This is a genomic window from Intrasporangium sp., from assembly GCF_035688975.1.
In the GTDB taxonomy this organism is placed as follows: Bacteria; Actinomycetota; Actinomycetes; order Actinomycetales; family Dermatophilaceae; genus CALMNV01.
In genome coordinates this window covers 1-51,089 of sequence record NZ_DASSMH010000152.1, presented here as the reverse complement: position 1 = coordinate 51,089, position 51,089 = coordinate 1, and the positions used below count along the sequence as shown (strand labels likewise).

The 51,089-nt window shown below is 73.2% G+C and carries 46 protein-coding genes; 26 read left to right on the top strand and 20 right to left on the bottom strand.

Going from position 1 to position 51,089, the window contains the following annotated elements; translation table 11 throughout:
• The 4 genes from VFJ94_RS15995 to ahcY all read left to right on the top strand — a co-directional run.
• A partial coding sequence (locus VFJ94_RS15995; protein WP_325005220.1) for an SIS domain-containing protein occupies positions 1-466 on the top strand: 466 nt, incomplete at its 5' end.
• Between the two features lie 28 nt (positions 467-494).
• Entirely contained in the window at positions 495-1,934 is a 1,440-nt protein-coding gene (locus VFJ94_RS15990; RefSeq protein WP_325005219.1) for a mycothione reductase, read from the top strand.
• A 32-nt stretch (positions 1,935-1,966) separates the two neighbouring features.
• The gene (locus VFJ94_RS15985; RefSeq protein ID WP_325005218.1) at positions 1,967-2,899 is read left to right on the top strand and encodes a DUF808 domain-containing protein; all 933 of its coding nucleotides are present in this window, start codon (positions 1,967-1,969) and stop codon (positions 2,897-2,899) included.
• A gap of 102 nt (positions 2,900-3,001) precedes the next feature.
• Complete coding sequence (gene ahcY, locus VFJ94_RS15980; RefSeq protein WP_325005217.1) at positions 3,002-4,450, top strand: adenosylhomocysteinase; 1,449 nt, start codon at positions 3,002-3,004, stop codon at positions 4,448-4,450.
• A 100-nt stretch (positions 4,451-4,550) separates the two neighbouring features.
• Here the strand turns inward: ahcY and VFJ94_RS15975 are convergent, their stop codons facing one another.
• A complete protein-coding gene (locus VFJ94_RS15975) occupies positions 4,551-5,972 on the bottom strand; it encodes a hypothetical protein (protein WP_325005216.1) in 1,422 nt (473 codons plus the stop codon).
• 147 nt (positions 5,973-6,119) lie between these two features.
• Between VFJ94_RS15975 and mtrA the strand changes: the two genes are divergently transcribed.
• From mtrA to secA, 8 genes are all read left to right on the top strand, one after another.
• Positions 6,120-6,797: an MtrAB system response regulator MtrA gene (gene mtrA, locus VFJ94_RS15970; protein ID WP_325005215.1), complete on the top strand. Its 678-nt coding sequence runs from the start codon at positions 6,120-6,122 to the stop codon at positions 6,795-6,797.
• A gap of 1 nt (position 6,798) precedes the next feature.
• Entirely contained in the window at positions 6,799-8,529 is a 1,731-nt protein-coding gene (gene mtrB / locus VFJ94_RS15965) for an MtrAB system histidine kinase MtrB (protein ID WP_325005214.1), read from the top strand.
• Positions 8,526-10,355 (top strand): GerMN domain-containing protein, encoded by a 1,830-nt coding sequence (locus VFJ94_RS15960; RefSeq protein ID WP_325005213.1) that lies wholly within the window; start codon positions 8,526-8,528, stop codon positions 10,353-10,355. Before mtrB ends, VFJ94_RS15960 begins: the two co-directional genes overlap by 4 nt.
• Positions 10,356-10,555: 200 nt before the next feature.
• Positions 10,556-11,275: a ComF family protein gene (locus tag VFJ94_RS15955; protein ID WP_325005212.1), complete on the top strand. Its 720-nt coding sequence runs from the start codon at positions 10,556-10,558 to the stop codon at positions 11,273-11,275.
• Between the two features lie 192 nt (positions 11,276-11,467).
• Positions 11,468-12,115, top strand: coding sequence for a ribosome hibernation-promoting factor, HPF/YfiA family (gene hpf, locus VFJ94_RS15950; RefSeq protein ID WP_325005211.1), 648 nt, complete (start codon positions 11,468-11,470; stop codon positions 12,113-12,115).
• A 71-nt stretch (positions 12,116-12,186) separates the two neighbouring features.
• Positions 12,187-12,873, top strand: a complete 687-nt coding sequence (locus VFJ94_RS15945; RefSeq protein WP_325005221.1) for a response regulator transcription factor — start codon at positions 12,187-12,189, stop codon at positions 12,871-12,873.
• Positions 12,870-14,087, top strand: coding sequence for a winged helix-turn-helix domain-containing protein (locus tag VFJ94_RS15940; RefSeq protein ID WP_325005210.1), 1,218 nt, complete (start codon positions 12,870-12,872; stop codon positions 14,085-14,087). The genes VFJ94_RS15945 and VFJ94_RS15940 overlap by 4 nt, the downstream gene beginning before the upstream one ends.
• A gap of 117 nt (positions 14,088-14,204) precedes the next feature.
• A complete protein-coding gene (gene secA / locus VFJ94_RS15935; protein ID WP_325005209.1) occupies positions 14,205-16,955 on the top strand; it encodes a preprotein translocase subunit SecA in 2,751 nt (916 codons plus the stop codon).
• A 32-nt stretch (positions 16,956-16,987) separates the two neighbouring features.
• Here secA and VFJ94_RS15930 read toward each other — a convergent pair whose 3' ends face one another.
• Both VFJ94_RS15930 and VFJ94_RS15925 read right to left on the bottom strand, forming a co-directional pair.
• Positions 16,988-17,500 carry an Rv3235 family protein gene (locus VFJ94_RS15930; protein ID WP_325005208.1) on the bottom strand — a complete coding sequence of 171 codons (513 nt, stop codon included), beginning with the start codon at positions 17,498-17,500 and terminating at the stop codon, positions 16,988-16,990.
• The gene (locus VFJ94_RS15925; RefSeq protein WP_325005207.1) at positions 17,497-18,318 is read right to left on the bottom strand and encodes a LysM peptidoglycan-binding domain-containing protein; all 822 of its coding nucleotides are present in this window, start codon (positions 18,316-18,318) and stop codon (positions 17,497-17,499) included. The genes VFJ94_RS15930 and VFJ94_RS15925 overlap by 4 nt, the downstream gene beginning before the upstream one ends.
• A gap of 140 nt (positions 18,319-18,458) precedes the next feature.
• On the opposite strand from VFJ94_RS15925, the gene VFJ94_RS15920 reads away from it, so the two are divergent.
• On the top strand, positions 18,459-19,001 hold the full coding sequence (locus VFJ94_RS15920) for a hypothetical protein (RefSeq protein WP_325005206.1): 543 nt from the start codon (positions 18,459-18,461) through the stop codon (positions 18,999-19,001).
• Between the two features lie 35 nt (positions 19,002-19,036).
• On the opposite strand, the gene VFJ94_RS15915 is transcribed toward VFJ94_RS15920, so the two are convergent.
• Positions 19,037-19,264: a helix-turn-helix domain-containing protein gene (locus VFJ94_RS15915; protein ID WP_325005205.1), complete on the bottom strand. Its 228-nt coding sequence runs from the start codon at positions 19,262-19,264 to the stop codon at positions 19,037-19,039.
• 173 nt (positions 19,265-19,437) lie between these two features.
• Between VFJ94_RS15915 and VFJ94_RS15910 the strand changes: the two genes are divergently transcribed.
• Positions 19,438-20,100, top strand: a complete 663-nt coding sequence (locus VFJ94_RS15910) for an SAF domain-containing protein (RefSeq protein ID WP_325005204.1) — start codon at positions 19,438-19,440, stop codon at positions 20,098-20,100.
• Positions 20,097-21,500, top strand: a complete 1,404-nt coding sequence (locus VFJ94_RS15905) for a hypothetical protein (protein ID WP_325005203.1) — start codon at positions 20,097-20,099, stop codon at positions 21,498-21,500. Before VFJ94_RS15910 ends, VFJ94_RS15905 begins: the two co-directional genes overlap by 4 nt.
• Here the strand turns inward: VFJ94_RS15905 and VFJ94_RS15900 are convergent.
• Both VFJ94_RS15900 and VFJ94_RS15895 read right to left on the bottom strand, forming a co-directional pair.
• Positions 21,490-22,833, bottom strand: coding sequence for a hypothetical protein (locus VFJ94_RS15900; protein ID WP_325005202.1), 1,344 nt, complete (start codon positions 22,831-22,833; stop codon positions 21,490-21,492). The genes VFJ94_RS15905 and VFJ94_RS15900 overlap by 11 nt on opposite strands.
• 16 nt (positions 22,834-22,849) lie before the next feature.
• Positions 22,850-23,227, bottom strand: coding sequence for a hypothetical protein (locus VFJ94_RS15895; RefSeq protein ID WP_325005201.1), 378 nt, complete (start codon positions 23,225-23,227; stop codon positions 22,850-22,852).
• A gap of 42 nt (positions 23,228-23,269) precedes the next feature.
• Between VFJ94_RS15895 and VFJ94_RS15890 the strand changes: the two genes are divergently transcribed.
• Positions 23,270-24,694, top strand: a complete 1,425-nt coding sequence (locus tag VFJ94_RS15890) for a wax ester/triacylglycerol synthase family O-acyltransferase (protein ID WP_325005200.1) — start codon at positions 23,270-23,272, stop codon at positions 24,692-24,694.
• Positions 24,694-25,197 carry a DUF6912 family protein gene (locus VFJ94_RS15885; protein WP_325005199.1) on the top strand — a complete coding sequence of 168 codons (504 nt, stop codon included), beginning with the start codon at positions 24,694-24,696 and terminating at the stop codon, positions 25,195-25,197. Before VFJ94_RS15890 ends, VFJ94_RS15885 begins: the two co-directional genes overlap by 1 nt.
• A 503-nt stretch (positions 25,198-25,700) precedes the next feature.
• Here VFJ94_RS15885 and VFJ94_RS15880 read toward each other — a convergent pair.
• From VFJ94_RS15880 to VFJ94_RS15865, 4 genes are read right to left on the bottom strand one after another with little or no spacing between them, the layout of a single operon-like run.
• Positions 25,701-25,994, bottom strand: a complete 294-nt coding sequence (locus VFJ94_RS15880) for a phosphatase RsbU N-terminal domain-containing protein (RefSeq protein ID WP_325005198.1) — start codon at positions 25,992-25,994, stop codon at positions 25,701-25,703.
• Entirely contained in the window at positions 25,991-26,395 is a 405-nt protein-coding gene (locus tag VFJ94_RS15875; RefSeq protein ID WP_325005197.1) for an STAS domain-containing protein, read from the bottom strand. The genes VFJ94_RS15880 and VFJ94_RS15875 overlap by 4 nt, the downstream gene beginning before the upstream one ends.
• Positions 26,392-27,297: an STAS domain-containing protein gene (locus VFJ94_RS15870; protein WP_325005196.1), complete on the bottom strand. Its 906-nt coding sequence runs from the start codon at positions 27,295-27,297 to the stop codon at positions 26,392-26,394. Before VFJ94_RS15870 ends, VFJ94_RS15875 begins: the two co-directional genes overlap by 4 nt.
• A 1-nt stretch (position 27,298) precedes the next feature.
• Positions 27,299-28,378 carry a sigma-70 family RNA polymerase sigma factor gene (locus VFJ94_RS15865; protein WP_325005195.1) on the bottom strand — a complete coding sequence of 360 codons (1,080 nt, stop codon included), beginning with the start codon at positions 28,376-28,378 and terminating at the stop codon, positions 27,299-27,301.
• Between the two features lie 130 nt (positions 28,379-28,508).
• On the opposite strand from VFJ94_RS15865, the gene VFJ94_RS15860 reads away from it, so the two are divergent.
• The 3 genes from VFJ94_RS15860 (at position 28,509) to pruA (ending at position 31,412) form a co-directional block, all read left to right on the top strand.
• The gene (locus VFJ94_RS15860) at positions 28,509-29,204 is read left to right on the top strand and encodes an SGNH/GDSL hydrolase family protein (RefSeq protein WP_325005194.1); all 696 of its coding nucleotides are present in this window, start codon (positions 28,509-28,511) and stop codon (positions 29,202-29,204) included.
• 94 nt (positions 29,205-29,298) lie between these two features.
• Positions 29,299-29,718 (top strand): DUF4870 domain-containing protein, encoded by a 420-nt coding sequence (locus tag VFJ94_RS15855; RefSeq protein ID WP_325005193.1) that lies wholly within the window; start codon positions 29,299-29,301, stop codon positions 29,716-29,718.
• A gap of 65 nt (positions 29,719-29,783) precedes the next feature.
• On the top strand, positions 29,784-31,412 hold the full coding sequence (gene pruA, locus VFJ94_RS15850) for an L-glutamate gamma-semialdehyde dehydrogenase (protein ID WP_325005192.1): 1,629 nt from the start codon (positions 29,784-29,786) through the stop codon (positions 31,410-31,412).
• 13 nt (positions 31,413-31,425) lie between these two features.
• Here the strand turns inward: pruA and VFJ94_RS15845 are convergent, their stop codons facing one another.
• Genes VFJ94_RS15845 through VFJ94_RS15835 form a run of 3 tightly spaced genes read right to left on the bottom strand, consistent with a single transcriptional unit; the run spans position 31,426 to position 32,694 of the window.
• The gene (locus tag VFJ94_RS15845) at positions 31,426-31,923 is read right to left on the bottom strand and encodes a DUF2505 domain-containing protein (protein ID WP_325005191.1); all 498 of its coding nucleotides are present in this window, start codon (positions 31,921-31,923) and stop codon (positions 31,426-31,428) included.
• Positions 31,924-31,948: 25 nt separating this feature from the next.
• A complete protein-coding gene (locus VFJ94_RS15840; protein WP_325005190.1) occupies positions 31,949-32,461 on the bottom strand; it encodes a hypothetical protein in 513 nt (170 codons plus the stop codon).
• Entirely contained in the window at positions 32,458-32,694 is a 237-nt protein-coding gene (locus tag VFJ94_RS15835) for a hypothetical protein (RefSeq protein WP_325005189.1), read from the bottom strand. The genes VFJ94_RS15840 and VFJ94_RS15835 overlap by 4 nt, the downstream gene beginning before the upstream one ends.
• A 151-nt stretch (positions 32,695-32,845) precedes the next feature.
• Here VFJ94_RS15835 and VFJ94_RS15830 point away from each other — a divergent pair, with 151 nt between their 5' ends.
• Together VFJ94_RS15830 and VFJ94_RS15825 are read left to right on the top strand one after the other, a co-directional pair.
• Positions 32,846-37,735 carry an NAD-glutamate dehydrogenase gene (locus VFJ94_RS15830; protein WP_325005188.1) on the top strand — a complete coding sequence of 1,630 codons (4,890 nt, stop codon included), beginning with the start codon at positions 32,846-32,848 and terminating at the stop codon, positions 37,733-37,735.
• A 138-nt stretch (positions 37,736-37,873) separates the two neighbouring features.
• Positions 37,874-39,349, top strand: a complete 1,476-nt coding sequence (locus VFJ94_RS15825) for a sensor histidine kinase (RefSeq protein WP_325005187.1) — start codon at positions 37,874-37,876, stop codon at positions 39,347-39,349.
• Between the two features lie 100 nt (positions 39,350-39,449).
• On the opposite strand, the gene VFJ94_RS15820 is transcribed toward VFJ94_RS15825, so the two are convergent.
• Positions 39,450-39,698 (bottom strand): WhiB family transcriptional regulator, encoded by a 249-nt coding sequence (locus tag VFJ94_RS15820; protein WP_325005186.1) that lies wholly within the window; start codon positions 39,696-39,698, stop codon positions 39,450-39,452.
• Positions 39,699-40,018: 320 nt separating this feature from the next.
• Between VFJ94_RS15820 and VFJ94_RS15815 the strand changes: the two genes are divergently transcribed.
• Entirely contained in the window at positions 40,019-40,426 is a 408-nt protein-coding gene (locus VFJ94_RS15815) for a hypothetical protein (protein ID WP_325005185.1), read from the top strand.
• Here VFJ94_RS15815 and VFJ94_RS15810 read toward each other — a convergent pair.
• The 5 genes from VFJ94_RS15810 to VFJ94_RS15790 all read right to left on the bottom strand — a co-directional run bounded on the left by VFJ94_RS15810 (position 40,419) and on the right by VFJ94_RS15790 (position 47,279).
• Positions 40,419-41,177 carry a GDSL-type esterase/lipase family protein gene (locus tag VFJ94_RS15810; RefSeq protein WP_325005184.1) on the bottom strand — a complete coding sequence of 253 codons (759 nt, stop codon included), beginning with the start codon at positions 41,175-41,177 and terminating at the stop codon, positions 40,419-40,421. The two genes, VFJ94_RS15815 and VFJ94_RS15810, sit on opposite strands and share 8 nt — an antisense overlap.
• 3 nt (positions 41,178-41,180) lie before the next feature.
• A complete protein-coding gene (locus tag VFJ94_RS15805; protein ID WP_325005183.1) occupies positions 41,181-41,357 on the bottom strand; it encodes a DUF6104 family protein in 177 nt (58 codons plus the stop codon).
• Positions 41,358-41,469: 112 nt separating this feature from the next.
• On the bottom strand, positions 41,470-45,276 hold the full coding sequence (locus VFJ94_RS15800; RefSeq protein ID WP_414654628.1) for a multifunctional oxoglutarate decarboxylase/oxoglutarate dehydrogenase thiamine pyrophosphate-binding subunit/dihydrolipoyllysine-residue succinyltransferase subunit: 3,807 nt from the start codon (positions 45,274-45,276) through the stop codon (positions 41,470-41,472).
• Between the two features lie 147 nt (positions 45,277-45,423).
• The gene (locus tag VFJ94_RS15795; protein ID WP_325005181.1) at positions 45,424-46,212 is read right to left on the bottom strand and encodes an ABC transporter permease; all 789 of its coding nucleotides are present in this window, start codon (positions 46,210-46,212) and stop codon (positions 45,424-45,426) included.
• The gene (locus tag VFJ94_RS15790; RefSeq protein WP_325005180.1) at positions 46,209-47,279 is read right to left on the bottom strand and encodes an ABC transporter ATP-binding protein; all 1,071 of its coding nucleotides are present in this window, start codon (positions 47,277-47,279) and stop codon (positions 46,209-46,211) included. Before VFJ94_RS15790 ends, VFJ94_RS15795 begins: the two co-directional genes overlap by 4 nt.
• A gap of 89 nt (positions 47,280-47,368) precedes the next feature.
• Between VFJ94_RS15790 and VFJ94_RS15785 the strand changes: the two genes are divergently transcribed.
• On the top strand, positions 47,369-48,706 hold the full coding sequence (locus VFJ94_RS15785) for a hemolysin family protein (RefSeq protein WP_325005179.1): 1,338 nt from the start codon (positions 47,369-47,371) through the stop codon (positions 48,704-48,706).
• Positions 48,703-49,740: a hemolysin family protein gene (locus tag VFJ94_RS15780; RefSeq protein ID WP_325005178.1), complete on the top strand. Its 1,038-nt coding sequence runs from the start codon at positions 48,703-48,705 to the stop codon at positions 49,738-49,740. Before VFJ94_RS15785 ends, VFJ94_RS15780 begins: the two co-directional genes overlap by 4 nt.
• Positions 49,741-49,902: 162 nt before the next feature.
• On the opposite strand, the gene VFJ94_RS15775 is transcribed toward VFJ94_RS15780, so the two are convergent.
• Positions 49,903-50,538, bottom strand: a complete 636-nt coding sequence (locus VFJ94_RS15775) for a TetR/AcrR family transcriptional regulator (protein WP_325005177.1) — start codon at positions 50,536-50,538, stop codon at positions 49,903-49,905.
• Between the two features lie 237 nt (positions 50,539-50,775).
• Here VFJ94_RS15775 and VFJ94_RS15770 point away from each other — a divergent pair.
• Positions 50,776-51,089: hypothetical protein (locus tag VFJ94_RS15770; protein ID WP_414654627.1), on the top strand; the 314-nt coding region annotated here is incomplete at its 3' end.

Sequence of the window (51,089 nt, the reverse complement as noted above, 5' to 3'; positions counted from 1 at the left end):
GTCCGGCCCGCTCGGCGGGGTGGCGGCCCGCCGGGCCAGCGCCATGTTCGGGCGGACCGGCCGGACGCCCGTGGCCGCCGGCGCCCTGCCCGACGCCGCGTCGCAGATCGTCGCGTGCTTCGACGGCCCCCTCGCCGGCGGTGAGGCCGAAGGCAGGGGCGATGACATCTTCGCCGACCCCTTCGTCGACGGGCTGCGGCCGGCTCCGCTACGGCTGCTCATGCTGCGCGACACCTCTCCCGAGGGCGCCGAGTGCGAGTCCGTGTGCAGCGCCGTCGTCGCGGCGGCCGACGACGCCGGGGTGCGAGTGTCGCTCCTCGACGCGGACTCGCCCGACCCGCTCCTGCGCCTCGCCTGGCACGTGGCCCTGACCGACTTCGCCGCGACGTATCTCGCCCTCGGCCACGGCTTCGACCCTGCCGGCTCCCCGCACGTGCGCCTGCTGCGGGCCGCGCGCGGCCGCTGACGCCGACGCGCGCCCGTACGCTGCCCGTGTGACCCCGCACTACGACCTCGCGATCATCGGCACCGGCTCGGGCAACTCGCTCGTCACCCCGCACTTCGCCGACAAGTCGGTGGCGGTCATCGAGTCCGGCCCCTTCGGCGGCACGTGCCTCAACGTCGGGTGCATCCCGACGAAGATGTTCGTGTATGCCGCCGACGTCGCCGAGGGCATCCGGGAGTCGGGGCGCTACGGCGTCGACGCGACCCTGGATCGGGTTCGCTGGACCGACATCCGCGACCGCGTCTTCGGGCGCATCGACCCCATCGCGGAGGCGGGCAAGCAGTACCGGATCACGGGTCGGGGCACGACCGCCCTGCTCGGCCGCGCCCGGTTCACCGGCGAGCGCCAGCTGGCGGTGTCGCTGCCCGACGGCAGCACCGAGCGGCTCACGGCCGACCAGGTCGTCGTGGCGACGGGCAGCTCGCCCGTCGTGCCCGACGTCGTGGCCCGCAGCGGCGTGCCCTTCGTCACGTCGGACACCATCATGCGCATCGACGCCGTCCCCGAGCGGCTCGTCGTCCTGGGCGGCGGCTACATCGCGGCGGAGATGGCCCACGTGTTCGGCCAGCTGGGCTCGCGCGTCACGCTGGTCGTGCGCGGCAGCCGCCTGCTGCGCCACTACGACGAGGAGATCGCGGTCCGGTTCACCCGGCTCGCGCGGGAGCGCTGGGACGTCCGCACGTCGGTCAACGTGGCCACGGTGGCCGCCCGCGGGCACGCGGTGGAGCTGGGCCTGACGGACGGCTCGCGCGTCGAGGGCGACCTCCTGCTCGTCGCGACGGGCCGGGCCCCGTCGACCGGCGACCTCGGCCTGGACCGGGCCGGTGTGGCGACGCGTCCCGACGGGCGCGTGGTCGTGGACGAGTTCGGCCGCACGACGGCGGCCGGGGTGTGGGCGCTCGGCGACGTGTCCTCCCCCCACCAGCTCAAGCACGTCGCCAACGCCGAGGCCCGCGCCGTCGCCCACAACCTCGTCCACCCCGAGGACCTGCGCCCCTTCCCGCACGAGCACGTGCCGTCGGCCGTCTTCAGCTCCCCGCAGCTCGCGACCGTGGGGCTGACCGAGCAGGAGTGCCTCGCGCGCGGGCTGCGCTACGTCGCGAAGACGCAGGCGTTCGGCGACACGGCATACGGCTGGGCCATGGAGGACACGACGAGCGTGTGCAAGGTCCTCGCGGACCCGGCCACCGGCCGGCTGCTCGGCGCCCACCTCCTCGGCCCGCAGGCGTCCACGCTCATCCAGCCGCTCGTGCAGGGCATGGCGTTCGGCACGTCGGCGCACGAGCTGGCCCGGGGCCAGTACTGGATCCACCCTGCCCTCACCGAGGTCGTCGAGAACGCCCTCCTCGGGCTCGACCTCGACCCCGTCGCCGAGGCCGAGCCCGACCCGACGCTCGACCCGACGATCGGGGCACCGCTCGGGTCCTGACGCCGGGCGGGGACCGCCTACGCTTAGGCCCCATGGCAGGCGGACTGGTAGCGCTTCTGGATGACGTCGCGGCGCTCGTGAAGCTCGCCGCGGCGTCGGTCGACGACGTGGGCGCGGCCGCGACGAAGGCGAGCATCAAGGCGACGGGCGTCGTCGTCGACGACACCGCCGTCACCCCCCGCTTCGTCCAGGGCCTCGACCCCGAGCGGGAGCTGCCGATCATCAAGCGGATCGCGCTGGGGTCGCTGCGCAACAAGCTCCTCGTCATCCTGCCGGTCGCCATGGTGCTGAGCCAGTTCCTTCCCTGGCTGCTCACCCCGGTCCTCATGGTCGGGGGCACGTACCTGTGCTACGAGGGCGCCGAGAAGGTGTGGGAGGCCGTGTCCGGGCACCACGAGAGCGAGGAGCCGGGCGGCGACGCCGCGGTCCACGAGGACACCGTCGTCTCCGGCGCCATCCGCACCGACTTCATCCTCTCGGCCGAGATCATGGTCATCGCGCTGAACGAGGTCGAGGACCAGCCCTTCGTCGCGCGCGGCATCATCCTCGTCATCGTGGCGCTGCTCATCACCGCGCTCGTCTACGGCGTCGTCGGCGTCATCGTCAAGATGGACGACATCGGCCTGCGGCTGGCCGAACGCGACTCCGGCGCCGCGCAGCGCGTCGGCCGGGCGCTCGTCAAGGGCATGCCGAGGCTGCTCCAGGGGCTCTCCACCGTCGGCGTCGCCGCCATGCTGTGGGTCGGCGGCCACATCCTCCTCGTCGGTGCCGACGAGCTCGGTTGGCACGGCCTCTATGACGCCGTCCACCACCTCGAGGGGGGCGTGGCGGGGGTCGCCGGGGTGGGCGGCATCCTCAGCTGGGTCGTCGGCACCCTCGCCGCGGCGTTGCTCGGCCTCGTCGTGGGTGCCGTCGTCGTCGCGGCCCTGCATGCCCTCCCGCGCCGGAAGGCCCGGGCGCACTAACGCCTAGACTGGCACCCGCCGGCGTGGGGAGTGACCCGCGTGCCCGGATGGGGCTGCGCCGGGGCCCACACACCATGCACCTGACACGGAAGAGTTCCCCTCATGCCCATTGACCACAAGGTTGCCGACCTCCGCCTCGCCGAGGCGGGCCGCCACCAGCTGCGCCTCGCCGAGCACGAGATGCCCGGACTCATGGCGCTGCGCGAGGAGTATGCCGCGAGCCAGCCCCTGAGGGGCGCCCGGATCGCCGGGTCGCTGCACATGACCGTGCAGACCGGCGTGCTCATCGAGACCCTCACCGCCCTCGGAGCGCAGGTCCGGTGGGCGTCGTGCAACATCTACTCGACCCAGGACGAGGCGGCCGCCGCGGTCGTCGTCGGCCCCCACGGCACCCCGGAGGACCCGCAGGGCGTCCCGGTCTTCGCGTGGAAGGGCGAGACCCTCGCGGAGTACTGGTGGTGCACCGACCAGATCCTCACCTGGCCGGCCGGCCCGGATGGGTCGGTCGGCCCCAACATGATCCTCGACGACGGCGGCGACGCCACGATGCTCGTCCACAAGGGCCGCGAGTGGGAGCAGGCTGGCCAGGTGCCGGCGACGACCGAGGAGGACTCCGAGGAGTTCGGCGTCTTCAAGGAGCTCGTGCGCGCCACGCTCGCCGCCGACCCGCAGAAGTGGACGACGGTCGCGGCCGGGGTCAAGGGGGTCACGGAGGAGACGACGACCGGGGTGCACCGCCTCTACCAGCTCGCCGAGACCGGTGACCTGCTCTTCCCGGCCATCAACGTCAACGACTCCGTCACCAAGAGCAAGTTCGACAACAAGTACGGGTGCCGCCACTCGCTCATCGACGGGCTCAACCGGGCCACCGACGTCCTCATCGGCGGCAAGCTGGCTGTGGTCTGCGGCTACGGCGACGTCGGCAAGGGCTGCGCGCAGGCGCTCGCCGGGCAGGGCGCCCGGGTGGTGGTGACCGAGGTCGACCCCATCTGCGCCCTGCAGGCCGCCATGGAGGGGTACCAGGTGGCTCGGCTCGAGGACGTCGTCGGCCAGGCCGACATCTTCATCACGACGACGGGCTGCTACGACGTCATCACGGCGGCCCACATGCAGCAGATGAAGAACAAGGCGATCGTCGCCAACATCGGCCACTTCGACAACGAGATCGACATGGCCGGCCTCGCCAGGGTCCCCGGCGTCGTGAAGACCCAGATCAAGCCGCAGGTGCACGAGTGGACCTTCCCGTCCGGGACCTCGATCATCGTCCTGTCCGAGGGCCGCCTGATGAACCTCGGCAACGCGACCGGCCACCCGTCCTTCGTCATGAGCAACTCGTTCTCCAACCAGACGATCGCCCAGATCGAGCTCTTCACCAAGACCGCGCAGTACGACAGGCAGGTGTACACCCTGCCCAAGATCCTCGACGAGAAGGTCGCCCGCCTGCACCTCGAGGCCCTCGGCGTGCGGCTCACCGAGCTGACGAAGGGACAGGCGGAGTACCTCGGCGTCGACGTGGCCGGACCCTTCAAGCCGGAGCACTACCGCTACTGACCACCCGTCCCGGGCTGCGCCGCGCCGTATGCCGTCCCCCGACTGCGGTGGGCGGCATACGGGCGTCGTGGCCGGGCCGGCCGAGCCGGTGAGGGCGGGATCACGACGACGGGGACCGCAGGAGGGTGGAGCCGTCCGCCCGGGCGACCTGCGTCCAGTGCTCCTGCGCGCGCAGCGACTCGAGCACCGGGGACCCGTCCGGCAGGAGCGCATGCGTGCAGCCGGTGCGCTGCGGGAACGCCTGCCAGCCCGGTCTCGCGGCGACGAAGTCGGTGTACCGCTCGACGTGGTCGACGGAGTAGACCTCGGTGCGGCCGTCGATGACCGGGCGGAGCTGGGGGTGGCGCCAGAGGAGCCACCCGCCGTCGGTGTAGTCGTTGCAGACGACCGTGCCTGTGGCCAGGGCGTCGAGCGCGACGTCGAGCCCGGCCGGTCCACGGCCGGGATGGGCGGCCACCGTGGGGGCGAGGACCGCGGCGATGGCCAGGCCGACGGCGGCCAGCACCGCGGTGGCGCGCGTCTCGCGGGGGCTCACGTCCTCGCGCCGTAGCCGGGACGCGCGGGCCAGCGCCTCCGCCGTCACGGGGGCCACGACGGCCGCGCCAAGCGGCACGGTCCGCACGTAGAGCAGCGCCATGCCGGTCCCGGCCGCGAGGAGCAGCAGCCGCGTCCACGGGACCGCCGTCCCGCCCCGGGCCCAGAGGAGGACGGGCACCGCCGCGAGCGCGAGGAAGGCGAGGAAGAAGCCGTCCGACAGGGACGGCGCCGCCCACTCCGTGACGAACCTGGTGTAGCCGCGCACGGTGAGCGGGGCGAGCAGCAGGCCGGGGCCGACCGGCGTGAGGGCGGCCGCGACGAGGGACAGCGCGGGCACGAGGGCCAGCTGGCGCCCCTGGCGCCACGAGAGGCTGCGGTCGAGCGCCATCCCGGCGATGACGGTGCCGGCCACGACGAGCCCGACGAACCACATCCCATGCGTGCACGCCCACAGCCACGTCAGCGGCACGAGCCACCCGCGCGGCCGACGGTCCTCGGCGGTGCGCAGCCACGCCCGGACGGTGACCGCCGTGAGGGCGAAGGTCACGAGCTGCGGTCGCAGCGACATGCTCCCGGCCATGGCGACGAAGGTGACGGTCGCGACGACCGCGCTGACGAGGATCGGGGCGCGGTCCCGGCACGAGGCCCAGACCGCGAGCAGGGCCGCGGTCGCGCCGAGGGGCAGCAGCCAGGCCACGCCCGGCAGCCCGAGCCACTGCTGCACGATGCTGAGGACGAGCTCGGGCAGCCACTCGTGCAGCACCCAGGGCCGGCTCGACGCGGGGCTCCAGGGCTCCGGGCCGGCGAACGACCAGGTCTGGCGCAGGAAGTCGCCGGCGCGCAGGTGCCAGAAGGTGTCGGGGTCGCGCACCGGCACGAGGACCCGGACCGCGACGGCCAGCAGGACGAGGCCGGGCAGCGCCCGCCGCAGCGCCAGAGGAAAGGCGGGTCGGCGCTTCGTCGCGGCGGTGCTGTCCTGCGTCACCCGCAGATCATCCCGGACGCGGTGGGTGCTCGCTGCCCGGGGCATCGGGATGGGCCGGATGCCGCGTGCCGAGAGCGGGCTGGGCCGTGTGAAAGACTTTGGACACCGAGGACGGCGAGGTGGGTGCCGGTGACGGAGGGAGCGGACGTGAAGGGTCGGGTGCTGGTCGTCGACGACGATCTGGCGCTGGCGGAGATGCTCGGCATCGTGCTGCGCAACGAGGGACTCGACGTCGTGCACTGCGCCGACGGGTCCGAGGCCGTGGCGGCCTTCCGGGAGAGCCGGCCGGACCTCCTGCTGCTCGACGTCATGCTGCCGGGCCTCGACGGCATGGAGGTATGCCGCCGCATCCGCGCCGAGAGCGGCGTGCCGATCGTCATGCTCACCGCCCGCACCGACACGGTGGACATCGTCGTCGGCCTCGAGTCCGGCGCCGACGACTACGTCGTCAAACCCTTCAAGCCGCAAGAGCTCATCGCGCGCGTCCGGGCCCGGCTCCGTCGCGGCGACGAGCCGGAGCCGGAGCGGCTGACCATCGGTGACCTCGAGATCGACGTGGCCGGGCACTCGGTCCGGCGTGACGGCGTGGCCCTGTCCCTCACGCCGCTCGAGTTCGACCTGCTCGTCGCGCTCGCCCGCAAGCCGTGGCAGGTCTTCACCCGCGAGGTCCTGCTCGAGCAGGTCTGGGGATACCGGCACGCGGGCGACACCCGCCTCGTCAACGTCCACGTCCAGCGGCTGCGCTCCAAGATCGAGCACGACCCGGAGCGGCCGGAGATCGTCGTGACCGTCCGGGGAGTGGGCTACAAGGCGGGGTCCGCCTGAGATGGCCGCCCGGCCCGACGCGCGTCGGCTCGCTGAGCGGGCCTGGTCCGCGGTGCGGGCCGGCCGCCGGAAGGTCGCGCACCTGTGGCGGGCGTCGCTGGCCTTCCGGGTCGTCGTCGTCACCATGCTGCTCGGGGTGCTCGTCCTCACCGCCGTCGGCACCTACCTCTACCGCACCATCGCGCAGGGCCTCGTCGACGGCCGCCAGAAGATCGCGGCCGACGACAGCCTGGTGCTCGCCCGCGACGCCCAGCGCCAGTTCGACGCGACGGACAAGACGGAGTCCGCCGCGACCCTGACGCAGCTGGCCACCGACCTCGCCAAGGGCTACACCCAGGTGGCCCGGAGCGAGCGCCGCTACGTCGTCATCACCCGCACCGACACCAACGACCGGCCGCTCGTGATCCCACCGGTCGAGACCAGCTCGGTGGGCCTGCGCTACATCCCGACCGGCCTGCGCCAGGCGGTCTCGTCCGCGCCCGGGCGCCAGCACCTGCAGGTGGCGACGGTCGAGGAGAACGGCGACGAGGTGTCGGCGGTCATCGTCGGGCAGCCCATCGAGATCCCCGTCGCCGGCACGTACGGCCTCTACTTCATCTACCCGATGCAGCGGGAGCGGGAGATCATCAGCCTCATCGGGCAGACCTTCCTGCTCGGCGGCGCGGCCCTCATCTTCCTCATCGGGGTCATCGCCTTCGTCGTGACCCGCCTCGTGGCCGACCCGGTGCGCCGAGCGGCGCGGGTGGCCGAGCGCTTCGCCGACGGCCACCTCGGCGAACGCATGCGGGCCAAGGGGGAGGACGACCTGGCCCGCCTCGGGAACTCCTTCAACGCCATGGCGGCCTCGATCCAGCAGCAGATCGCCCAGCTGGAGAACCTCTCCCGGGTCCAGCAGCGCTTCGTCTCGGACGTCTCGCACGAGCTGCGCACGCCACTGACGACGATCCGGATGGCGGGCGAGCTCATCCACGACGCGCGCTCGAGCTTCGACCCCGCGGTCGCACGGTCGGCGGAGCTGCTGCGGGGGGAGCTGGACCGTTTCGAGGAGCTGCTGTCAGACCTGCTCGAGATCTCGCGGTTCGACGCCGGCGCGGCGTCGCTCGAGGTCGAGGCCACCAACCTCGGGGCGTGCGTGGACCGCGTCGTGGCGGCCCTCGCTCCGCTGGCGGAGCGCAAGGGCAGCACCATCTCGGTGCACGAGCCGCCCGAGCCGGTCATCGCCGACATCGACGTCCGGCGCATCGAGCGGATCCTGCGCAACCTCGTGTCCAACGCCATCGAGCACGGCGAGGGCCGGCCGGTCGAGGTGTCCCTCGGCTCCAACGAGTCCGCGGTGGCGGTGAGCGTGCGGGACCACGGGGTGGGGCTGCGCCCGGGCGAGGCGGCGCTCGTGTTCACCCGGTTCTGGCGGGCGGACCCCGCCCGGGCCCGGACGACCGGAGGCACGGGCCTCGGGCTGGCGATCGCCCTCGAGGACGCGCGGTTGCACGCCGGGCGCCTGGAGGCCTGGGGTGCCCCAGGCGAGGGCTCGTGCTTCCGGCTGACGCTGCCCCGGCACGCGGGCGGCACGATCACGTCCTCTCCCCTCCCGCTCAACCCGCTCGGTGGGCCCCGAGCCCGCCCCACGGGCTCGCGCGCGCTCCCCGCCGGGTCACGGGGCCTGCCGGCCGGCCCCCGCGTCCCCCGGCAGGGCGGGCAGCCGTCCGTGCCGGCGGGGGAGCGGACGCCATGAGGCCCCGACCGCGACGCGGGCTCGCCCTCGCGCTCACCGCGGCCGGCCTGCTCGGGGTCGCGGGCTGCGCAGGGCTGCCCGACACGTCGGGGGTGATCGAGGGCAGGCGGCTCGACGAGCCGATCAGCGACCCGGTGCGGGTGGTGCCGCAGGGGCCGGTCGCGGGCGCGTCGCCCGAGGCCGTCGCCCTCGGCTTCATCCGCGCCGGCGAGGACGCCGACGAGAACCGGGAGACCGGGAAGTCCTATCTCGCACCCTCGTCGGTCGACCTGTGGCGGTGGTCGAGCTCCGACGTCGTCGTCTACGACACGGCCGACGACCTCACGGTGCGGCGCGTCGGCCCGGAACGACTGGAGGTGCGCACCTCCGCCGTCGCCCGGGTGACCCCCGAGGGCCGCTACGAGGAGTACCCCGCAGGCACGACCGTCTCGGTGACCCTCCGCCTGACCAAGGTCGGCGGGGAGTGGCGCATCGAGCTGCCCCGGGAGGGGTTCGGCCTGTGGCTGGACAGCAACGCCTTCGACCGGCTCTACGCCGCGCGGCACGTCTACTACGTCACGCCCAGCGGGCGCCGGCTCGTGCCGGACACGCGCTGGATCCAGTCCGGCTCGGCCATGGCCACGACGCTGGCACGCGCCCAGCTCGCCCCGGTGCCCGGCTACCTCGCCGGCGTGCTCACGACCGGTGTCCCGCCCAACACCAAGCTCGCCGTCAACGCCGTGCCGGTCGACAGCGGCCGGGCGCTGGTGAACCTCGGGGCCCAGGCCCGGGACGCCGAGCCCATCGAGCGCGCGGCCATGTGGGCACAGCTCACGACGACGCTGCAGCAGGTGCCGGCCGTGCAGTCCGTCTCCCTCGCGGTGGAGGGCACCCCGCTGGAGCTGCCCGGCGTCGGCGGCGCCGTGTCGTCCGGGCTCGACCTCGGCTACGAGACGGTCACCGCCCGGTCCTTCGAGACCGCGCTGCTACGCCGGGCCGACCGCCTCACCCGGATCGACCCGCGGGACATCCCCGACGGGGCGGTCGACAAGCGGCGTCCGGACACGACGGCGCAGGACGGTGACCCGGCCCGCATCCCCGAGGGGTGGACCCGGCTCGCGCTCTCCGTCGACGGCAAGGAGACCGCCGCCGTCGGCGGCGACCTGCGCGAGCTGTCGCGGTGGCGCGGCAACGAGTTCCTCGCCGTGCCGCCCTTCGGCTCCGGGCTGAGCCGGCCGGAGTACGACTCCTTCGGCTATCTCTGGATCGGCGGCCGCGCGCCGGACGGCAGCACGAGGGTCTGGGCCCTCGCGACGGGCACCGCCACGGAGACGGCCGTCCCGTTCACGGTGAGCGCCGCATGGCTCGCCGGCCGCCGCGTCGAGGCCCTGGCCGTGTCTCCGGACTCCACCCGCCTGCTCGTCGTCTCGACCCTGCCCGACGGCAGCGACGCGCAGCTCGGCCTCACCGGCATCGTGCGCTCGCCGAGCGGCAAGCCGGCGTCGCTGACCACCCCGTGGCGCCAGGCCCAGCCGCTCACCCTGCTGCGTGACGTCACCTGGCTCGAGACCGACACGTATGCCGTGCTCGGCCGCATCGACCAGCGCGACCCGGTCCGGCCCTGGCTGGGCCGGGTGGGCGCCGGCCTGGAGGGGCTGCGCCGTCGCGGCGCGGCCGCGCCGGCGGAGGGCCGCCTCGCCCCCGTGCCCGGGGGCGTGTCGATCACGTCGGTGGGCGGACCGCGCGGCCTCGTCGTCATCACCGACGAGGACCGGGTCCTCGTGCGGGCGGGTGCCACCTGGCGCGAGATCGCGACCGGCACCGACCTGCTCGTGCCGGGTCGCTGAGGCGTGCCGTGGGCCGGCCCACGGCCCGGAGCCAAGCCCACGTGCGACCAGCCGGCGGCATGTGCCACCAGCCGGCGGCATGTGCCACCAGCCGGCGGCGCGGGGGTCGGGTTCTCCACAGCCGCCCGGGCGGCGCCCCGCTCCTCCACCGAGGCCCGTCCCGCCGTTGAGGATCGGCCCGCGGCCTGCTGGGCTGAGGCGTGCTGCAGGCGCTCCTCGACCTCGTCCTGCCTCTTGAGTGCGCCGGCTGCCGCAGGGCCGGGACGCGCTGGTGCCGACGCTGCACGCGGGCGCTCGGGCACCTCGCCGCCCGTGGTGGCCCGGCGCGCGTGGCGCCGGACCCGGTGCCACCCGGCCTGCCGCCGACGTGGGCGTGGGGCGCCTACGACGACCCGCTGCGCTCCGCGGTGACGGCGTGGAAGGACGAGGGTCGCAGGGACATCGCGCAGCTCCTCGCGCCACTGCTCGCGGTGGCGATCGACGCGGCCCTGGCCGGGTCCGGCTGGGATGACGGCCCCGTGCTGCTCGTCCCGGCGCCGTCGTCGCGCCGGGCGCAGCGCGCGCGTGGCGAGCTGCCGCTGCTGGAGCTGGGACGACGGGCCCGCGGGGCCGCGCCGAGGCGTCCGGGCGAGCCCCGTCTTGCCCCGGCCCTGACCGTGGTGCGGGCGGTGGCCGACCAGGCCCGTCTGGGACAGCGGGAGCGGGCCCGCAACCTCGGCGGGGCGTTGGCCGTCGCGCCCCGCTTCGCCGGTGTCGTGGCCGGCCGCCGGTGCCTCGTCATCGACGACGTCGTGACGACGGGAGCGACCCTCGCCGAGGCGGCCCGGGCCCTGCGCGAAGCCGGTGCCGTGGGCGTGGTCGCGGCGACCGTCGCCGCCACCAGGCGACGCCGCGGGGACGCCGCGACCCGGGCGAGATGACGTCGCGGCGCGCCGGTCCCGGCCCGCTTTCGCGCCCCCCAGCCGGAGTAGGGTCGGGGTAGAGCCCCGAGCCCCGGGGAGGCAGCGGCGACCCGGCGCGGCCCAGGTCGACTGAAAGGGGTGGCGTCCGTAGGCGTGGACGGCCCGTGCGGCCGAGGAGCATCCAGCAAGCAGCACGATTGAGGAGGAACCGTGGAGATCGTCGTCACTGGACGCCACGTCCAGATCCCCGACCGATTCCGTGAGCAGCTCGAGGAACGCCTGGCCAAGGTGCCGGCCCTCGCGCCCAAGGTCAACCGCATCGACGTCGTCGTCACCCATGAGCGCGTCACGCGAGGCTCGGACCGGGTGGAGATCACGTGCCACGCCAAGGGCCCCGTCATCCGTGCCGAGTCGTGCATGGACGACAAGTTCGCGGCCCTCGACGCGGCGGTGGACAAGCTCATGGAACGCCTGCGGCGCGTGCACGACCGCAAGCGGGTGAGCCGGGGGCGGCGACTACCGGAGTCCGTGTCCCAGGCGAGCGCTCGGTTCACGCCGCCGGGGAGTGGCGAGTCCGCCCCCGACGAGCAGTCGACCGGCGCGACCGACGACCTCGACCGGTTCGGCGCGATGGGCAACTCGCCCATCGAGGTGCGCGAGAAGGTGCACACCGCGGCGCCCATGACGCTCGAGGACGCCATCAACCAGATGGAGCTCGTCGGCCACGACTTCTTCCTCTTCCACGACGTCGAGGCCGACCGGCCGAGCGTCGTCTACCGCCGCCGCGGCTGGAGCTACGGCGTGCTGCACCTGGAGACCGCCGAGGAGGAGGCGGACGCCACCGCCGCCACCGGCTGACGCACGTCCGAGTCACGCGGACCCGGGCGTCGCTCGGGTCCGCGCGTCGTTTCTGCCACCATATGCGGGTGATGGCCATCGAGACTGAACCGATCCGAGTCCTCATCGTCGACGACCACGCCCTCTACCGGCGCGGCCTGCTGACGATCCTCGACACCGAGGATGGGATCGAGGTCGTCGGGGAGGCCGCCGACGGCGTGGAGGCGGTGACCCGGGCGGTCGACCTGATCCCCGACGTCATCCTCATGGACGTGAGCATGCCCAAGCGCGGTGGCATCGAGGCGTGCCGCGTCGTGCGCGAGCAGGTGCCGTCGGCACGCATCCTCATGCTCACCAGCTCCGAGGACGAGGTCAACCTCTTCGAGGCGGTCCGCGCCGGGGCCAACGGCTACCTGCTCAAGAACGTCCCACCGGAGGAGGTGGCGGCCGGCATCCGCGGCCTGCACAACGGCCAGTCGCTGCTCTCGCCGCTGATGGCCTCCAAGCTGCTCACCGAGTTCGCCAGCCTCAGCGCCCCGCAGACCCGCCCCGCGCCCGCGGCCGGGCTCGAGCTGCCCCGGCTCACCGACCGCGAGCTCGACATCCTGCGCCTCGTCGCGCGCGGTCGGCTCAACCGCGAGATCGCGGGCGAGCTGTTCATCTCGGAGAACACCGTCCGCAACCACATCCGCAACATCCTCGACAAGCTGCAGATGCACTCCCGCATGGAGGCGGCCATGTATGCCGTGCGCCAGCGGCTCATCGACCCCGGCGAATGAGCCCCGCGCGGGCCGTCCTGAGCAGGGGCCAAGCCCGCCGGGTCGCCCTCGCCGCCCAGGGCTTCCTCGACCCGCGGCCCGCGCCGTGGACGGCGACCATGCGGCACATGCAGCGGGTGCTCGACCGGGTGGGAGTCGTGCAGATCGACAGCGTCAACGTCCTCACGCGCAGCCACTACCTGCCGTTCTTCTCCCGGCTCGGCCCCTACGACACCGGCCTGCTCGACCGGGCCCGGGACCGGGCTCCCCGCCGGGTCGTCGAGTACTGGGCCCACGAGGCGAGCCTCATCCCGCCGGCCACGTGGCCGCTGCTCGCCTTCCGGATGCGCCGGGCGGCGGACTCGGCCTGGGGCTCCATGCGCCGCGTCGTGGCCGAGCGGCCCGAGCTCGTCGCAGCGGTGGAGGCGGAGGTCGGGCGACGGGGCCCGCTCACCTCCCGCGAGGTCGAGCTCGCCCTCGAGCACGACCTGCCGCGCGGCGCCGGGCAGTGGGGCTGGAACTGGTCCGAGGTCAAGCAGGCGCTCGAGTACCTCTTCTGGGCCGGCCGGATCAGCTCCGCCGGGCGGACGAGCCAGTTCGAGCGCCGGTATGCCGCCACCGACGTGGTCGCGCCGCAGAGGCACCGCGATGCCTGGCGGCGCCGGCCGGGCCCCGAGCACGACGCCGACGCGATGGTCGAGCTCGTCCGGATCGCGGCGCGGTCCCACGGCGTGGCGACCGAGCGCTGCCTCGCGGACTACTTTCGGCTGAGCCGCGAGGACACCCGGTGCGCCGTCGCCCGGCTCGTCGCGGACGGCGAGCTCGTCCCGGTCACGGTGCCCGGGTGGGCGCCCGCGGCATACCTGCACGCCGCCGCCCGCGTCCCCCGCCGCGTCCAGGCGGCGACGCTCCTCAGCCCCTTCGACTCGCTCGTGTGGCAGCGGCGACGCATCCTCGGGCTGTGGGACTTCGCCTACCGGATCGAGATCTACACCCCGGCGCACCGGCGGGTGCACGGCTACTACGTCCTGCCGTTCCTCTACGGCGAGCGGCTGGTGGCCCGCTGCGACCTCAAGGCCGACCGCGCTGCCGGAGTCCTGCGCTGTCACCGGGTCACGTGGGAGCCGCAGGCCCCGGTCGGCGCGGCGCCGGCCCTCGAGGCGACCCTGCGGTCGATGGCCGACTGGCTCGGCCTCGACACGGTCGCCTCACCGGGAACCGGGTCCCGTCGCTGACGCGTTGGTCGGTTGGTCGGGGCAGCGACTAGCCTAGGCAGGTCCGTGGGCACCACGGGCGAGGGAGCCCGCCCCGCCGGGGTGGCAGTCCGATTCCGTCGGGAGTGAGATCCAACCATGGTCATCGACAAGCTGCTGCGCGCCGGTGAGGGCCGGACCCTGAAGAAGCTGCAGGGGATCGCCAAGCAGGTGGCCGCGCTGGAGGCCGACTTCGAGAAGCTCAGCGACGAGGAGCTGCGGGACGAGACGCCCGCCTTCCGCGAGCGGCTCGCTGCCGGCGAGAGCCTCGACGACCTGCTGCCCGAGGCCTTCGCGGCCGTGCGCGAGGCCAGCAAGCGGACCCTCGGCAAGCGCCACTTCGACGTCCAGATCATGGGTGGCGCCGCGCTGCACCTCGGCAACGTCGCCGAGATGAAGACCGGTGAGGGCAAGACCCTCGTCGCCACCCTGCCGTCCTACCTCAACGCCCTCACGGGGCAGGGCGTGCACGTCATCACCGTCAACGACTTCCTCGCCGAGTACCAGTCCGAGCTCATGGGGCGTGTGCACCGCGCCCTCGGCGTCGAGACCGGCTGCATCCTCGCCTCGATGACGCCGGAGCAGCGACGCGTCGAGTACTCCAAGGACATCACCTACGGCACCAACAACGAGTTCGGCTTCGACTACCTGCGCGACAACATGGCCTGGTCACCGGAGGAGCTGGTCCAGCGGGGCCACCACTTCTGCATCGTCGACGAGGTGGACTCCATCCTCATCGACGAGGCCCGCACGCCGCTCATCATCTCCGGCCCGGCCGACCTCGCGACCAAGTGGTACGTCGAGTTCGCCAAGATCGCGGCCCGCCTGCAGCGGGGCGAGGACGGCCGCGGCGACTACGAGGTCGACGAGAAGAAGCGGACCGTCGGGGTGCTCGAGTCGGGCATCGCGAAGGTCGAGGACCTGCTCGGCATCGACAACCTCTACGACACGGTCAACACCCCGCTCATCGGCTACCTCAACAACTCCATCAAGGCCAAGGAGCTGTTCAAGAAGGACAAGGACTACGTCGTCCTGTCGGGCGAGATCCTCATCGTCGACGAGCACACCGGCCGGATGCTGCCCGGACGGCGCTACAACGAGGGCATGCACCAGGCGATCGAGGCCAAGGAGGGGGTCGAGATCAAGAACGAGAACCAGACCCTCGCCACGATCACCCTGCAGAACTACTTCCGCATGTACGAGAAGCTCTCCGGCATGACCGGCACGGCGCAGACCGAGGCGGCCGAGCTCAACTCGATCTACAAGCTCGGGGTCATCCCCATCCCGACCAACCGGCCGATGATCCGCGTCGACCAGCGCGACCTCGTCTACCGCACCGAGGTGGCCAAGTTCGACGCCGTCGTCGCCGACATCGTCGAGCGGCACGACGCGGGCCAGCCCGTCCTCGTCGGCACGACGTCGGTGGAGAAGAGCGAGTACCTCTCCCGCCAGCTGAAGAAGAGCGGCGTGCCGCACCAGGTGCTCAACGCCAAGCAGCACGAGCGTGAGGCGGCCATCGTCGCCGAGGCCGGCCGCAAGGGCGCCGTCACCGTCGCGACGAACATGGCCGGCCGCGGCACCGACATCATGCTGGGCGGGAACTCGGAGTTCCGGGCGGTGGCCGAGCTGAAGCGACGCGGGCTCGACCCGGAGCAGACGCCGGAGGAGTACGAGGCGGCCTGGGACGAGGCGCTCGCGGCCGCCGAGGCCGCCGTGGCGGAGGAGCACGAGGAGGTCGTCGCGCTCGGCGGCCTCTACGTCCTCGGCACCGAGCGACACGAGTCCCGGCGCATCGACAACCAGCTCCGCGGCCGGTCCGGCCGGCAGGGCGACCCCGGCGAGAGCCGGTTCTACCTGTCGCTGCAGGACGACCTCATGCGGCTGTTCAACTCCGGGCTCGTCGACCGCTTCATGCAGAGCGCCGGCATGGAGGACACCGTGCCGATCGAGTCCAAGATGGTCACGAGCTCGATCCAGAAGGCCCAGGCCGCCGTCGAGGCCCGCAACTACGAGATCCGCAAGAACGTCCTCAAGTACGACGACGTGCTCAACCGGCAGCGGCAGGTCATCTACGACGAGCGCCGCGCCGTGCTCGAGGGCGAGGACCTGCACGAGCAGCTGCGGATGTTCGTCAACGACGTCGTCGGCTCCTACATCGACTCCGCCACCGCGGAGGGCTTCGCGGCCGACTGGGACCTCGAGCGGCTCTGGGCCGCGCTGCGCCAGGTGTTCCCCGTGTCCGTGACGATCCCCGACCTCGAGGCGATGGCGGGCGGACGCCAGGCGATCACCGCGGAGCTGCTCCGGGAGCAGCTGATGTCGGACGCCCACCGCGCCTACGACCGCCGCGAGGAGTCGCTCGGTGAGGAGACGATGCGTGAGGTCGAGCGCCGCGTCGTCCTGTCGGTCCTCGACCGCAAGTGGCGCGAGCACCTCTATGAGATGGACTACCTCCAGGAGGGCATCGGCCTGCGCGCCATGGCCCAGCGCGACCCGCTCATCGAGTACCAGCGCGAGGGCTTCCAGCTCTTCGAGGCCATGATGGACGGCATCAAGGAGGAGTCGGTCTCCCACCTGTTCTCCGTGGAGGTCGAGGTGGCCCCGGCGGTTGAGCCGCAGGCGGTCGCGCCTCGGACGGTCACGGAGATGTTCGGCGGCCTCCGGCCGGCCGGCGCGGAGCCCGAGGTCCGGGTGTCCGGGGTCGACCTGCAGTCCGGCGGCCAGCCGTCGGGCGGGCTGCGCTACTCGGCGCCGGGGGAGACCGGTGAGGTCGTCGAGTCCGACGGGCAGCGCAGCGCCGTGCGCGCCGGCGGCCGGCGCGGCAAGAAGGCCAAGCGCAAGGGCCGCTGATCAGCCGAGGTCAGCCGATGGTCAGCCGATGGTCAGCCGATGGTCAGCTGGGTGACGAGCCAGCGTCCGTCGAGGCCCTCGAGGCGCAGCGCGAGCGCCCGCACCCGGCCGTGGGCGACGACGACGGCGGCGGCCTCCACGACCCCGTCCGCGGGCTCGCAGAGCCGGATGCGGCGCACGACCGCTCCACGGCGCGTGCCCGCCTGCTGGCGCCGGGCCGAGACCAGCGCGCGCCGCGCGAGCACCGAGTAGACCCGCGGGGTCGTGTGGCGGATGAGCTGCGGCGGTGGCCGCTGCCCTGACACGACTTCGACGATGGCCTGCGCCATCTTGGCGACGAACGGCGCCGGGTCCCCGAGCTGGGCGGTGCGGCTGCGCCTGCGCTCGAAGGCGCCGTCCTCGTCGGGTGGGAAGAAGTCGAGCGCGAGGGACTCCTGGCCGGGTGCCGGGCCGCCGGCGTAGGCCTCGTCGGCAGGGATCGTCCGCGGCGCCGTCTGTGGAATGAGCCGCACCCGCAGGGCTGGGGGCGAGACGGGGCGGCTCATGGTCGCCCGCCGTGCCCCGGAGGCCGCAGCTGCTGCCCGGGCAGCAGCAGGTCCGGGTCGAGGCCGACGACGCCGCGGTTGGCGGCATACCACTGCGGCCAGGCCCGAGCGACCTCCGCGTCGCTGGCGTGCGGCCCGAGGTGCCGTGCCGCGATGCTCCACAGGGTGTCGCCGCGGCGGACGGTGACGAGCTCGGCTGTCGCCGCGGTCACTCTCGGGGGCGGGGCGAGCAACCGGCCCTCGTCCGCGTCGGAGCGCCGCGGGGGCGGTGGGGGCAGCCAGCCCCGTGACGCGGCCGCGGCCGCCGGAGGGTGGAATGCCGGGTCGGGCGCTGGCGGTGCGCCCTCCTCGGCGGCCGGCGTGCCGGAAGCGGTCGGGTCCGAGCCCGAGTCGGCGCTCGCCGGCGCGGGTCCGGACGACGCGGCGCTCGCCACCACGAGGGTGGCCGTGGTGGCCGCCCGGCCCGGGAGCGGCGCCGATCCCGCGGCTCCGGCCGGGAGCGCGACCGTGCCGAGCGACGTGCCGAGCACCATGGCCAGCGCCGTGCGCACGGCGCGTGGCGTGACCCGCGCCGCGACCCGGGCCGCCAGCCGCCCCAGGGCGCCGGGAAGCAGGGACAGGGCGGTGAGCAGCCCGCCCAGCCCCACCCAGCCGGCGAGGGCGGCCCCGGCCCACGCGAGCAGCCCCAGCACGACGTCCTCGGGCCGGACGACGGCGTGCGGCGCGGGCCAGGTCTCCCAGGCCGAGCGGGTGAGGAAGACGACCGCCGCCGCGCTCGCCCCAGCGCAGCCGGCGGCGGCGGCCAGCGGACGGCCCACGGCCCTGTGTAGCGGTGCATCCATGCCGTCATTCAAATGCGTTTCCTTGCTTTTGGTCAAGGAGACCGTGGTTTGGCTGTGGACAACGGGGGGTTGCGGCATACTGCTGCGCATCAGGCGTCGTCTGCAGGGAGGTCCCCATGCGCTGGGAGCGGCTCTTCGCCGACCTGGAGGCCCAGCTGGCCGCCGACGAGGGCCGCGACCTGGCCTTCGAGGTGGCCGACCGGACCCGGCGCGAGCGGGCCCTGCTCGACCTGCCCGCCCGGCTGCTCGCCAGCGTCGGAGCCACCATCACCGTCGTCACCGGCCCCAGCACGGTGGTCGGGCGCCTCGTCGACGTGGGCGGTGACTGGCTGCTGCTCGAGCCGGCACCGGGACGCCCCGTCCTCGTGCCCCTGACGGCCCTGCGCGCCGCTCGGGGCGTGGGGGTCGGCGCGGCGGCGACGACCGTGGTCGGTCGCCGCTTCGGCCTGGCCTCCGCGCTGCGCGCGGTGAGCCGGGACCGGGCCGTGGTCGAGGTGCTCGACCTGTCCGGCCGAGGCGCGACGGGCACGATCGACGTCGTCGGCGCCGACCACCTCGAGCTCGCCGAGCACGCACCCGACGAGCCACGCCGGGCTGCGAACGTCCACGGCGTCGTGCTCGTCCCCTTCACCGCGCTGGCTTCGGTGCGCAGACTCTGACGCCTGCCGTGCCCGCCGCCGAGGAAGGGGCCCGCTCAGTCGTCGGCGCCGGCCCCGAACGGATGCGCCTCGACGAAGGACCGCGTCTGCTGGTACATCCGCTGGATGTAGCTCTCCAGCTCGGTGGCCTCGACGCGCCACTGGCCGCGGCCGCCGACCTTGATGGCGGGCAGCTCGCCGGAGCGGACGAGGGCGTACGCCTGGGCCGAGGAGATGTTGAGGATCTCCGAGACCTCCGCCAGTTGCAGGAAGCGCTGCGCCACGGTTGCTCCTTGGACGAGGTGGTCGACGCACCCATCCTAGGGGCGCCGCTCCCGGCCCCCGCGGTTGTCCACAGGCTCCCCGGATACCCGGCGCGGACGCCTCCCCGTGCGGCAGGATGAGTCCGGCGAGGGAGCGGATCGGTCCGGTCGGACCGCGGATCAGGGGGTCAGGGATGACGCAGCTGCCGGCACCACGGGCCAAGCGCCTGCAGCGACCGTCGTGGCGGGACAGCCGCCTCGTGGTCGGCGTCCTGCTCGTCCTGCTCTCCGCCACGCTCGGCGCGAAGGCGGTGGCCAGCGCGGACGACCGCACGGCGCACTTCGTGGCAGCCCGCAACCTCGTGGCCGGCGACCCGATCTCGCCCGCCGACCTGCGCCGCGTCGACGTGCGGCTCGACGCGACCGCGTCCGGCTACCTGCGGGCCGACCGGCCAGCACCGCCCGGGCGGTTTGCCGTCCGCGACGTGCGGGAGGGCGAGCTCGTCCCCGTGTCGGCGATCGGGACGGCCGCCGAGGTCGGGGTGCAGCGGCTGACGGTCCGGGTGGATGCCGTGTCCGCCACCGGGCTGACGCAGGGCACGTCCGTGGATGTCTTCCTCAGCGAGAAGCCGCCGGGGGTCGCCTCGACCGAGCGGCGCCGCGCGACCAAGGCGCTCTCCTCGGTGGGGGTGGCGGCGGTGCTGCCCGGATCCAGCGGGCTGGGCTCCAACGCCACGACCTCGGTGCAGCTCTACGTGCCGTCCGAGAAGGTCCAGACGCTCGTGGAGGCGGTCGACGCCGACGCCAAGGTGACCCTCGTGCCCGTGGCAGGTGCGGCGAGCACCCCCGCGTCATGACCGACGTGCTCACCGCCCTCGGCCCCCACTGGGACGGCCGGGTCGCGGGGACGCTGGAGGCGGCGCGGGGCGTGACCGTGGCGCGCCGCTGCGCCGACCTGCCGGAGCTGCTGTCGGTGGCCCAGGCGGGTCTTGGCCGCTGCGTCATCGTCTCGCACGACCTGCGCGGGCTCGACCTCAGCGTCGTCGGTCGCCTCCGAGCGGGCCGGCTGCACGTCGTCGGCGTCCATCCGCCCGGCGACGAGGGCGCGGAGCGGCGGCTGCGCCAGCTGGGCATCGCGGCGGTGCTGCCCGTCGACGCCTCGCCCGAGCGGTTCGCGGAGGCGGTCGCCGGCGGCTCCCCGGCCCCGGCGGGGCCGCACGCAGCCCAGGACCTTCCCCTCGTCGGCGCGTTCGAGGTGCCCGACGACGTGTCGGGGGTGGCCGACGGCGGGTGGTCCCCGGCCGGGTCCGCAGCGGGGCGGCCGGACGATGAGGGCACGCTGGCTCCCCGCGAGCCCGACGAGCACCGGCCGGGGCGGGGTCGCCTCGTGGCGGTGTGGGGCCCCACCGGGGCGCCGGGCCGGACGACGGTGGCGGTGACCGTCGCCGCCGAGCTGGCCGCCCGCGGGATGCGCGTCGTGCTCGTCGACGCCGACACCTACGGCGGGTGCGTCGGCCAGACGCTCGGGCTGCTCGACGAGGCCCCGGGACTGGCGGCCGCGTGCCGCGCGGCCGACCACGGCGGGCTCGACCTGCCCACCCTGGCCGGGCTGGCCCCTGAGGTCACGGCGGGTCTGCGCGTGCTCACGGGCATCCCGAAGGCCGAACGCTGGACGGAGATCCGCGCGGCGTCGCTCGAGCGGGTCCTCTGGCTCGCCCGGGGGCTCGCCGACGTCGTCGTGGCCGACGTCGGCTTCTGCCTGGAGAACGACGAGGAGCTGAGCTACGACACGCTGGCTCCCCGGCGTAACGAGGCCACCTTGACCACGCTCGCCGCAGCCGACGCCGTGCTGGCCGTCGCCTCGGCCGACCCGGTGGGCCTGCAGCGGCTCGTCCGCGGCCTGCAGGAGATCGGCACCGTCCCGTCGCCCCCGCCCTTTCCCGTCGTCAACCGCGTCCGGTCCTCGGCCGTGGGTCCGCACCCGGAGACGCGGATCTCGGAGTCGCTGCTGCGGTTCGCCGGCGTGGAGCACGTGGTCTACCTGCCGGAGGACCGCGAGGCCGTCGATGCCGCGCTCCTCATGGGCCGTTCGGTGGTCGAGCACGCCCCCGAGTGCGCGTTGCGGCTCGCGGTGGCCCGTCTCGTCGACGCCGCGCTGCCCGGCGTCGCCTCGCCCTCCGTCATCCGCTCCCGCTGGCGCCGCCGCGCCTTCCTCAGCGGGATCGCCGGGGGCAGGTTCTCGCCGCTCAGGGGCTGAACAGCAGCGTCAGACCGCCCAGCGTGTAGCCGACCATGACGACGACGAGGGGCGCCTGCCCCACGACGGCGGCCCGCCGCGGGAGCACCGTCACGGCCCGCTCGTGGGCGGCGAGCACGCCGAGCAGGTGCCCGCTGACGATGCTGACCGCCTGGATCGTGGCCACGAGGGTCGGGCGGATGAGGGTGGCGTCCGGCCTGAGCCCGGCCAGCCCGAGGACGTCGTCGCCGGCGCCGAAGGGGTTGGACAGCAGCGCGAGGGTGAGCTGGCCCTGGTACACCCACAGCGACCAGTAGTGGGCGACGACGTATCCCGCCGCGATGGGCACCAGCGACGGCGCGAGGTCACTGGTCAGGGCAGGCCACGCCCCGGAGGGCAGCCCCGCGAGCCGGGCGGACACGGCCGCCGCCAGCGCCAGGGAGGCGCCCACGACGAGGAAGAACCCGAGGAGCGTGGCGCTCTCCAGCGCCGGTGCGGGCACCGGCGCCTGCTGCACGAAGGTGGCCCACGACAGGTTGCCGGTGAACCCGTCGTATGCCGTCGAGCCCAGCATCACGGACACGAGGGGAACGAGCCCGGCCTGCCCACGCAGCTCGTTGACGCCGTGCAGCGGCGAGCGCAGCACCCACCGGCCGTCGTCGCGGCGCCCGAGCGGCGAGAGCAGCCCGAGGAGCCGGGACCACGCCTCGAAGGGGTCGGCCCGCTCGAACCAGGCCCGGCCGAAGACCGCGCTGCCGAGGACCGTGGCCGCGACGAAGGCGAGCACGACGACCCGGAGGAAGGGCAGGCTCGTGTTGTCGTCGGCGACGAGCTCCACCCAGGTGAAGGCGGCCAGGCCGGCGGCGGCGGGCCACAGCCCGCCGCGGTAGGGCAGCAGGGCGAGGTCGGGGTCGACGCGCGCGAGGCGCAGCAGGCCGGCGTGCAGCAGCCGCAGCGGGTTGACGACGCGCCAGACCGGCCCGAGGGCCATCGAGGCGAAGGCGACGCCGACCCAGAGCCAGACATAGACCACGGACGGGACGGGGTTGCGGGCCGTGTCCGCGCCGGCCACGAGCGCCAGGGCAACCCAGAGCGTGAGCGCGACGATGACGGCCCGCGCGGTGACCCGCAGAGCGGGGGCGTCGAGCGCCGCGGCGGCCCACCGGGGCAGCAGGACGCCGTCGCCGGGACGAAGGCGCGGCTGGCGCCACAGGGCCGCGAGCACGACGAAGGAGATGACGAGCACCGCCACCGCGGCCGTGACCAGCGCGGCGAAGGGCAGGGGCAGGTCCTGCCGGTTGCCGACTCCGTGGGCCGGCAGCCCGGCGGGGACCATGGCGAGGGCTGCGGCCATGCACATCCTCGGGCCCTCAGCGGACCGCGACGGTGAGCAGGGTCAGGGCCGGCTCGTGGGTCTCCACGTCGTAGACCCCTGGTGTCGCGCCGGAGAGCGTGACGGTCGCCGCCACCCCGGCCTTGAGGGCGGCGGACACGTCGAAGCCGTGGGCATGCAGCTCGTCGTCGTGGTCACTCGTGACGACGAGGACGAGTCGGTCGCCCGCGGCGAGCTCGACCTGGGAGGGGGCCGGGTCGACGCGCGAGCCGGTGATCGTCACGGTCCGGGTCACCGCGGCTCCGGGTGTCGCGGGGCTCGCTCCCGACGGGGCCGCCGGCGACCCACACCCGGCGGCCACCGCGAGGGCGACCAGGGTGGCGGCATACGGCAGGCGGGAACGGGCTGGCGACATGGCCCCGATCGTAGGCGCTGCCGTTCTGGCAGAGTGAGGGCCATGCCCGACCGGCTCACCTCGCTCGACGCGTCGTTCCTCTACCTCGAGGAGTCCACCACCGCCATGCACGTCGGGTCGGTCATGGTGTTCGAGCCGCCGCGGGCCGGGTTCGACCTCGACCGGCTCGTGCGGATCATCGAGCACCGCATCGGGGCCATCCCCCGGTTCCGCCAGAAGGTGCGCGACGTGCCGGCCCGGATCGCCAACCCGGTGTGGGTCGACGACGAGAACTTCGACCTCAGCTACCACGTGCGCCGGGCGGCCCTGCCCCGGCCGGGCACCGACCGCCAGCTGCAGGACTTCGTCTCCAGGGTCCAGCCCCGCAAGCTCGACCGCACCCGGCCGCTGTGGGAGATCTACCTCGTCGAGGGGCTTGAAGGCGGCCGCTTCGCCCTCGTGACGAAGACCCACCACGCGCTCATCGACGGTGTCCACGCCCTCGACATCGCGCACCTGCTCGTCGACGCCGAGCCGGGAGACCGCACCGAGACGGAGGAGCCGGGACTCTGGGAGCCACAGCGTGCGCCCTCGGGCGCCGAGCTGGTCACGGGCGCCCTCCTCGACGTGGTCCGCCGGCCCACGCAGGTCATCGACCTCGTCCGGGGCGGCCTCAACGACGCCCTCAACGTCGGACTGCAGGCGGTGGAGTCGGCGGGCGCCGTGCTCGGCGCGCTGGCCCGCACGGCCGCGCGGCCGGCGCCCGACTCCCCGCTCAACACCGCCATCGGCTCGGCCCGGCGCTGGGCCATGATCGCCTCCGACCTCGAGGACTACCGGACCGTGCGCACCCGGCTGGCCAAGGGTCCCTATGCCGAGGACGTCACCGTCAACGACGTCATCCTCGCCACCATCGCCGGCGGCCTGCGCACGTGGCTGCTCGGCCGCGGGGAGCCGGTGGGTCGTCGCAGCGTCGTGCGGGCCATGGTGCCCGTGAGCGTCTACGGCGACGACCCGACCGGGCTCTACGCCAACGAGGTCATGGCCTGCGTCGTCGACCTGCCGGTCGGCGAGCCCGGCGCGTCGATGCGGCTGCATCAGATCGCCTTCGCCATGCGCCAGCAGATGGAGGTGGGCCAGGCCGTCGGGGCGCGGTCCCTGGCCAACCTGGCCGGCTTCGCCCCACCGACGCTGCACGCGCTCGGCGCGCGACTGGGCTCGGCGATGTCCCGGCGGCTCTACAACGTCATGGTCACCAACGTGCCGGGCCCGCAGATGCCGCTCTATGCCGGGGAGGCGAAGATGGTCTCGACCTATCCCGTCACGCCGCTCGCCAAGGGCCAGGCGCTCGCCGTCGGCGTCACGTCCTACAACGGTGGGGTCTTCTACGGGCTCAACGCCGACCGTGACGCGATGCCCGACGTCGACGTCCTCGGCGAGTCGATCGTCGACGCGCTCGCGGAGCTGGCGAGCGGGCGGGAGGGCTGATGGCCGTCGTGCGCGTGTACGTGCCGGTGGGGCGCCGGTCGCTCGCCCACCTTGCCGAGGCAGGCGTCCTCGAGGCGGCCCCCGAGCGGCCCGTCGCGGCGTATGCCGTCACCCCCGAGCTCTCGGCAGGCGCGCCCGCCGCCGACGTGGAGGACCTCGAGTACGCCGCCTTCTGCGACGCCGTCCGGGCGGCCGCCGCCGCACGCGACCTCCCAGGCGACCGACGCGTGGTCCTCGCGGCGGATGCCGACCCGGGGCAGCTCCTCCCGGGCGCCGCCCGCCCCGCCGGAGGTGGGGGCGTCGCGGGCGGCGCAGACCGACAGGCCACCGCCTCTCGCGTCTCGCTCGTGGGTCCCCTGCGGCTCGAGCGGGTGGCGTCCTGCCATGTCGACGAGGAGCCGCACGGGTCCGGCCCCCCGGGCGCCGAGGACGGGCCGCTGCCGCTGGAGCTGCTCTGGTATGACGTCACGGAGCTGGCCGAGGTGCGGCGGCTGCTGTCCTGACCGACCCCACCCTGCACGCGCGAACGACCCGGCCGCGCTGTCTGGGGCGCGACCGGGTCGCCCGGGGGGCGTCTCCGCCCGCCGCCTGAGGCGTGGCGGCGCTGCGGGGACGAATCACGGCGGGTCCAAAGACCCTGGGGGTGTTCAGTCCGATTCTTGTCGTCGCCCTTTCCTCGGTACGGAAGGCCCGGCCGTCGTGCTCCGGGCCTGTGCCCAGCGGGCCTGGCACCTTCGAAGACTCCCTCGCCCTGCGCGGATGACGCGGGCTCGCCCGTCTCGGTGGCCGTGGCGCGGGCACCGAGAGCGGGCGCGCGGGCCCCGGGAGCAGGCGCGACGTGCCCGCACCGCTGAGGCGGCCGCCCGGGGCCCGGTGCGGCCGCGCCGCACGCCGCGCCGCACGCCGCGTCATGCACCGCAGGCCACGACGTCCGGGCGGGAGGGCGGTCCTGCCACCTCCCGCGGCGGGGGCGGGGCCGACGAGCGGGGCCGGCGCGGCGAGCCCATCAGTCCGTCGCGCCCCGGAGTCCGCGATGGGTCATGTCGGCGGCGGCCAGCACCTCGAGGAAGAAGTCCGCGGCCGCCGCGGCCACGCCGACGACCTCGTCGGGCCGGGTGTCGCGCAGCACGTCGAGCAGCACGTCGTGGTGCACGCGCGCCAGCTCCAGGATGCTGACGCCGTGCGCGAGAGCCGTGCGGCCGAGCTCGTAGCCGCTGGCCAGGGGCGCCTCCTCGCGTCGGGGCAGGTAGCGCAGGAGCGCGACCCGGTAGTCGCGGGTCAGCGCCGCGAGGTCGTTCACCGCCGCGGGCCCGCCGAGCGGTCCCCGCGGGCGTCGCCGACCCGCCGGTCGAGCAGCTCCAGGCCCTCCTCGAGGTCGAGGGCGGTGGGAACCGCCCCGACTCCCATGCCCAGCTCCACCATGGCGAAGGCGACGTCGGGCTGGATCCCGACGATCACGGTCACCGCGCCCCGCAGCCGGGCCATCTCCGCGATGGTGCCCAGCGTCCGCGAGCCGAAGGAGTCGAGGACGTCGAGAGCCGCCACGTCGATGATGACGCCGCGGGAGCGGTAGCGCCCGATCTGCTCGATGAGGTCGGTCCGGAAGCGGACCATCTGCCCGTCGTCCAGCGCGGTGTGCACCGATGCGATCAGGTACGACCCCTGCCGCATGATGGAGACGAGTGCCGGTCCGAGGCTCACGAGCCCGGCGCCTCCTGGTCCCGGGTCACGGTGAAGCCGAGCAGGCGCTCCGCCTCCTCCAGGCCGCCCTGCAGGTCGCCGATGGTGTTCATCTTGCTGAGGTCGACGCCGATCGTGACGAGGGTCTGCGCGATCTTGGGGGAGAGGCCGGTGATGATGACGCTGGCCCCCATGAGGCGGGAGGCATCGACGGTCTTCACGAGGTGGTTGGCCACCGCCTCGTCCACCTCGGGTGCCCCCGTGATGTCGATGACCACGACCTTGGCGCGATGCGTGCGGATGCCGGCGAGCAGCTGCTCGGTGAGCTGGCGGGCTCGCTCGCTGTCGAGAATGCCGATGATGGGCAGGATGAGCAGCCGCTCCCGCACGGGCAGCACCGGGGTCGAGAGCTCCCGGATCGCCTCCTGCTGCTGGCGGATGACGCGCTCCCGCTCCTCCACGAAGCTCACGGCGACCGTGTTCGCGATGCGGTTGGCGGCCGGCTCGTAGGCGTCGAGCACCCGGTTGAGCAGCGCGAAGTCGCGCTGGTACTTCTCGAAGAGCGACCTCGCCAGCACGTCCCGCAGCAGCAGCACGATCCCGACCACCTCGTGCGTCTCGACGCCCCGGGGGATGATCCGCTCGGACAGGTCGCGGGCGTAGTGCTGCAGGGCCTCGACGCTTCCCGTCTCGAGGACCCCGACGTAGTTGTCATAGACGGAGGTCGTCTCGGCCGCCATCTCCTTCGGGGTCATGGCCTCGAGCAGGTGCGCCTCCTGGATGCGGCCGGCCCACTCCTGCCGCAGCTTCGTCCGATGCTCGCGCAGGTGGGCGACGAGCTGGGGGAGCAGCTGCTCCCCGTCGCGATGGCTCCAGCCGGGCGGGCGGTCCTGCGCGGACCCGGCATTGTCGTCGCTACCCATGTCATCTCTCCTGTCGCCACTTGGTCATGGTCACGGTCGTCCCTCGCCCGGGCTCGGAGACGATGGCGAACTCGTCCATGAGCCGCCGGCTCCCGGGCAGGCCGATCCCGAGCCCGCCGTACGTGCTGAACCCGTCCCGGAGCGCCTCCTGCACGTCCGGTATGCCGGGTCCCGCGTCGCGCGCGGTGATCTGCACCCCACGCCGCGGCCCGTCGATGAGCTCGACGAGGACCTCCCCCCGGCCGGCGAAGCGCACGATGTTGCGGGCCACCTCGGACACGGCGGTGGCCAGGACGGTCAGGTCGGTGCTGCCGAACTGCAACCGGGCAGCCAGCTCCCGGGCGGCCTGCCGGGCGGCGACGATGTCGGCGTCGGACGAGATGGGGATGTGCACCGCGTCGTCCCGGGGATGCCCGCGATGCAGCAGCGGCTGGCTCAGGCGCGCACACAGGGTGCACTCGAGCAGGTGACGGGCCGCGTCGAGCTCGTGCTGGCGCCGGCGGTCCCCGCTCGAGACGGCGAGCAGCACCGGTCGGCATCGGTCGGAGGGTGGCTCGGCCTGCTCGAGCACGAGCAGGTACTCCACCCGCAGGCGGGCTCGGGAGCGGTTGAGCCGTGCGGCGACGGCGCCCGCGGTGGTGCCTTCCCGGGCCGCCAGCGACTGGGTGGCCTCGCCGGAGACCTCGTGCGCGAGCAGCGCCTGACGCTCGCGGTCCGAGAGCCTGGCGAGCGCCTCCGCGATGGCGGCCTGCTCCTCGTGGGCCAGCAGGTGCTCATCGGGCGCTTCGGGCCGGCGCAGGTCCACGACCCGGTGCCGGTTGCGCTGGTGCCGGTCGGACTCGCGCCACATCGACGCGACGACGTTGCGTGCCGTGGCGATGGCGTACGGCTCCACCATGGCCGGGTCGATGGTCGCCGATGCGGCGAGGACGCGCACGAGCGTCTCCTGCACGAGGTCCTCGGCCGCCGGATGGCTGCCCACCCGGGCACCGACGATCCGGCGCACCATCGGCAGCAGCGCGGCCACGTCGGCCGGCTGCTGCGACTGCGGTCGGACCCGGTCGGGCTGTGCCCCGGTCACACGCCGACAGTACAGCCGTTGCCCGGGACCCGGGCCGGCCCTCGTGCCGTGGGCGGCACCGACGGTCGCGCCGTCCCAGCCCGTGGGCGCGCGGGGGAGCCGGGGAACGGGCTGTTGTTACGTTGCGCCCATGGATTTCACCGCCGACGAGTACGCCCGACGTGACGCCGACCGCCTGCGGCACGTGCTCTGGGGTCCCCCCGTCACCTGGGTCTTCGTCGGTGACAGCATCACCCAGGGTGTGACGCACACCCGCGGCTGGCGCTCCTACGTCGAGCACTTCGCGGAGCGGGTGCGTGGAGAGCTGGGGCGCCGGGCCGACGCCGTGGTCAACACCGGTGTCGCCGCTGCGACGGCCGAGGGCGTCCTCCCAGAGTTCCACTGGCGGGTCGGGCGCTTCGGCCCGGACGTCGTCGCGGTGATGTTCGGCAGCAACGACGCCAACGAGGGCCTCGACGGCATCCGGTCCTATCGCTACGCCCTCGACCAGCTCGTGCAGCGCTCCCGGGACGTGGGGGCGACCGTCGTCCTGCAGACGCCGCCGCCCGTCCAGTCCGGCGGGCGCCCGGCCCCGGACGTCGTCGCGGCATACGCCGAGGAGGTCCGCTCCCTCGCCGCCCACCTCGGGGTCGTCCTCGTCGACCACCACGCCAGGTGGACGCAGGCGGGGGCGGACGGTGGCCCCCAGCTGTGGTTCGACGACCTGGTGCACCCCAGCGCGGCCGGGCACCTCGAGCTGGCCCGGACGCTCTTCGACACGCTCGGGATCGCGGACGCGCGCAGCGGCGTCTGTGCGCTGCAGGTGGCCGCACAGCCCGCCGGCTGACCCCGGGCGTCCCGCCGTCGTCGGGGTCCGGTCAGGGTCGGGTCAGGGACGACCACCATGGCGCGTGCCGGCCGGGCGCCCGCAGACTGGGTCCATGACACACGACGACCACTACCGACCCGACCCGACCCGCGACGCCGCCCGGGGCGTCGCGCTCTCCTCCGACGACGAGCGCACGTGGGCCATGCTCGCCCACGGGTCGGCGCTCGTGGCGGCCATCGTCTCGGCCGGCTGGCTCTCCTTCGTCGGCCCCCTCCTCGTCTGGGCCCTCTACAAGGACCGGAGCGCGTTCGTCCGGCGCTCGGCGGCCGGGGCCTTCAACTTCAACATCGTCCTGTGGGTCCTGTCCATCGTGGGGTGGGTCTTCTTCATCACCCTCATCGGCATCCCGATCGCCCTCATCCTCTGGGTCATCGTCTTCGTGGCGAGCATCCTGTTCCACCTCGTCGGGGCCATGCGTGCCTACCGGGGCGAGGAGTACCGCTATCCCTGGGGCATCACCGTGCTGCGCTGACCGCGTGTCACGATGGAACGGACCGCCCGCACGCGGCGGCCCGTTCCCTCGACCGTGGAGCTGAGATGGATGCCGTGACCCGCGTCCCCCCGCCGGTGAACGAACCCGTCCTGGACTACGCGCCGGGCTCGCCGGAGCGGGCGGCGCTGGAGGTGGCGCTCGCCGAGCTCGGTGCGGGTCGGGGGGAGCTGCCGCACACGATCGGCGGCCGCCGGGTGGTCGGGGCGGGCGCGGAGGTGGTGGTGCGCCAGCCCCACGCGCACGCGAAGGTGCTGGGCACGTTGCGGACCGCGACCGTGAGCGAGGCCCGGGCCGCGGTGGACGCGGCCAAGGCCGCGGCGCCCGGATGGCGCGAGCTGTCCTTCGACGACCGGGCGGCCGTGCTGCTCAAGGCCGCCGAGCTGCTGTCGGGCCCGTGGCGGGCGCGGCTCAACGCCGCCACGATGCTGGGCCAGTCCAAGACGGCATACCAGGCCGAGATCGACGCGGCCTGCGAGCTCATCGACTTCTGGCGGATCAACGTCCACTTCGCCCGGCAGATCCTGGCGGAGCAGCCGCCCCTGCACGCCAAGGGAGTGTGGAACCGCTCGGACTACCGCCCCTTGGAGGGGTTCGTCTACGCGATCACGCCGTTCAACTTCACCGCGATCGCCGGCAACCTGCCGACGGCGCCGGCGCTCATGGGCAACACCGTGGTGTGGAAGCCGTCTCCGACGCAGCAGCTGGCGGCCCAGCTGACGATGGAGCTGCTGGAGGAGGCCGGTATGCCGCCGGGCGTGGTCAACCTCGTGGCCGGGGACGGCCGGGACGTCTCGACCGTCGCACTGGCGGACGAGGACCTGGCCGGGATCCACTTCACCGGCTCGACGGCGACGTTCCAGCACCTGTGGAGCCAGGTCGCATCCAACCTGCAGCGGTACCGGACGTATCCGCGGCTGGTGGGCGAGACCGGTGGCAAGGACTTCATCCTCGCTCATCCCAGCGCGGACCCCGACGTGCTGCGCACGGCGATGATCCGCGGCGCGTTCGAGTACCAGGGACAGAAGTGCTCGGCCGCCTCCCGGGCCTACGTCCCCGCCTCGGTGTGGTCGCGGGTCCGGGACGACCTCGTCGCGATCACCAACGACCTGCCGCAGGGGGACGTGACCGACCTGTCGAACTTCCTCGGCGCGGTGATCGACGCCCGAGCCTTCGCCAAGCACCGGGACGCGATCGACCGGGCTCACGCCACGACCGGTGTCGACGTCATCGCGGGCGGGACCTACGACAACTCGGTCGGGTACTTCGTGCGGCCCACCATCCTGGAGGTCAAGGACCCGACCGACGAGTCGTTCAGGACCGAGTACTTCGGTCCCATCCTGTCCGTGCACGTGTTCGACGACGGTGACTACGACGCCGTCCTTCAGCAGATGGAGCGGTTCTCGCCCTACGCCCTGACCGGCTCGGTCATCGCCCAGGACCGCCACGCCATCGCCGACGCCACGGCCCGGCTACGGTTCGCCGCGGGCAACTTCTACATCAACGACAAGCCCACCGGCGCCGTCGTGGGTCAGCAGCCCTTCGGCGGCGGCCGGGCCTCGGGCACCAACGACAAGGCCGGCGCGGCGCAGAACCTGCTGCGGTGGACCAGCGTCCGCTCGATCAAGGAGACGTTCGTGCCGCCCACCTCGCACGGGTATCCCCACATGCGCTGACCGCCCGGCCTGCTCAGCGCCGTCCGACCAGCCACTCCTGGGCGGTGCGGTACTCGCTGTCCATGGCGTCCGTGACGGCCGGCGCCGCGGCCTTCTCGATCTTGCCGCCGAGGAGCGGGATCGACGCCTTGAGCTCGCCGTCGACCGTGAGGCTCGAGCCGGTCCCCGACGGGGCGAGGCGCACCGTGGCGCGCATCGCGATGGGAGCCCCCGCCACCTCGACCGTGAGGTCGCCGTCGCGGCTGCCGTCGGCACCCGCCCCGCCCCACCGGTACGTCTCGGTGATGGCCAGCGTGGACCCCACGAGCGACTTCGCGAAGTCGGGAAGGCCCTGCGTGGGCAGGTCCCGGCGCGTGAGGATCCGCGACCCCTCGCCCTGGGCGGTGATCGTCACGTCGTGGCGCAACGCGCCCGCCTCCACGCACTTGCGCTCCTGGAAGGCGGGGTCGGTGAGCATGGCGTAGACGACGTCGGTCGGGGCGGCATAGTCGACCGTCTTGGTGATCTTCATGGGACGTACCGTAACGGGCCGCGCCTCACCAGCCGGGCGCCTCGGCTGCCGAGCCGGTCCGGGCGCGCTCCGAGAGCCGCTCGAGGCGGGCCGCGGACGCGTGCACCTCACGCTGGAGGTCGGCGAGCGCCTCCGCGTCGGCGGTCACGACGCGGCTGAGGTGGGCCTGGAGGCAGGCTCGTGAGCGGAGCCGGTCGGCCGGATCCGTGCGGCTCGGCCCCGCGGGCTCGACCACATGCTCGCCCTGCACCCGCAGGTCGGCGGCGGCGCAGTCCTGCTCCAACCGACGCAGCCGGGCCGCGGTCTCGACCGTCGTGGTGGCAAAGCCCTGCAGCTGGGCCCCGACCCGGTCCAGCTCCTCCGCGGTGCGGGCCAGCAGGGCCCGCTCCGGCGCGGTCGGGTCGGGACGACCGGGCGCGCGCCCGCGGCGGGAGGGCCGCTCGAGCTCGTCGAGGAGCCGGGCGAGCCGCAGGGCGTGTCCGCGCAGGGCGCCGCCGAGCACGGACACCGAGGCGGGGTCCCCGGGTCGAGAGGTCATGTCGACCTCCCGGCACCGAGGAGCCGTTCCTCGAGGGCCTCCGAGACCGCGCGCAGCGTGTCGGCGGCCTGCTCGACCCAGGCGTCGAGCAGGCGCTGGGTGGCCGGGTCGCCGACGTCGGGCAGGTGGGTGAGCAGGTCGTCCGCGACCTCCCGGGTCGCGGACCGGGCCCTGGCCAGCGCGGCGCGGGGTGGGTCGGCCGCCCGCGGCGCGTCGCTCGTCCGGTCCGTCATGCCCACCACTGTAGGGAGGTTGACACAGTCGCCGCGCTGGTTCTCCACCACCCCCAGCGGGGGAAGCCGTCGGAGGGCGGCGATACGCTCATAGGACGTAGTGCCGGCACGACGGCGTGCGGGCAACGAAACGGTGAGGAACCGCAGGCGCATGTCCACGTCACTCGAACACTCCCGAACCGATGTCCTGCACGCCGCCTCCTCCTCGCGAAAGGGTCTCGAGCCCTTCCTGCACGCCTACTACCACCTGGTTGCGAGCGAGGACCTGCTCTCGCGGGACCCCCACGAGCTCGCCGCGATCGCGCTCGGGCACCGCGCCTTCGCCGCGCATCGGCCCGTCGGGACCCTCAACGTCCGCGCGTTCAACCCGACCCGGGAGCGGGACGGGTGGGAGAGCCCGCACACGATCGTCGAGAGCGTCATCGACGACATGCCCTTCCTCGTCGACTCCGTCGTCTCGGCGCTCGGCGGCTTCGACAGCGGGGTCCACCTCATCGTCCACCCACAGCTGTCGGTGCTGCGCGACATCACGGGTGAGCTGCGTGACATCGTCCTCGACGATGCGGCTGAGGCGCTCGAGGGCCTGGACGCGGGCGTCGCCCCCGTGCAGGAGTCCTGGATGCACCTCGAGGTGGACCGTCTGCCCGAGGACTCGCTCGCCGACGCGGAGGAGCGGCTGCGGCACGTGCTGGACAACGTGCGGGACGCCGTCGAGGACTGGCCCAAGATGCGGGCCCGCGCCCTCGACCTGGCCGCGCAGCTGCGGGCCGGGCCGCCTCCCGGGACCGACCCGCACGAGGCGCGCGAGGCCGGGCGGTTCCTCGAGTGGCTCGCCGACGACAACTTCACCTTCCTCGGCTACCGCGAGTACGCCCTGACTCGCGAGCACGGCAAGGACATCTCGAGGTCCCTGCCGGGGACCGGGCTCGGCCTGCTGCGCTACGACCGCGCCGAGGCGAGCAGCGGGCTCGTCCTCACGACCGCGGCGAGCCGGGCCGCCCGGGACCGCACGGTGCTCATCATCACCAAGGCGAACTCCCGTTCCACGGTGCACCGCAACGCCTACCTCGACTACATCTCGATCAAGAAGTTCGACCCGAGCGGCCAGTGCGTGGGCGAGATGCGCTTCCTCGGGCTCTTCGCGTCGGCCGCGTACAACGACGCCATCCACGACATCCCGCTGCTCGACGTCCGGGCCCAGGAGGTGCTGCGCCTCGCCGGCCTGCGTCCTGAGAGCCACTCGGGCAAGGACATCCTGTCCATCCTCGAGACCTACCCCCGCGACGAGCTGTTCCAGACCAGTGCCCCCCAGCTCGCGGAGATCGCCACGAGCGTGCTGCACCTGCAGGAGCGACGTCGCACCAAGCTCTTCCTGCGGCGCGACCAGTTCGGCCGCTTCGTCTCGTGCCTGGTCTACCTGCCCCGCGACCGCTACAACACGACGGTCCGCCTCCGGATCGAACGGATCCTCCTCGAGGCGTGGGGCGGCCAGAACATCGACAGCACGACCCGGGTCAGCGACTCCACGCTCGCCCGCCTGCACTACGTCGTCCGTATGCCGTCGGGCCAGGAGATCCCCACGGTGGACGAGGCCGCGCTCGAGCGTCGCATCGTCGACGCCACCCGCACGTGGGAGGAGGACCTGGCCGAGCTGCTGCGCCGGACGCGCGGCCCGGAGCGCGCGGCCCGCGCCATGACGGCATACGGCAAGCGGCTGCCCGAGGCCTACAAGGAGGACTTCGACGTCGCGACGGCGGCCGAGGACCTCGAGCGCATCGACGCGCTCGACGGGACCGACCACGCCACCGGCCTGCACCTCTACCGCGACCCCGGTTCCGCGTCCGACGCGGAGCGCCGGTTCAAGCTCTACCGCCGCGAGAGCCTCTCGCTCACGCGCGTGCTGCCCCTCTTCACCCACCTCGGGGTCGAGGTCACCGACGAGCGGCCCTACGAGCTGACCGGTCCTGAGGACGACATCCTCCACATCTACGACTTCGGGCTCGAGGCCGGGGACGCCGCGGAGTGGGGTCGCGGCGAGGCCACCGACGACGTGAGCGCCCGCTTCGAGGAGGCCTTCCGGGCGGTCTGGGTGGGCGAGGCCGAGTCGGACGGGTTCAACGCGCTCGTGCTGGGCGCCGGCCTCGGTTGGCGCCAGGTGGTGATCCTGCGCACCGTCGCCAAGTACCTGCGTCAGACGGGGTCCACGTTCTCGCAGAGCTATGTCGCGTCGGCTCTGCGGGCCCACCCCGCCATCGCGCGCAGCCTCGTCGAGCTCTTCGAGGCCCGGTTCGACCCCGAGGCCTTCGCCGCGGACCCGACCGGCACCCAGCAGCGGGCGGCCGCGACCGACGCCGTCGTCGAGCGCATCCAGGGCGACCTCGACGCCGTCGCGAGCCTCGACCACGACCGCATCTTCCGGGCCCTGCTCGGCGTGGTCCTCGCCAGCCTGCGGACCAACTACTTCCAGGTCGACGAGGCCGGGCAGCCCAAGCCGTACGTGTCGCTCAAGCTCGACCCCAAGCAGGTCCCCGACCTGCCGGCGCCTCGGCCGCGGTTCGAGATCTGGGTCTACAGCCCCCGCGTGGAAGGGGTGCACCTGCGCTTCGGGAAGGTCGCCCGCGGCGGGCTGCGGTGGTCGGACCGTCGGGAGGACTTCCGCACCGAGATCCTCGGCCTCGTCAAGGCGCAGATGGTCAAGAACGCCGTCATCGTGCCGACCGGCTCCAAGGGCGGCTTCTACGCCAAGCAGCTGCCCGACCCCGCCCTCGACCGGCGCGCGTGGCTCGACGAGGGCATCGCGGCATACCAGCTGTTCATCTCCGGGCTGCTCGACCTCACTGACAACCTCGTCTCGGGCGCGGCGGTGCCGCCGCCGCGGGTCGTGCGGCACGACGAGGACGACACCTACCTCGTCGTCGCGGCCGACAAGGGGACGGCGTCGTTCTCCGACATCGCCAACGCCCTGTCTGCCGACTACGGCTTCTGGCTCGACGACGCCTTCGCGTCCGGCGGCTCGACCGGCTACGACCACAAGGCGATGGGCATCACCGCCCGCGGCGCCTGGGAGTCGGTCAAGCGGCACTTCCGGGAGATCGGGGTGGACTGCCAGTCCGAGGACTTCACCGCGGTAGGCATCGGCGACATGAGCGGCGACGTCTTCGGCAACGGCATGCTCCTGTCGCGGCACATCCGCCTCGTCGCGGCCTTCGACCACCGGCACATCTTCGTCGACCCCGACCCGGACGCCGAGACCTCGTTCACCGAGCGGCGCCGCCTCTTCGAGCTGCCGGGCTCGTCGTGGATGGACTACGACCGGCAGCTGATCTCCGACGGGGGAGGGGTCTTCGACCGCAGCGCCAAGGCGGTGCGGGTGAGCCCGCCGATGGCGCAGGCCCTGGGGCTGCCCGACACGACCGGCTCGCTCACCCCGGCCGAGCTCATGCGGGCCATCCTGCAGGCTCCGGTCGACCTGCTGTGGAACGGCGGGATCGGCACCTACGTCAAGGCCTCGACGGAGAGCGCTGCGGAGATCGGCGACCGCGCCAACGACGCCATCCGCGTCAATGGCAGCGAGCTGCGGTGCAAGGTGGTCGGCGAGGGCGGCAACCTCGGCATGAGCCAGCTCGGCCGCATCGAGGCAGCGCTCGGCGGCGTCCACGTGAACACCGACGCCATCGACAACAGCGCGGGGGTCGACACCTCGGACCACGAGGTCAACATCAAGATCCTCCTCACGGGGCTGACGCGAAGCGGGCAGCTGACCATGGAGCGGCGCAACGCGCTGCTCGCGTCGATGACCGACGAGGTGGCCCGGCAGGTCCTGCGGGACAACTACGAGCAGAACGTCCTCCTCGGCAACGCGCGGGCCCAGCAGCACGGGATGCTCGTCGTCCACGAGCGGCTCATCCAGTTCCTCGAGGAGCACGGCGACCTCGACCGGTCGCTCGAGTTCCTGCCCAGCGACGCCGAGATCGCGCGGCGCCACAAGGCTGGCATCGGCCTCGCCTCCCCGGAGTTCGCCGTGCTCGCGGCATACGCCAAGCTGCACCTCAAGAGCCAGCTGCTGGCCTCCGCGCTGCCCGACGACCCGTGGTTCGGCGCCACCCTCGCCGACTACTTCCCCCAGCCCCTGCGCGGCCCGTATGCCGCCGCGATCGCCGAGCACCCCCTGCGCCGCGAGATCATCACCAACTCCGTCGTCAACTCCATGGTCAACCGGGGCGGCATCACGTTCGCCTACCGGGCCGGGGAGGAGACCGGGGCGAGCCCGGAGCATGTGGCCCGGGCCTACGTCGTGTGCCGGGAGGTCTTCGACCTCGCGGCGTTCGTGCGCGCGGTCGAGGCGACGGACAACGTCGTCAGCACGCGCGCCCAGACCGCCCTCTACCTCGAGTTCCGCCGGCTGCTCGACCGGTCGGTGCGCTGGTTCCTCAGCTCCCGCCCGTCGGTGCTCGACGTCGCGGCGGAGGTGGCCCGGTTCCGGCCGGGCGTCGAGCGGTTCGCCGACCGGGTGCCGCACCTGCTGCAGGGCAGCGAGCGCGAGCGGCACGCGCGGCGGGTCCGCGAGCTGGTCGAGGACGGTGTCCCGGAGACGCTCGCCTCGACCGCCGCAGCGCTGCTCGACCGCTACTCGCTGCTCGACTGCATCGAGCTCGCGCAGGACACCGGTGAGGCGCTCGACGACGTCGTGCGGGTCTACTTCCTGACGTCGGACACGTTCTCCATCGACGCCATGCTCACGCGCGTCACCATGCTGCCGAGGGAGGACCGGTGGGACGCGATGGCCCGTGGCGCGCTGCGTGACGACCTCTATGCCGTGCTGCAGAGCCTGACCCGCTCCGTCCTGGAGGTGAGCCGGCGCGGGCAGACGCCGGAGGAGCGGCTGGCGCAGTGGGCGCAGCTCAACGCGGACGCGCTGGCGCGGGCCCGCACGGCGCTCGGCGGCATCGACCGGATGAGCCACCCGGGAATCGCGGCACTCTCGGTGGCCCTGCGCACGTTGCGCACGGTGACCAAGCCGGCCGCCTCGGCAACCGCCTGACCCCCACCCCCAGATAACTGGGGGGCGCGATATCGCCCTGGCGCTACCCAGCCCCGCAGTTATCTGCGGGGCGCGATATTGCCCTGGCGCTACCCAGCCCCGCAGTTATCTGGGGGGCTGCGCGCCTACGCTCGGGGCATGGCGACTCTGCGCGACCTGCTGCGTGACTGCCCGACGCTGCGCGAGCCCGACGTCGAGTGGCTGCAGCTGCTCGTCGGTGACTGGCAGCTCATCGCCGACCTCTCCTTCGCCGACCTGCTCCTGTGGGTGCCGGCCCCGGACGGCCCGTGGACGGCGGTCGCGCACGTGCGCCCCACGACGGGTCAGCTTGTCTTCGTCGAGGACCAGGTGGGGCGCCTCGCCGACGCGGACCGCGTCGCGCCCCTGCTGACCGAGGCCGCGCACGAGCAGCGGATCATCCGGGTTCGTCAGGTCGCCGCGGGCCCCGCGGGAGCAGTGCGCGAGGAGTACATCCCCGTGGTGCGCGACGGGCACGTCGTCGCCGTGCTGACCCGGCACACCAACCTGTGGACGACCCGCACCCCCAGCCGGCTCGAGATCACCTACCTCGCCACCGCGGACGCCCTCTGCCGGATGGTGACGAGTGGCGAGTTCCCGCACTTCAGCGCCCCCACGGGGCTGCGCCGCGGTGCGCCGCGGGTCGGCGACGGCGTCATCCGGCTCGACGTCGACGGGGTCGTGACCTATGCCAGCCCGAATGCCGTCTCCGCCCTGCACCGCCTGGGACACCATGGCGAGGTGGTCCACGCCAGCCTGGCCCAGATCGTCACCGACCACCTGCGCGAGTCCTACCCCGTCGACGAGGGACTGCCGCTCGTCGTCACCGGTCGGCAGCCGTGGCGCACGGAGGTCGCCGGCGGCGGCACGTCGGTGTCCATGCGTGCGATTCCGCTGACCGAGGCCGGGCAGCGCTTCGGGGCGATCGTCCTGCTGCGCGACGTGGGGGAGCTGCGCCGCCGGGAGCGGGAGCTGCTGACCAAGGAGGCCACGATCCGGGAGATCCACCACCGGGTCAAGAACAACCTGCAGTCCGTGGCGGCGCTTCTGCGCCTGCAGGCCCGCAGGGTTCCTGAGGGCGAGGCACGGGCGGCGCTGCAGGAGGCCGAGCGGCGGGTCGGCACCATCGCCATGGTCCACGACCAGCTGAGCCAGGGCTTCGAGGAGACCGTGGACTTCGACGCCATCGCGAAGCGGGGCATCCAGGCGGTCGTCGACGTCAGCACGAGCGGCGCCCCGGTGCGCACCGTGCTGGAGGGCTCGTTCGGGCTGCTGCGGGCGGAGGACGCCACCTCCCTCGCCATGGTGCTGAGCGAGCTCGTCCAGAACGCCATCGAGCACGGCCTTGGCAGCACCGGCGGCACGGTCGTGGTGCGCGCCGCCCGCAGTGCCGACGAGCAGGGCCGGCCGATGCTCGCCGTCGACGTCGAGGACGACGGCAAGGGCATCGACCCCAAGCGGCGACCGGGCTCGGGCCTTGGCACCCAGATCGTCCAGTCGCTCGTCGCCGACCTGCAGGGCCGGATCGCGTGGGAGCCGGTCCGTCCGCACGGGACCCGCGCCCGGTTCACGGCAAGCCTGCGCCCGCTGCCCTAGCCCGCTGACCCAGCCCGCTGACCCAGCCCGCACGGACGGCATACGAAAGCCCGGTGACCGACTCCGGTCACCGGGCCGCCGGGCCGCCGGGGCGGCAGCGTCAGCCGGCGCGCCTCGCCCGGGCGTTGCGTCGCTTGAGCGCCCGCCGCTCGTCCTCGGAGAGGCCGCCCCACACGCCGGCGTCCTGACCGGTCTCGAGGGCCCACTTGAGACAGATCTCGATCACCGGGCACGTGCGACACACGGCCTTCGCCTCCTCGATCTGCACGAGGGCGGGGCCGGTGTTGCCGATGGGGAAGAACAGCTCAGGGTCGGCATCCAGGCAGGCAGCGCGATCGCGCCAGTCCATGTGGTCGTGCTCCTTCGGAAGGTGGGCGCACCACCAACGGGACGTCGAGCGGTGCGGTGTCGGGCGCCACGTCGTTGTCGGAGCCTCGGGGGTCGGGGCGGGGGTGGCCGTCCTGACCAACGAAAACGCGTGCGTAGTAGTTCCGCACGCGCCCGGTCAAGTGACTAGTCTGCCGTTCTCGCAGGACGATCACAAGGGGTGACGGCAAGCACCCACGAGGAAATCGGGGATGCCGGCGTGATGGCGGCGGTTTTCCGCACCTCTCGGGGGTTCGGCGCCGCCTCGCTCCCCCCCGAAAGGCCCGTCGGTAGGCTGCACCGGTGAGCCCCAGTCCGGCCGACCCCTCCCGCCGCTCGGCAGTCTTGCGCACCGCCGCCGCCGCGACCCTGCTCGAGGCGCTCGTGCTGGTCGGCCTGGCCGCCTTCTACGGCTACGAGATCGCGGGCGGGGCGGCGAGCGACGTGACCCGCGCCGTCACGTCGGGGGTGCTCATCCTCGTCTTCGGGGTCCTGCTCGTCGTGCTGGCGCGCGGCTGGAGTCGCGGGGCCGACTGGCCGCGGACCCCGACGCTGCTGTGGAACGCGCTGCTGCTGCCGGTCGCGTGGTCGCTGCATGACGCGGGCCGCACCCTGCTCGGCCTCGGGGTCGCCGCCGTGGCCCTCGTCAGCATCGGCGCGGCGCTCGCCGCGCCGCCGCGCGATCCTGCGGCCCACCCCGAGGTCAGCTGACCTGCAGCCAGTCGTTCCAGCCGTTGTGCAGGACGAGCCAGGCGATGAGGCCGTAGCCTGCCTGCCCCGGGTGGGCCCGGTCCGGGCTCGCCGCGAGGTCGGCCAGCCACTGGTCGTGGCCGACGAGGGGTCGGTAGCAGTCGACGTAGGGGATGCTGCGCCGGGCGCACACGTCGGCCTGCGCCTCCGCGAGCGCCTCGACCCGGCGGTTGAGCTCCGGGTCGAGCGTCGGCGGAAGCCCGACGACGAAGACGGCGACGCCGTGGTTGGTCGCCTCGTCGAGGACGTTGGCGAGGTTGAGGCGGGAACGGGCCATCGTCATGCCCGTGAGCACGTCGTCGTGGCCGACGGACAGCACGAGCCGCCTCTCCGCGCGGCCACGCCACCGCGGCGCGCACTCGCGGGCCCACCGCGCGACGACGTCGGCGGAGGTGTCGCCCCGCACCCCGAGGTTGTATGCCGTGAGGTCGAGGTCCGGGTGCTGGGTGCGGGCGATGACCCGGCCGACCCAGCCCTGGCCCTTGGGGTCTCCGTAGCCCGCGGTGAGCGACGCGCCGAGGAAGATCATCCCCACGTCACGGACGCCGTCGGCGACCGCCAGCTGCGGAGACGGCGTGAAGGCCGGCTCCGCAGAGGGCGGGCCCGGGTTGGCGCGGGGGGCCACCGCCGGCGGGTCGCTGAGGAACTGCGGGTGGGAGGACGGATACGCCGGCCCGGCCCCCCGGGACTGCTGCTGCATGTCGGGATCCACGAATCAGTCCTCGTCGTCGTCCAGGCGGGCGAGCCACGTCGCCAGTCGCTCCACCGGCACCTCGAAGTCGGGATGGAGGTCGACGAAGGTGCGCAGCTGGTCGGCGAGCCACTCGAGGGTCACCTCCTCCTCGCCGCGGCGTGCGGCGAGCTCCTCGATCCCCCGGTCGGTGAAGTACACGGTGCGAGGTTATCGCGTCTCCCTCAGCCGCCCGCGCAGGCCCACGGGGACCCAGGCGACACGCAGGAGGCGGCGGACCGCCGGTCCGCCGCCTCCCGACCAGCCGAAGGGGTCAGCGCCCGAACGCGCGCTCGAGAATCTCGGCCTGCTCGGCGGCGTGCTTCTTGGACGATCCCGTCGCGGGCGAGGCCGAGGCCTTGCGGGACACCACGCGGGGCACCCGGGTCTCGCCGAGCTCGCTGAGGTCCTCGTGCAGCCACTGCGCCATGAGGGGCCACGCCCCCTGGTTGCGCGGCTCGTCCTGGACCCACACGATCTCTGCCCCCGGGTAGCGGCCGACGGCCTCGGCGATCTCCTTGACGGGGATCGGGTAGAGCTGCTCGACCCGGACGATGGCCGTGCGGGTGTCGCCCCGCCGCTCCCGCTCGGCGTCGAGCTCGTGGACGATCTTGCCCGACGCGAGCAGCACCCGGTCGACGTCCCCGGTAGCGCCCGCATGATCGTGCAGGACGGGCTGGAAGCCACCCGAGGTGAACGCCTCGACCTCGCTGGCCGCGGCCTTGGAGCGCAGCATGGACTTCGGCGTGAAGACCACGAGGGGGATGCGCGGGCGCGCGTAGGCCTGACGACGCAGCAGGTGGAAGTAGGAGGCCGCCGTCGACGGGTACGCGACCGTCATGTTGTTCTCGGCGCACAGCTGCAGGAAGCGCTCGATGCGCGCGGAGGAGTGGTCCGGGCCCTGCCCCTCGTAGCCGTGGGGAAGCAGCAGCACGACGGACGAGCGCTGGCCCCACTTCTGCTCTGAGCTGGAGATGAACTCGTCGACGATGGTCTGGGCGCCGTTCGTGAAGTCGCCGAACTGCGCCTCCCACAGCACCAGGGCGTCGGGGCGCTCGACCGAGTAGCCGTACTCGAAGCCCATGGCGGCATACTCGGACAGCAGGGAGTCGTAGACCCAGAACCGGGCCTGGCCCTCCCCGAGGTAGAGCAGCGGTGTCCACTCCTTGGCCGTGTTCTTGTCGATGAGGACCGCGTGCCGCTGCACGAAGGTGCCGCGACGGCTGTCCTGGCCGGCGAGGCGGACCGGCGTGCCCTCCTTGAGCAGGGTGCCGAAGGCGAGCAGCTCGGCCATGGGCCAGTCGATGCCGCCCTCGCGCACCATGGCCGCCCGCTTGTCCATGAGCTGCTTGAGCTTGGGGTGGACGGTGAAGCCGGCTGGCGGGTTGGCGAAGCTCTCCCCGATGTGGACGAGCTCGCCGGCCGGGACGCCGGTGTTGGTCGCCGAGCGCTTCGGCGCCGCGTCGTCGGCGACCTGGGCCGCGGGCTTCTCCAGCCCGGCGTTGTCGGGAGCGTCGGACTCGTCCGTGGCTGGGACCGCGCTCGGGTGCTCCTTGGCCGCCGCCCGCGACTCGATGAAGACCCGCTCCAGCTGCTGCTGGTAGTCGCGCAGCGCGGCCTCGGCGTCCTCGAGGGCGAGGTCGCCGCGACCGACGAGGGACTCGGTGTAGAGCTTGCGGACGCTGCGCTTGGCCTCGATGAGGTTGTACATGAGCGGCTGCGTCATCGACGGGTCGTCGCCCTCGTTGTGGCCGCGGCGGCGGTAGCACACGAGGTCGATGACGACGTCCTTGTTGAAGTCCTGCCGGAACTCGAAGGCGAGCTCGGCCACCCGGACGCAGGCCTCGGGGTCGTCACCGTTGACGTGGAAGATGGGCGCCTGGATCATCCGCGCCACGTCGGTCGAGTAGACCGACGAGCGCGAGGAGCTCGGCGACGTGGTGAAGCCCACCTGGTTGTTGATGACGACGTGCACGGTGCCGCCGGTGCGGTAGCCGCGCAGCTGCGACAGGTTGAGCGTCTCCGCCACGACGCCCTGCCCGGCGAACGCCGCGTCGCCGTGCAGGAGGACGGGCAGCACGGTGAAGGCCTCGCCGGCCAGGTCGAGCCGGTCCTGCTTGGCCCGCACGATGCCCTCGAGGACCGGGTTGACGGCCTCGAGGTGCGAGGGGTTCGCGGCGAGGTAGACCTTCGTCTTCGCGCCGTCCTCGGCGACGAAGACACCCTCGGTGCCGAGGTGGTACTTCACGTCGCCGGACCCCTGCACCGACTCGGGGTCCTGCCTGCCCTCGAACTCCCGGAAGATCTGGCTGTAGGACTTGCCCGCGATGTTGGCGAGCACGTTGAGCCGCCCGCGGTGCGGCATACCGATGCACACCTCGTCGAGGCCACCGGCCGCCGCCCGGCAGAGGAGCCGGTCGAGCAGGGCGATGACCGACTCGCCTCCCTCGAGGGAGAACCGCTTCTGCCCGACGAACTTGGTCTGCAGGAAGGTCTCGAAGGCCTCCGCCGCGTTGAGCCGGCGCAGGATGCGCATCTGCTCCTCTGGGGAGATCTTGGCGTAGGGCCGCTCCACCTTGTCCTGGATCCACGCGCGCTGCTCGGGGTCCTGGATGTGCATGTACTCGATCCCCACCGTGCGGCAGTACGAGTCACGCAGGATGCCGAGGATCTTGCGCAGCGTGAGGAACGGCTGCCCGCCGAACCCGCCGGTCGCGAAGCTGCGGTCGAGGTCCCAGAGGGTCAGCCCGTGGGTCGTGATGTCGAGGTCGGGGTGGACCCGCTGGCGGTATTCGAGCGGGTCGGTGTCGGCCATGAGGTGGCCGCGCACGCGGTAGGCGTGGATGAGCTCCTGGACGCGCGAGACCTTGTCGATGTCGTCGTCATGGGAGGAGTCGATGTCCTGGACCCAGCGGACCGGCTCGTAGGGGATGCGCAGCGACTCGAAGATCTCGTCGAAGAAGCCGTCGCCGCCGAGGAGCAGGTGGTGGATGACGCGCAGGAAGTCGCCGCTCTGCGCGCCCTGGATGATCCGGTGGTCGTAGGTCGAGGTCAGCGTGATGATCTTGCTCACGGCGTTGCGGTTGAGGGTCTCGACGCTGGCGCCCTGCCACTCGGCCGGGTACTCCAGCGCGCCCACCCCGATGATCGCGCCCTGGCCGGCCATGAGTCGTGGCACCGAGTGCACGGTCCCGATCCCGCCCGGGTTGGTCAGCGAGATCGTCGTGCCCTGGAAGTCCTCGACCGTGAGCTTGCCCGCGCGGGCCTTGCCGACCATCTCCTCGTATGCCGTCCAGAAGTGGACGAAGTCCATGGTCTCCGCCGTCTTGATCGACGGGACGACGAGGGTGCGCGAGCCGTCCTCCTTCTGCAGGTCGATGGCGAGGCCGAAGTTGACGTGGGCCGGCCGGACGAGCGCGGGCTTGCCGTCCTTGACGGTGAAGCCGTAGTTCATCTCCGGCATCCGGCCCAGGGCCTTGACCATCGCGTAGCCGATGAGGTGGGTGAAGGAGACCTTGCCGCCTCGGGAGCGGGCGAGGTGGTTGTTGATGACGACGCGGTTGTCGATGAGCAGCTTGGCCGGCACCGAGCGCACGCTCGTGGCCGTCGGGACGGCGAGCGAGGCCTCCATGTTGCTGACGACGCGGGCCGGCGCTCCACGCAGCGGTGTGACCACGTCCTCGTTGACCGGCCGAGCCTCCTTGATGGAGGGCACGTCGCGTGGTGTCGGCGCCGGCTTGCCGGGAGCGTGGGCCTCCTGCCTCGCGGGCGCCGGCGCGGCGGCGGCCGACAGGGTGGCGGGCGCCGCCGCAGGGGTCTGGGCGGCGGCCGGGCCGGGCACCTCGGCGGCGGGGGCGGGGACCTCGGTGGCGGCTGGGGCGGTGTCCGTGGCGGTCGGGGTCGCGGCCGGGGCCCCTGCCGGCGCGGGTCCGCGGCCGCCGTTGGGGGCTGCGCGGTCCACGTCACTCGGCTGGAAGTCCTCGAAGAAGCTCCACCACGCCCGGTCCACGGAGTTCTTGTCCTCGAGGAACTGCTGGTAGAGCTCGTCGACGAGCCACTCGTTCGCCCCGAAGTCTGCCATTGGGTCGTTGGACGTTGACTGATCGGACACGGCGAATGCGCCTCTTTCGTTCCCTCGACGGTGATGCGCCCCAGCCTAGCCCCGCCCGTCGCGCCCGGCCGGGGCGCGTCGCCCTGCCTCCGCCCGCCGTCGCGGGCCGCCGGCCGGTCAGGAGATGTCGGTGCGCAGGGTCCGCCAGGTGCCCAGTCCCGCCATGCCGACGGCATACGCGGCGAGGACGAGCGCCCCCGTCCACCAGCTGAGCCGGGGCTCCGCGCCCGGCTGGGAGACGGCGTTGACGACCGCCTGGGTCGCGTTGCTCGGGAAGTACGGGGCGATGGACCTGCCCCACTCCTGGCTCGAGAAGAGCAGCCCCAGGAGGGGCTCGATGATCCACGCCGCCCCGATCGCGACGAAGAGGGCGGCCACCTGGTTGGGGATGAGGATGCCGATGCCCAGGCCGATCAGCGCCCAGAGGCCGAGCACGAGCAGGCTGAGCCCGAGGGTGCGCAGGGCGCCGTCGGGCAGCACGTCGAAGCCCTTGCTCCGGATGATCGTCGCGCCGACGGCGAAGGAGGCGAAGGTGCCGACGAACCCGTAGACGGCGCCGATGCCGAGCAGGGAGATGATCTTGGCCACCATGACCCGCGCCCGGCGCGGCGTGGCGAGGAACGTGCCGGTGATCGTCTTGTGGCGGTACTCCGAGCCGATGGTGAGCACCCCGATGGCGAGCAGCAGCACCTGCGAGACCTGCAGGCCGGCGGTGTAGACGCTGCTGACCATCTGTGGGTCGTCGAGGTCGGGCAGGCGGACGCCGGGCTGCACCTCCGTGCCCGCGAACAAGGTCGCGCTGAGCCAGGAGAACAGCGCCCCCGCGATCGCCACCGGGATGAGCAGGCCCCACCACAGCCGCGTCGAGAAGAACTTGAGGAGCTCGGAACGGATGGCGGGGGTCATCGCGTGGCCTTCCCGAAGCGGTCCGGCACGGCGGGCGCGCCCGGAGGTGGCAGGTCGAGGGGCGCGCCGGACGGTGGCGTGGCCGGAGGGCCCCAGGGGGAGCCGGAGGAGCGGGGCCCCGCCGGGGACCCGGAGACGTCGCGGTTGCGGTCGCCCTCCTGCTCGGTGAGCGTGAAGAAGAGCTCCTCGAGGTGGGTCTGCTCGGCCCGCAGCTCGTGGATAGGGAGCCCGGCCCGCAGGGCCACGTCGCCGACGAGGGCGAGGTCCTCGGTCGTGACCCGGAGGCCGCCGGGGACGGGGACGGCGGGCAGGTCCGCGGCGCCGAGCGCGGCGCGCAGCCGCTCGGAGTCGGAGGTGCGCACGTATGCCGTGGGCTCGCCGCGCAGCTCGCGGACCGTGCCCTGGGCGACCCGACGGCCATTGGCGATGATGACGACGTCGTCCACGGTCTGCTCGACCTCGGAGAGGAGGTGGCTGGAGACGAGCAGGGTGCGGCCCTCGTCGGCGAGGTGGCGCAGGAACAGGCGCAGCCACCGGATGCCCTCGGGGTCGAGCCCGTTGGAGGGCTCGTCGAGGATGAGCACGCGGGGGTTGCCGAGAAGGGCCGCGGCGAGGCCGAGGCGCTGCCGCATGCCCATCGAGTAGCCTCCGGCGCGCTTGCGGGCAGCGGCCGGGATGCCGACCAGCTCGAGCAGCTCGTCCACCCGACGGTCGGGCACCCCCGCGACCGCGGCCTGCACGCGCAGGTGGTCACGACCGGTGCGCCCCGGGTGGAAGTTGGTCGCCTCGAGCGCCGACCCGACGACGGTGAGCGGGTTCGGGATGTCGGCGTAGCGGTGCCCGTCGATGGTGGCCGTGCCGTCGGTCGGGGTGATCAGGCCGAGCAGCATCCGCAGCGTCGTCGTCTTCCCGCTGCCGTTGGGGCCGAGGAAGCCGGTGACCCGCCCCGGCCTCACCGTGAAGTCGAGGTGGTCGACGGCGGTGAACGAGCCGAAGCGCTTGGTGATGCCCCGCACCGCGATCTCTCCGACCCACGGGCGGCGTGCGGCGGTGGGGCTGATGGCCATGTCCGGTCTCCTCCCGGTCGGGTTCCGCGGTGGAGCCCGACCACCGTCAACTCTTCCACACGGCCGGCGTACCTATAGTTGGGCCCACTATGACCGAATGGCTGCTGTTGCTAGGTGCCGTGGTCCTCACCGCCGCAACCGCCATGTTCGTGGCGGCGGAGTTCTCCCTCGTGGCTCTCGACCGGCCCACCGTGCAGCGCGCCATCGACGAGGGCGACCGCCGGGCGCGGGTCGTCCTGCAGTCGCTCAAGCAGCTGTCCACCCAGCTGTCCGCGGCGCAGGTCGGCATCACCATCACCACGCTGGTCGTCGGGTATCTCGCCCAGCCCTCGATCGGGCGGCTGGTGAGCGGTCCCCTCGCCGGGCTCGGGCTGGCCGACCCGGTGGTGGAGGCGGTCTCGAGCACGCTGGCGCTGCTCCTCGCCACGATCTTCTCCATGGTCTTCGGCGAGCTCCTGCCGCAGTTCCTCGGCATCTCGGCGCCGCTCCCGACCGCCAAGGTGGTGGCCCTGCCGGTCCGCTTCTTCGCCGGCCTCGCCAAGCCCCTCATCATCCTGCTCAACGGGTCGGCGAACGGGTTCCTGCGCTCCCTCGGCATCGAGCCCCAGGAGGAGCTCTCCGGCGCCCGCACCCCGCAGGAGCTGACGAGCCTGGTGCAGCGCTCCGCCGAGGCGGGCACGCTCGACGTCACCACGGCGCGGATGCTCACGCGCTCCCTGGGATTCGGCGAACGGACCGCCGACGACGTCATGACGCCCCGTGTGCGGTGCACCGGCATCCATCGCGACGAGTCGGCGGACGACGTGCTGCGCCTCACCCGCCGCACCGGGCACTCCCGCTTCCCGGTCCTCGGCGACGACTGGGACGACGTCCACGGCATCGTCCACGTCAAGCGGGCGATGGCGGTCCCGCACGAGCGCCGCAGGGACGTGCCCGTGTCGGCCCTGATGTCGGAGCGCCTCGTCGTGCCCGAGACCATCCGGCTCGACCCCCTTCTGCGGCAGCTGCGCCAGGGCGGCTTCCAGATGGCCGTCGTCGTCGACGAGTACGGCGGCACGTCCGGGCTCGTCACCCTCGAGGACGTCGTCGAGGAGATCGTCGGCGAAGTGGCCGACGAGCACGACCGCACGCGCCAGAGCGGTCGCGAGCTGCTCGACGGCTCGTGGACCGTGCCGGGCCTGTGGCGGCCCGACGAGGTGCGCGACGCCTTCGACGCGGACGTGCCGGACAGCACGGCATACGAGACGATGGGCGGCTACGTCATGGCCCAGCTCGGCAGGATCCCAGTCGTCGGCGACGTGGTGCAGGTGCCCGGGTGGCGGATCCACGTCGTCGCCATGGAGGGCCGGCGGGTGGACCGGCTCCGTTTCGTGCCCGATCCCGACTCGCTGCCGCGGGCCGTGCACCACGAGGAGGGGTCGGCATGAGCGGCGGCTGGGCGCTGCTCGTGTCGCTCTTCCTCCTCCTCGGCAACGCCTTCTTCGTCGGCGCGGAGTTCGCGGCCATGGCCGTGCGCCGGTCCTCGCTCGAGCCGCTGGCCGACGCGGGCAGCAGGCGGGCCCTGGCCTGCCTCGGCGCGCTGGAGCGCCTCGGATCACTGCTCGCCACCGCCCAGCTCGGCATCACGGTGTGCTCGGTGGGTCTCGGCGCCCTGGCGGAGGCGGCGCTGGAGCACCTGCTCGAGCCGGTCTTCCACGGCTGGGGCCTGCCGGGCGCGTGGGCGAGCGGCGTGGCCCTCGCCCTCGCCCTGCTGCTCGTGTCCTACCTCCACGTCGTCGTGGGAGAGATGATCCCCAAGAACATCGCGATCGCCGGTCCGGAGCGGATGGCCCTGCTGCTCGTGCCGCCGTTGCACGCGATCACCAACTTCTTCCGGCCGGTCGTGCGCGGCATGGAGGCGGTGGCGAAGGGTCTCGTGCGGCTCCTCGGCATCGAGCCGAAGGACGAGATCGCCTCGACCTTCACGGCGGAGGAGGTGGCGCAGATCGTCGGTGAGTCGCGCCGGGAGGGGCTCATCGAGGAGGAGCGCCACGGTCTCGTGGCCAAGACGCTGGAGTTCTCCGACAAGCTGGCCCGCGACGTCGCCGTCGGCGTCGACCACCTCACGTGCGTGGGGCTCGGCGCGACGCCCGCGGACATCGAGCGCCTCGTGGCCCGGCACGGCTTCTCGCGCTACCCGGTGACCGACGCGGCCGGCGAGGTGGCCGGCTACCTGCACCTCAAGGACGTGCTCTATGCCGACGACGAGCGGCACGACGTGCCCATCCCACCGAAGCGGATCCGCCGACTCGCGACGGTCCGCGAGGAGGACGAGGTCGAGGACGTGCTCGCCACCATGCAGCTGACCGGCGCGCACCTCGCCCGCGTCATCGACGCCGACGGCAGGGTCACCGGCGTCGTCTTCCTCGAGGATGTCCTCGAGGAGCTCGTCGGCGAGGTGACCGACACCAGCCAGCGGTGAAAACTGGCCACTCGACTGACTGGCCACCTCCTCCTCGGCGGGCCGCGGCCAGCGTGCCCGCCTGCGGCCATCAGGCGCGCGTGAGGTGATCCGGCGCGCGAATACGGGGGCCACGATGGCCGGGAGCCCGCGCGATGGCGGCGAAGACCGCTTCGGGCAGGCTCAGGCAGACAGGGGCGTGACGTCCCGCTTCGGCGCCGTGAGGCCGTCGCCGATCTCGTCGAAGGCATGCTCGACCAGCGCCGTCAGCTCGCCCGGGTGGGCTCCCCGGCGGTCCCATACGCGCAGCACGGCCGTGATGGCGCTGACCATGGCGGCGGCGACGAGCCACGGGTACACGTCGTCGTCGACCGACGTGCCGGTGCGCTCGGCCACGACCTCGCGCAGCCCCGCTTCAAGCGAGGCGTACTGGGCCGTGACAAAGGGCTGCACCGAGGGATACCGCTCGCCGAGGCGCACCTTGTCGAGCGATCTCTGCAGCTGCTCGGGGGACCGACCAGCGACGTAGGCGAGGAGCAGGTCGCGCAGCGCCTGTAGGGGTGGCTCCCCGGGGGGACGCTGGCGCAGCAGGCCGACGAGGTCGAGGGCGTCCTGGGACCCCGCTGCCACGAGCGCCTCCTCCTTGCAGGAGAAGTAGTTGGAGACCGTGCGCGGCGAGACGAAGGCCTCCTCCGCGATGTCCTCGAGGGTGACGTGCTCGAGCCCCTTGTCCAGGGCTAGGCGCAACGTCGCGTCGGCGATCGCCTGACGCGTCACCTGCTTCTTGCGCTCGCGAAGGCCGATCTCTGTCTCGCTCATGCCCGAAACCATAGCGGATAGTGCGCAAACGGATAAGTTGCCCAAGCGGCAAGCATGCGGCGAAGGGGTGCGTCGACGCGCCGCGCAAACCTGCTAAATCGGGCAATTTGCGCATTTTGCATATTTCTGGAAGAGTCTGCTCAGCGGGTCCCCCGGCCCGCAGACCCCGGGAAGACCCGGGTCACCACGAGGCACAGGACCTGCGGGTCGACTGGCCATGATCGAAGGCTGAGGCCCATGCGCTCCACTGTCCGTCTCCTCTCCGTCGGCGCCGTCGCCGCCGCCACCCTGCTCGCCGCTCCGTCGGCCTTCGCCGCCGACAGCGCCGTGACCCAGGCCGTCACCGGCGGCACGCTGACCGCGTCTGCAGCGGACCTCACGCTGGCCGGAGTGACCACGACCCACTCGGCGCAGAACAGCACCGGGACGATGACGATCACCGCCGACGACAGCACCGGCACCGGAGCGGGCTGGAACGTCACCGAGCAGGTGAGCAACTTGATCTACACCGGCAGCTACACCGGCACCGACATCCCGGCCGCCAACCTGGC

Excerpts from the sequence above, each read along its gene's own strand:
- VFJ94_RS15985 (WP_325005218.1), top strand. The coding sequence starts at position 1,967 with ATGGCAGGCGGACTGGTAGCGCTTCTGGATGACGTCGCGGCGCTCGTG.
- ahcY (WP_325005217.1), top strand. The coding sequence starts at position 3,002 with ATGCCCATTGACCACAAGGTTGCCGACCTCCGCCTCGCCGAGGCGGGC.
- mtrB (WP_325005214.1), top strand. The coding sequence starts at position 6,799 with ATGGCCGCCCGGCCCGACGCGCGTCGGCTCGCTGAGCGGGCCTGGTCC.
- VFJ94_RS15960 (WP_325005213.1), top strand. The coding sequence starts at position 8,526 with ATGAGGCCCCGACCGCGACGCGGGCTCGCCCTCGCGCTCACCGCGGCC.
- VFJ94_RS15945 (WP_325005221.1), top strand. The coding sequence starts at position 12,187 with ATGGCCATCGAGACTGAACCGATCCGAGTCCTCATCGTCGACGACCAC.
- VFJ94_RS15940 (WP_325005210.1), top strand. The coding sequence starts at position 12,870 with ATGAGCCCCGCGCGGGCCGTCCTGAGCAGGGGCCAAGCCCGCCGGGTC.
- secA (WP_325005209.1), top strand. The coding sequence starts at position 14,205 with ATGGTCATCGACAAGCTGCTGCGCGCCGGTGAGGGCCGGACCCTGAAG.
- VFJ94_RS15930 (WP_325005208.1), bottom strand. The coding sequence starts at position 17,500 with ATGAGCCGCCCCGTCTCGCCCCCAGCCCTGCGGGTGCGGCTCATTCCA.
- VFJ94_RS15920 (WP_325005206.1), top strand. The coding sequence starts at position 18,459 with ATGCGCTGGGAGCGGCTCTTCGCCGACCTGGAGGCCCAGCTGGCCGCC.
- VFJ94_RS15910 (WP_325005204.1), top strand. The coding sequence starts at position 19,438 with ATGACGCAGCTGCCGGCACCACGGGCCAAGCGCCTGCAGCGACCGTCG.
- VFJ94_RS15905 (WP_325005203.1), top strand. The coding sequence starts at position 20,097 with ATGACCGACGTGCTCACCGCCCTCGGCCCCCACTGGGACGGCCGGGTC.
- VFJ94_RS15900 (WP_325005202.1), bottom strand. The coding sequence starts at position 22,833 with ATGGCCGCAGCCCTCGCCATGGTCCCCGCCGGGCTGCCGGCCCACGGA.
- VFJ94_RS15895 (WP_325005201.1), bottom strand. The coding sequence starts at position 23,227 with ATGTCGCCAGCCCGTTCCCGCCTGCCGTATGCCGCCACCCTGGTCGCC.
- VFJ94_RS15890 (WP_325005200.1), top strand. The coding sequence starts at position 23,270 with ATGCCCGACCGGCTCACCTCGCTCGACGCGTCGTTCCTCTACCTCGAG.
- VFJ94_RS15885 (WP_325005199.1), top strand. The coding sequence starts at position 24,694 with ATGGCCGTCGTGCGCGTGTACGTGCCGGTGGGGCGCCGGTCGCTCGCC.
- VFJ94_RS15870 (WP_325005196.1), bottom strand. The coding sequence starts at position 27,297 with ATGGGTAGCGACGACAATGCCGGGTCCGCGCAGGACCGCCCGCCCGGC.
- VFJ94_RS15860 (WP_325005194.1), top strand. The coding sequence starts at position 28,509 with ATGGATTTCACCGCCGACGAGTACGCCCGACGTGACGCCGACCGCCTG.
- VFJ94_RS15855 (WP_325005193.1), top strand. The coding sequence starts at position 29,299 with ATGACACACGACGACCACTACCGACCCGACCCGACCCGCGACGCCGCC.
- pruA (WP_325005192.1), top strand. The coding sequence starts at position 29,784 with ATGGATGCCGTGACCCGCGTCCCCCCGCCGGTGAACGAACCCGTCCTG.
- VFJ94_RS15845 (WP_325005191.1), bottom strand. The coding sequence starts at position 31,923 with ATGAAGATCACCAAGACGGTCGACTATGCCGCCCCGACCGACGTCGTC.
- VFJ94_RS15840 (WP_325005190.1), bottom strand. The coding sequence starts at position 32,461 with ATGACCTCTCGACCCGGGGACCCCGCCTCGGTGTCCGTGCTCGGCGGC.
- VFJ94_RS15835 (WP_325005189.1), bottom strand. The coding sequence starts at position 32,694 with ATGACGGACCGGACGAGCGACGCGCCGCGGGCGGCCGACCCACCCCGC.
- VFJ94_RS15830 (WP_325005188.1), top strand. The coding sequence starts at position 32,846 with ATGTCCACGTCACTCGAACACTCCCGAACCGATGTCCTGCACGCCGCC.
- VFJ94_RS15825 (WP_325005187.1), top strand. The coding sequence starts at position 37,874 with ATGGCGACTCTGCGCGACCTGCTGCGTGACTGCCCGACGCTGCGCGAG.
- VFJ94_RS15820 (WP_325005186.1), bottom strand. The coding sequence starts at position 39,698 with ATGGACTGGCGCGATCGCGCTGCCTGCCTGGATGCCGACCCTGAGCTG.
- VFJ94_RS15800 (WP_414654628.1), bottom strand. The coding sequence starts at position 45,276 with ATGGCAGACTTCGGGGCGAACGAGTGGCTCGTCGACGAGCTCTACCAG.
- VFJ94_RS15795 (WP_325005181.1), bottom strand. The coding sequence starts at position 46,212 with ATGACCCCCGCCATCCGTTCCGAGCTCCTCAAGTTCTTCTCGACGCGG.
- VFJ94_RS15790 (WP_325005180.1), bottom strand. The coding sequence starts at position 47,279 with ATGGCCATCAGCCCCACCGCCGCACGCCGCCCGTGGGTCGGAGAGATC.
- VFJ94_RS15785 (WP_325005179.1), top strand. The coding sequence starts at position 47,369 with ATGACCGAATGGCTGCTGTTGCTAGGTGCCGTGGTCCTCACCGCCGCA.
- VFJ94_RS15780 (WP_325005178.1), top strand. The coding sequence starts at position 48,703 with ATGAGCGGCGGCTGGGCGCTGCTCGTGTCGCTCTTCCTCCTCCTCGGC.
- VFJ94_RS15775 (WP_325005177.1), bottom strand. The coding sequence starts at position 50,538 with ATGAGCGAGACAGAGATCGGCCTTCGCGAGCGCAAGAAGCAGGTGACG.